50 protein-coding genes, 2 tRNA genes, 3 pseudogenes and 1 riboswitch (1 of these 56 only partly in view) are annotated in these 56694 nt (G+C 70.6%); of the genes and pseudogenes, 30 read left to right on the top strand and 25 right to left on the bottom strand.

The genetic code is table 11. From position 1 onward, the window contains the following. Window positions 1–166: pseudogene (locus ACFV88_RS24310) on the top strand (transposase) (its annotated part extends 158 nt beyond the left edge of the window); the annotation flags it as partial. A gap of 574 nt (window positions 167–740) precedes the next feature. Here ACFV88_RS24310 and ACFV88_RS24305 read toward each other — a convergent pair. Beyond that, the gene (locus tag ACFV88_RS24305; protein ID WP_385493951.1) at window positions 741–1619 is read right to left on the bottom strand and encodes a hypothetical protein; all 879 of its coding nucleotides are present in this window, start codon (window positions 1617–1619) and stop codon (window positions 741–743) included. A 2-nt stretch (window positions 1620–1621) separates the two neighbouring features. After that, window positions 1622–2143, bottom strand: coding sequence for an SLATT domain-containing protein (locus tag ACFV88_RS24300; RefSeq protein WP_385493950.1), 522 nt, complete (start codon window positions 2141–2143; stop codon window positions 1622–1624). A gap of 332 nt (window positions 2144–2475) precedes the next feature. Here ACFV88_RS24300 and ACFV88_RS24295 point away from each other — a divergent pair, with 332 nt between their 5' ends. The 10 genes from ACFV88_RS24295 (at window position 2476) to ACFV88_RS24250 (ending at window position 10370) form a co-directional block, all read left to right on the top strand. After that, complete coding sequence (locus tag ACFV88_RS24295; RefSeq protein WP_385493948.1) at window positions 2476–3129, top strand: HAD-IA family hydrolase; 654 nt, start codon at window positions 2476–2478, stop codon at window positions 3127–3129. A gap of 90 nt (window positions 3130–3219) precedes the next feature. Continuing rightward, window positions 3220–4422: a helix-turn-helix domain-containing protein gene (locus tag ACFV88_RS24290; RefSeq protein ID WP_385493947.1), complete on the top strand. Its 1203-nt coding sequence runs from the start codon at window positions 3220–3222 to the stop codon at window positions 4420–4422. Between the two features lie 194 nt (window positions 4423–4616). Continuing rightward, window positions 4617–5063: a recombinase family protein gene (locus ACFV88_RS24285; protein WP_385493946.1), complete on the top strand. Its 447-nt coding sequence runs from the start codon at window positions 4617–4619 to the stop codon at window positions 5061–5063. After that, a complete protein-coding gene (locus ACFV88_RS24280) occupies window positions 5060–5254 on the top strand; it encodes a hypothetical protein (protein ID WP_385493945.1) in 195 nt (64 codons plus the stop codon). The genes ACFV88_RS24285 and ACFV88_RS24280 overlap by 4 nt, the downstream gene beginning before the upstream one ends. Window positions 5255–5319: 65 nt before the next feature. Next, complete coding sequence (locus ACFV88_RS24275; RefSeq protein ID WP_385493943.1) at window positions 5320–6207, top strand: glycosyltransferase; 888 nt, start codon at window positions 5320–5322, stop codon at window positions 6205–6207. Next, window positions 6204–7082 carry a phosphotransferase gene (locus tag ACFV88_RS24270; RefSeq protein WP_385493942.1) on the top strand — a complete coding sequence of 293 codons (879 nt, stop codon included), beginning with the start codon at window positions 6204–6206 and terminating at the stop codon, window positions 7080–7082. The genes ACFV88_RS24275 and ACFV88_RS24270 overlap by 4 nt, the downstream gene beginning before the upstream one ends. Then, window positions 7082–7813 (top strand): glycosyltransferase, encoded by a 732-nt coding sequence (locus ACFV88_RS24265; protein ID WP_385493941.1) that lies wholly within the window; start codon window positions 7082–7084, stop codon window positions 7811–7813. The genes ACFV88_RS24270 and ACFV88_RS24265 overlap by 1 nt, the downstream gene beginning before the upstream one ends. Then, window positions 7810–8724: a PIG-L deacetylase family protein gene (locus ACFV88_RS24260; RefSeq protein ID WP_385493940.1), complete on the top strand. Its 915-nt coding sequence runs from the start codon at window positions 7810–7812 to the stop codon at window positions 8722–8724. Before ACFV88_RS24265 ends, ACFV88_RS24260 begins: the two co-directional genes overlap by 4 nt. Continuing rightward, window positions 8718–9332 carry an AAA family ATPase gene (locus tag ACFV88_RS24255; RefSeq protein ID WP_385493939.1) on the top strand — a complete coding sequence of 205 codons (615 nt, stop codon included), beginning with the start codon at window positions 8718–8720 and terminating at the stop codon, window positions 9330–9332. Before ACFV88_RS24260 ends, ACFV88_RS24255 begins: the two co-directional genes overlap by 7 nt. A 6-nt stretch (window positions 9333–9338) precedes the next feature. Further along, on the top strand, window positions 9339–10370 hold the full coding sequence (locus tag ACFV88_RS24250; protein WP_385493938.1) for a glycosyltransferase: 1032 nt from the start codon (window positions 9339–9341) through the stop codon (window positions 10368–10370). On the opposite strand, the gene ACFV88_RS24245 is transcribed toward ACFV88_RS24250, so the two are convergent. Together ACFV88_RS24245 and ACFV88_RS24240 are read right to left on the bottom strand one after the other, a co-directional pair. Continuing rightward, a complete protein-coding gene (locus tag ACFV88_RS24245; RefSeq protein ID WP_385493937.1) occupies window positions 10367–11452 on the bottom strand; it encodes a phosphotransferase in 1086 nt (361 codons plus the stop codon). The genes ACFV88_RS24250 and ACFV88_RS24245 overlap by 4 nt on opposite strands. 106 nt (window positions 11453–11558) lie before the next feature. Beyond that, window positions 11559–12092, bottom strand: a pseudogene (locus tag ACFV88_RS24240) (mobilization protein); the annotation flags it as partial. Here ACFV88_RS24240 and ACFV88_RS24235 point away from each other — a divergent pair. Next, complete coding sequence (locus ACFV88_RS24235) at window positions 11985–12437, top strand: tyrosine-type recombinase/integrase (protein WP_385493935.1); 453 nt, start codon at window positions 11985–11987, stop codon at window positions 12435–12437. The pseudogene ACFV88_RS24240 and the gene ACFV88_RS24235 sit on opposite strands and share 108 nt — an antisense overlap. A 42-nt stretch (window positions 12438–12479) precedes the next feature. On the opposite strand, the gene ACFV88_RS24230 is transcribed toward ACFV88_RS24235, so the two are convergent. Then, a tRNA-Arg gene (locus ACFV88_RS24230) sits at window positions 12480–12555 on the bottom strand. Between the two features lie 165 nt (window positions 12556–12720). Further along, on the bottom strand, window positions 12721–13194 hold the full coding sequence (locus ACFV88_RS24225; RefSeq protein ID WP_385493934.1) for a MarR family winged helix-turn-helix transcriptional regulator: 474 nt from the start codon (window positions 13192–13194) through the stop codon (window positions 12721–12723). Window positions 13195–13254: 60 nt separating this feature from the next. Between ACFV88_RS24225 and ACFV88_RS24220 the strand changes: the two genes are divergently transcribed. After that, window positions 13255–13641 carry a cupin domain-containing protein gene (locus tag ACFV88_RS24220; RefSeq protein ID WP_385493932.1) on the top strand — a complete coding sequence of 129 codons (387 nt, stop codon included), beginning with the start codon at window positions 13255–13257 and terminating at the stop codon, window positions 13639–13641. Between the two features lie 346 nt (window positions 13642–13987). On the opposite strand, the gene ACFV88_RS24215 is transcribed toward ACFV88_RS24220, so the two are convergent. After that, on the bottom strand, window positions 13988–16429 hold the full coding sequence (locus ACFV88_RS24215; RefSeq protein WP_385493931.1) for an N-acetylmuramoyl-L-alanine amidase: 2442 nt from the start codon (window positions 16427–16429) through the stop codon (window positions 13988–13990). A gap of 343 nt (window positions 16430–16772) precedes the next feature. Further along, window positions 16773–18056 (bottom strand): M6 family metalloprotease domain-containing protein, encoded by a 1284-nt coding sequence (locus ACFV88_RS24210; RefSeq protein WP_385493929.1) that lies wholly within the window; start codon window positions 18054–18056, stop codon window positions 16773–16775. Window positions 18057–18528: 472 nt separating this feature from the next. Between ACFV88_RS24210 and ACFV88_RS24205 the strand changes: the two genes are divergently transcribed. Together ACFV88_RS24205 and ACFV88_RS24200 are read left to right on the top strand one after the other, a co-directional pair. After that, window positions 18529–19209, top strand: coding sequence for a TetR/AcrR family transcriptional regulator (locus tag ACFV88_RS24205; protein ID WP_385493928.1), 681 nt, complete (start codon window positions 18529–18531; stop codon window positions 19207–19209). Between the two features lie 237 nt (window positions 19210–19446). Further along, window positions 19447–21000, top strand: a complete 1554-nt coding sequence (locus tag ACFV88_RS24200; protein ID WP_385493927.1) for an MFS transporter — start codon at window positions 19447–19449, stop codon at window positions 20998–21000. Between the two features lie 214 nt (window positions 21001–21214). On the opposite strand, the gene ACFV88_RS24195 is transcribed toward ACFV88_RS24200, so the two are convergent. Then, entirely contained in the window at window positions 21215–21685 is a 471-nt protein-coding gene (locus ACFV88_RS24195; protein WP_385494073.1) for a MarR family winged helix-turn-helix transcriptional regulator, read from the bottom strand. Window positions 21686–22125: 440 nt separating this feature from the next. Between ACFV88_RS24195 and ACFV88_RS24190 the strand changes: the two genes are divergently transcribed. Further along, window positions 22126–22944, top strand: coding sequence for a dioxygenase (locus tag ACFV88_RS24190; RefSeq protein WP_385493926.1), 819 nt, complete (start codon window positions 22126–22128; stop codon window positions 22942–22944). 21 nt (window positions 22945–22965) lie between these two features. Here the strand turns inward: ACFV88_RS24190 and ACFV88_RS24185 are convergent, their stop codons facing one another. Next, window positions 22966–24147 (bottom strand): questin oxidase family protein, encoded by a 1182-nt coding sequence (locus ACFV88_RS24185; protein WP_385493924.1) that lies wholly within the window; start codon window positions 24145–24147, stop codon window positions 22966–22968. A 606-nt stretch (window positions 24148–24753) separates the two neighbouring features. On the opposite strand from ACFV88_RS24185, the gene ACFV88_RS24180 reads away from it, so the two are divergent. Then, complete coding sequence (locus ACFV88_RS24180) at window positions 24754–25764, top strand: RNA polymerase sigma factor RpoD/SigA (RefSeq protein ID WP_385493923.1); 1011 nt, start codon at window positions 24754–24756, stop codon at window positions 25762–25764. Between the two features lie 525 nt (window positions 25765–26289). Here ACFV88_RS24180 and ACFV88_RS24175 read toward each other — a convergent pair. Beyond that, on the bottom strand, window positions 26290–27273 hold the full coding sequence (locus tag ACFV88_RS24175) for a helix-turn-helix transcriptional regulator (protein WP_385493922.1): 984 nt from the start codon (window positions 27271–27273) through the stop codon (window positions 26290–26292). Between the two features lie 300 nt (window positions 27274–27573). On the opposite strand from ACFV88_RS24175, the gene ACFV88_RS24170 reads away from it, so the two are divergent. Both ACFV88_RS24170 and ACFV88_RS24165 read left to right on the top strand, forming a co-directional pair. Continuing rightward, complete coding sequence (locus ACFV88_RS24170) at window positions 27574–29082, top strand: MFS transporter (protein WP_385493921.1); 1509 nt, start codon at window positions 27574–27576, stop codon at window positions 29080–29082. A 601-nt stretch (window positions 29083–29683) separates the two neighbouring features. Continuing rightward, window positions 29684–30106: a hypothetical protein gene (locus tag ACFV88_RS24165; RefSeq protein ID WP_385493920.1), complete on the top strand. Its 423-nt coding sequence runs from the start codon at window positions 29684–29686 to the stop codon at window positions 30104–30106. A gap of 201 nt (window positions 30107–30307) precedes the next feature. Here the strand turns inward: ACFV88_RS24165 and ACFV88_RS24160 are convergent, their stop codons facing one another. The 4 genes and pseudogenes from ACFV88_RS24160 to ACFV88_RS24145 form a co-directional block, all read right to left on the bottom strand. Beyond that, window positions 30308–31069, bottom strand: coding sequence for a DUF6227 family protein (locus ACFV88_RS24160; protein ID WP_385493919.1), 762 nt, complete (start codon window positions 31067–31069; stop codon window positions 30308–30310). Window positions 31070–31484: 415 nt separating this feature from the next. Then, a pseudogene (locus tag ACFV88_RS24155) lies at window positions 31485–32503 on the bottom strand (Ig-like domain-containing protein). Between the two features lie 240 nt (window positions 32504–32743). After that, window positions 32744–33862: a P1 family peptidase gene (locus tag ACFV88_RS24150; RefSeq protein ID WP_385493918.1), complete on the bottom strand. Its 1119-nt coding sequence runs from the start codon at window positions 33860–33862 to the stop codon at window positions 32744–32746. Window positions 33863–34336: 474 nt separating this feature from the next. Then, a complete protein-coding gene (locus ACFV88_RS24145; protein ID WP_385493917.1) occupies window positions 34337–35545 on the bottom strand; it encodes a low temperature requirement protein A in 1209 nt (402 codons plus the stop codon). A gap of 212 nt (window positions 35546–35757) precedes the next feature. On the opposite strand from ACFV88_RS24145, the gene ACFV88_RS24140 reads away from it, so the two are divergent. Further along, window positions 35758–35940 carry a hypothetical protein gene (locus ACFV88_RS24140; protein WP_385493916.1) on the top strand — a complete coding sequence of 61 codons (183 nt, stop codon included), beginning with the start codon at window positions 35758–35760 and terminating at the stop codon, window positions 35938–35940. 199 nt (window positions 35941–36139) lie between these two features. Here ACFV88_RS24140 and ACFV88_RS24135 read toward each other — a convergent pair whose 3' ends face one another. The 6 genes from ACFV88_RS24135 to ACFV88_RS24110 form a co-directional block, all read right to left on the bottom strand. After that, on the bottom strand, window positions 36140–36676 hold the full coding sequence (locus ACFV88_RS24135) for an MscL family protein (protein WP_385494072.1): 537 nt from the start codon (window positions 36674–36676) through the stop codon (window positions 36140–36142). Window positions 36677–36835: 159 nt separating this feature from the next. Next, on the bottom strand, window positions 36836–37375 hold the full coding sequence (locus ACFV88_RS24130) for a hypothetical protein (protein ID WP_385493915.1): 540 nt from the start codon (window positions 37373–37375) through the stop codon (window positions 36836–36838). Window positions 37376–37796: 421 nt separating this feature from the next. Continuing rightward, window positions 37797–38756: an S-methyl-5'-thioadenosine phosphorylase gene (locus tag ACFV88_RS24125; RefSeq protein ID WP_385493913.1), complete on the bottom strand. Its 960-nt coding sequence runs from the start codon at window positions 38754–38756 to the stop codon at window positions 37797–37799. Between the two features lie 125 nt (window positions 38757–38881). After that, on the bottom strand, window positions 38882–39220 hold the full coding sequence (locus tag ACFV88_RS24120) for an FmdB family zinc ribbon protein (protein ID WP_385493912.1): 339 nt from the start codon (window positions 39218–39220) through the stop codon (window positions 38882–38884). 67 nt (window positions 39221–39287) lie between these two features. Then, window positions 39288–40652: an MFS transporter gene (locus ACFV88_RS24115; RefSeq protein WP_385493911.1), complete on the bottom strand. Its 1365-nt coding sequence runs from the start codon at window positions 40650–40652 to the stop codon at window positions 39288–39290. Window positions 40653–41149: 497 nt separating this feature from the next. Continuing rightward, window positions 41150–42664: a potassium/proton antiporter gene (locus ACFV88_RS24110; RefSeq protein WP_385494071.1), complete on the bottom strand. Its 1515-nt coding sequence runs from the start codon at window positions 42662–42664 to the stop codon at window positions 41150–41152. 199 nt (window positions 42665–42863) lie between these two features. Here ACFV88_RS24110 and ACFV88_RS24105 point away from each other — a divergent pair, with 199 nt between their 5' ends. Then, window positions 42864–45638, top strand: coding sequence for a penicillin acylase family protein (locus ACFV88_RS24105; RefSeq protein ID WP_385493910.1), 2775 nt, complete (start codon window positions 42864–42866; stop codon window positions 45636–45638). Window positions 45639–45745: 107 nt separating this feature from the next. Here ACFV88_RS24105 and ACFV88_RS24100 read toward each other — a convergent pair whose 3' ends face one another. Both ACFV88_RS24100 and ACFV88_RS24095 read right to left on the bottom strand, forming a co-directional pair. After that, window positions 45746–45985 (bottom strand): hypothetical protein, encoded by a 240-nt coding sequence (locus ACFV88_RS24100; protein ID WP_385493908.1) that lies wholly within the window; start codon window positions 45983–45985, stop codon window positions 45746–45748. A gap of 208 nt (window positions 45986–46193) precedes the next feature. Beyond that, on the bottom strand, window positions 46194–46835 hold the full coding sequence (locus ACFV88_RS24095; RefSeq protein WP_385494070.1) for a 5-formyltetrahydrofolate cyclo-ligase: 642 nt from the start codon (window positions 46833–46835) through the stop codon (window positions 46194–46196). Window positions 46836–46929: 94 nt separating this feature from the next. Between ACFV88_RS24095 and galU the strand changes: the two genes are divergently transcribed. From galU to ACFV88_RS24060, 7 genes are all read left to right on the top strand, one after another. Next, window positions 46930–47832: a UTP--glucose-1-phosphate uridylyltransferase GalU gene (galU, locus tag ACFV88_RS24090; protein ID WP_385493907.1), complete on the top strand. Its 903-nt coding sequence runs from the start codon at window positions 46930–46932 to the stop codon at window positions 47830–47832. A gap of 4 nt (window positions 47833–47836) precedes the next feature. After that, window positions 47837–49189, top strand: coding sequence for a gephyrin-like molybdotransferase Glp (gene glp / locus ACFV88_RS24085; RefSeq protein WP_385493906.1), 1353 nt, complete (start codon window positions 47837–47839; stop codon window positions 49187–49189). Between the two features lie 119 nt (window positions 49190–49308). After that, entirely contained in the window at window positions 49309–49821 is a 513-nt protein-coding gene (moaC, locus tag ACFV88_RS24080) for a cyclic pyranopterin monophosphate synthase MoaC (RefSeq protein ID WP_385493905.1), read from the top strand. After that, a complete protein-coding gene (locus tag ACFV88_RS24075; protein WP_385493904.1) occupies window positions 49818–50447 on the top strand; it encodes a molybdenum cofactor biosynthesis protein B in 630 nt (209 codons plus the stop codon). Before moaC ends, ACFV88_RS24075 begins: the two co-directional genes overlap by 4 nt. 23 nt (window positions 50448–50470) lie before the next feature. Further along, window positions 50471–51124 carry a GNAT family N-acetyltransferase gene (locus ACFV88_RS24070; protein WP_385494069.1) on the top strand — a complete coding sequence of 218 codons (654 nt, stop codon included), beginning with the start codon at window positions 50471–50473 and terminating at the stop codon, window positions 51122–51124. Window positions 51125–51307: 183 nt separating this feature from the next. Then, complete coding sequence (gene glpR, locus ACFV88_RS24065) at window positions 51308–52798, top strand: gephyrin-like molybdotransferase receptor GlpR (protein WP_385493902.1); 1491 nt, start codon at window positions 51308–51310, stop codon at window positions 52796–52798. 161 nt (window positions 52799–52959) lie between these two features. Continuing rightward, a tRNA-Ala gene (locus ACFV88_RS24060) sits at window positions 52960–53033 on the top strand. A gap of 86 nt (window positions 53034–53119) precedes the next feature. Here the strand turns inward: ACFV88_RS24060 and ACFV88_RS24055 are convergent. Beyond that, a complete protein-coding gene (locus ACFV88_RS24055; protein WP_385493901.1) occupies window positions 53120–53953 on the bottom strand; it encodes a class I SAM-dependent methyltransferase in 834 nt (277 codons plus the stop codon). A 72-nt stretch (window positions 53954–54025) separates the two neighbouring features. Next, complete coding sequence (locus ACFV88_RS24050) at window positions 54026–54814, bottom strand: MBL fold metallo-hydrolase (protein WP_385493900.1); 789 nt, start codon at window positions 54812–54814, stop codon at window positions 54026–54028. Between the two features lie 87 nt (window positions 54815–54901). Between ACFV88_RS24050 and ACFV88_RS24045 the strand changes: the two genes are divergently transcribed. Beyond that, window positions 54902–55501, top strand: a complete 600-nt coding sequence (locus tag ACFV88_RS24045; RefSeq protein ID WP_385493899.1) for a CGNR zinc finger domain-containing protein — start codon at window positions 54902–54904, stop codon at window positions 55499–55501. A 93-nt stretch (window positions 55502–55594) separates the two neighbouring features. Then, a riboswitch (ZMP/ZTP riboswitch) is annotated at window positions 55595–55681 on the top strand. 40 nt (window positions 55682–55721) lie between these two features. Continuing rightward, entirely contained in the window at window positions 55722–56579 is an 858-nt protein-coding gene (locus tag ACFV88_RS24040; protein WP_385493898.1) for a bifunctional 5,10-methylenetetrahydrofolate dehydrogenase/5,10-methenyltetrahydrofolate cyclohydrolase, read from the top strand. Window positions 56580–56694: the final 115 nt, after the last annotated feature.

Genomic DNA, 56694 nt, shown 5'->3' with positions numbered 1-56694 from the left:
ACGCGACCGCCACGGGCACTCCTCTGACCGCATCACCGTCGAACACGCCCTCGCCGATCACAAACGCTGGAAGCAACTGACGCGCTGGACCCATCGTCGCGACCGCCTGGCCGACACCTACTGCGTCATCGCCGGCCTCGTCTCCGACCGCACCGTTCACGCCTGAGCCAGCGTCCTCCAACGGACCAACACGCCTCGCCCGCTATCACGCACCAACTCGTTAGCGACCGATTTCCAGCACCCGCACAAGAGCTACCCCGCCCGTCGGGAACACCCAGCCCTCGTAGGCGACTTCGACACCGGGGGACGGGGCGGAAGCTTCAAGATGGGGGCAGCCACGGCTGACGCGGGCCGGACAGGTAGTCGAGGACGTTCATGCGGCGGATTCCGCAGTCGCCGTGCCAGAGCTCTGCCCGGAAGTTCTTCGTCGGCTGGGCAAGATCGAGGTGCAACGTGTGGCCGTGACGTTGGAACAGGACGCGGCACGTGTAGCTGATGTGACCTCGGCCTTCGCGTTCACCACGTCACTGAGGTTGCAGGTGAAGACCTGGCAGTCCTTGCGGACGCTACGCTTGGCCCTCAGTGGCTTATCGTTCTACGTTGCTTGATAACTCAAGCAAGTCCGTGAGCGTCTGGAGGACGGTATCAATGAGCTCACATGTGTGATCGGCGCTGCTGGTTCAGACGGATCTTACGTGTGGCCGGCGCGGGATTGATGCCGCGATCTGTGCAAACTTCGCTCAGCCGTACGTCGGGAAGTTGTCACCCAAGATGATTCGCCACAGACGTATTGCTTCGCGATGGTCGCCTCGGTTCTCAGCGGCCAATGCCAGGTCTGCCCTGTCGCGAGCGGTTTTGAGGCTGTCGTTGACAGCAGTGCGATTCGCTTGGGTCAGGTATGTTGACAGATCCCCACTGTATCCAGCGGGGTCATTCACTGTCAGGAAGTTGTGGTTATGGTCAAAGAACAACCTCAACGCCGCACGTGAGTTGTTGGCCATTGTGACGAAAGTCCGCGCGGCCAACATTTCCAGGTGGAACGAAGCGAGCCGCGAGCTGTGAGCACTGTTCCACTTCTTGGTGAACCGGATGACTTTCTTTAGATCACCGGTCAACTTGGCGTTGCACTCATTGAGATGCGTCTCGTGCTTCACAGGATCGGTAGTAAGCCACCCACCCGAGCCGTCAGGGATGCCGTACCCGCCAGTTGTGTACTTCACGACGGCTGCCACGTCCACATAGAGGCCATCGGCGTAGAAGAAGCGTACCGCCTGGCCTCTCGCACCGACCTTCTTGACGGTCGAGGAATTGTTCAGGCTGCGGCGGACCCGGTAAAGGAAATCCGAGGAGTCGTCGCGATAGCTTCGTGCCCAGAGGTCATCGTCGACATGAAGGTGAACCATCAGGTCAATATCAGCCACGGGGTTACTAGCTGTGTTGCGTCCAAGGGAGCCGATTAGCTTGTGCGACTGATACTGAACATTGGCCGTCGAGGGGAAGGCCGCCTTGATAACGGACGCAACAGCATCACGCCGCTGGTCCACCTTTTCCCGAGTCGAACTGGTTGGAGTGGCTTTGGTGTTGAATTCATCAAAGGCGCTGGCCGTGGTCGTCGCCATTCCTACCCTTCCTCGTCCGTGGCGTAGCTCTGGCCACCGCCGCTGATGTTCTTGCTGGACTTCTTATAGGCGAGGCGCCCTGGCGGGTCGGACGTCTTGTTGAGCTCATCCCGAGTGCTGGTGAGATTGCGCAACGTGTCCCGCGCGTCCTCGCGGGTCATCTCGGCCAGGTCGATCGTGAGGAACTGGCGAGCGGCTGTCTGCAACTGAAGGTAGGCGTTCGCCGACGCCTGGGCCTGTGTCATGCGACGCGACGCGTTCACGGTAGTGAGGGTGGCGCTGAACGCAGCCGAGATAAGAGCCAACACCCCGGGCCAGACACCGAGGTCGCCGCCAAGGGCGGTTCCACCGGAGATGGCGGCGAGCGCTGCCGCCGGGACGCCAAGAGCCAGGTTGATGAGCCGCCACAACTTGGCCTGCTCGAACTGGCCTTGGGCGCTCCACAGTGAGCTCTCGTGGATGCGGTCGGCCTCCTGCGCGATGGCTCGGTGCGACTCAGGGATGTCGTTGGGGATCAGGGACACGAACACCTCATTTGACCAATCACCGCGCGAGGTGGGTGGAGGCGGACAACAAGAGCGCGCGTCAGTGTAGATCCCCGGTTGCCTGTATCGCGAGGTGTTCGCCGGGCGAGGCAGTTGGTGGCCTGGTCCAGGAGGCGGGCTCCGCCCATCTGATCGTCGAGTACGCGGATGAACGGCCCGTGGCTGCCATCGAGTGTCCCTCAGCCCACGCGTTCTTTCAGGCAGGGCGCCAGGTGCTCGCGCGAATAGGTGAGGGAGGCTTCGCCGGTCCGCGTGGTCGATGCGCGGTAGCGTCGCCGGGGAGAACCCATCAGGGAAGGAACGATCGCCGGATGCCGCACAGGACTGATGTCGCCGACAGGCGCGGCCTGATCCTCGACTTCGCCGGGGTGCTTACCGCCAGCCCAATCGATGTCCACCGCGCCTGGTGCGTGTCGGAAGGGCTGGCTCCGGGCGCGTGGCGCAGCACTCTCAACGATCACCCTGAGGGCCGACGCCTGTATGCGGCTCTGGAGATCGGGGAGATCGGGCAGGCCGAGTGGAACGAGGGCACGGCCGCGCTGTTGGGTGCGCACGTGGATCCGGTGAACCTGATGGGGCGGGCCTGGGCCCGGGTGCCCGCGGCCCGCCGGATGGTCGCGCTCACGCGTGCCGCGCGTGCCGCCGGCCACCGGCTTGCCCTGCTGTCCAACAGCTTCGGCCTCGACCCGTTCAACCCGTACGAACACGTCGGCATCTGGGACCTGTTCGACGTGCACGTCGTCTCCGAGCTGGTCGGCATGGCGAAGCCCGATCCGGCGATCTACGAACTCGCCCTGGAGCGGATCGGGCTGCCCGCCGAGCAGTGCGTGTTCGTGGACGATCACGCGGTGAACCTTCCGCCGGCCGCCGATCTGGGCATCGCCACGGTCCACGGCACGGACGAGGATGAGGCCGTGACCGAGTTGGAGGCCCTCCTCGGTGTCACAGCGGTGCTCGCCGCGTGAACCCAACTGCGGTCTGAATCAAACGCTGTCGGCTCCACCGCTCCAGCCAGTACTGTCCGTTTGGGGCCCATCACGCGGAGGTTCTGGAGCATGCAGTGGTCGGAGTACACCACCTCTGAGCGCTTGAAGGCGCTGCGCGGCGGCATGACACAGGAGCAGTTGGCGGAGGCGGCCGGCGTGTCCGTCGGAGTGGTCCGCAAGCTCGAACGCGGCGGAACTGCTTCCCTGCCGTCCCTGCTGTCGATCGCCGACGCGCTCGGCACGGACATCGCCGTGCTCCTCGGTCAGCAGGCGCCACGGCGGTCCATGGACCGCGACGAGCGGGCAGCGTTACGTCTGGTCTCCGCAGCCACCCATGACGCGGCCATCGGCATCCCCGCCGAGGTCGAGCCGGGCACCGTCGACGAGCTCCGCGCCGTCGTCCGTCGCGCGGATGCCGCGTACTGGGGAGGCCGGTACACCGAGCTCGGCACTCTCCTTGGGCGGCTCCTGCCCGAGGCGCGGGCCAGGTTCGACATGGCGGGCCTCGATGAGCGGGAGGCCGCCGCCGGCGTCTTGATCGACACCTTCCAGACGGCGGGCATGGCCGCCAACGTGCTTGGATCACGAGATCTGGCGTATGCGGCGCTGACGTACGGACGCCAGATCGCCGTGCAGGGCGGAGACGATCTACGTGCCGCGCACCTTGCCACCACCACCGCGTGGGTCAACCTCCGCGACGGCCGGACCAAGCAGGGCTTCCTCCTTGCCGCAGCACAAGCCGACCGGATTGAGCCCAAGATGAGCGAGCACGACCCGGACCGGCTGAGCGTGTACGGGCAGCTCGTCACGAACGCCGCCGTCGCCGCGTCCCGAGGCGGTGCGAGCTCGGACAACGCCCGCGAATATCTCTCCCAGGCGCACGCCGTCGCCGCCCGAATCGGGGACGAACACGCCCGTGGCGCGCACGCCCAACCGTACGGACCGATGTACGCCGCAACGCAGGCCATGAGTATCGCCGTGGCCCTCGGTGATACGGCTGGAGCGCTGCGGCTCATGGACACCGTTCGCCTGGACGACACGGTGCCCCTGGCCACCCGGGCCCGCTACGGCCTGGACGTAGCGCTCACCCAGGTCGAATGCCGACGGTGGGAGGCCGCAGCCGACACCCTCCAGGCCGTCTGCGCGATGGCCCCGGGATGGGTGCGTCACCAGCTGCTTCCCGGCGTCATCATCAGTCGACTCGCCGGGGTGTCCGTCAGCCGACTGCGAGGACTGGCGAACGCCGCGGGCGTACCCCTCGGCGTGCGTTGACCTACGAGCCGAAGTACCACGGTCCGTAGTAGGTACGGGCGCGCCATCAGCGCGACTGCTACGGGGCGTGGCACACCTTCGGGCGCCCCTGCTTCCGCTGCTACGCGGCGTGGCGGTCCGACCGGATACGGAGTCTCTCCACTGCGACGGGCCGTGCCTGGGCCCCGACTCCGCAGCCCAGCAGCCTTGTGGGTATGCCGACCAACCCGCCCGGCGGCCTTGGGCACGTACCCGTCGCCGTCTACTCCTGCGCCACCACCTCCACCGCCCTCGGTGAGAGCGAGGAGCGGGGCCGCTACTACGCCGACGCCCGGCACTGGCACGTCGCCGGCGTCTGGTCCGACCCCGCCCAGTCGCTGCCGCTCATGGAGCGGCCGGGCTGGCAGGCCGTCACGGCCGCCCTGTCCGCCGGAATGATCCGAGGTGTCGTCGTCAGCGGCCTGACGCATGTCGCCGCCGACGCCGCCCAGTTTGCGGCTCTCGGTGTTCTCCTCCGCGACCGGGGAGGGTTCCTCGCGGACGCGTCGAGCGCTACCCCGACCCGTCGAACCCCCGGCCAGGCCCGTCGACGCCGCGACATCGCGGACGCGGCCTCCGGCTGGTTCACGCAGACAGGCACGTACGAGGAGGGCGGCTCGTGAGCGCCCGGCGCGCCTGGGTCGGCGACCTCGTCCGTGACGGCGGCGGACGGCGGGCGATCGTCACCGACGTCCGCGCCGGTGGCACCGTGTGGGTGCTGCGGCCGCCGATCGGCGGTGGGCCCCACTGGGAGACCGACGACCCCGACAGCCTCGAAATTCTCGCCCGCTCCGAAGCCAGGGATACGCCGTGAGCGACCGCGCTCGCTGCCGACCCTTCCGTCACGCCCGTGCACCACGCCTGAAAGGCGAAGTCCCCGTGTACGCGTTCGGCCTCTGCATCGACCAGCAGTACCTCGTCCCCGGCCTCGCCGCCCTCGCCGGCCTGGCCGGCAGCCTCACCCCGGCGGCCCGCCGCGAAGCTGCCGTACGGGTGCTCACCCTCGACCTGACCTCGTCGCAGGCCCTCCTCCTCGCCGACCTCGCCAAGCGGGCCGGCTTCGGCTCCTTCGACCTCCGTCGATGCGCCCCTCTGCGCTCCTCGCGCATGGCAGACGCCTCGTACATCACCGTCACCACCTATCTGAGGTTCGAGTTCACGCCGAGCTTCGTCCGCCGTCCCTACCTGATCTACGTGGACGCCGACGTACTCGTACGCGGAGATGTGAGCGAGCCGCTCGGCGCCCTCGCGCCGGACGAGACGGGTGCCGTGCGGGACGAGTTCAACCCGACCGTCGGCGGGTGCCCGGCGCTGCCCGGAGCCGCCGAGCGCTGGCCCCATCTGCGCGGACGCCCGTACTTCAACGCGGGCGTGCTCTGGACCCACACCGACCACATGCCCCGCATCCGCCGAGGCGTCGAGCAGGCCCTGATCCACGCCCGGCGCCACATCCTCCACAACGACCAGGACGCCCTGAACCTGTGGCTTCTGCGATCCGGCCGAGTGCGCCCGGTGGTCGGTGGTTTCAACCGGTTCGAGGTCGGCCGATTCCTGGAACGCGGGAACTGGGTTCGCCGGGTCGTCACGCGGTCGCCGAAGCCCGATTCGGCTGCCGTCCTCGTGCACTTCGTCGGTCCCGAGAAGCCGTGGCAGGCCGACTGCCCTGTCACGGAGGAAGTCGTCGAATACCGACGGCACCTGGAAGGGGCCATGCGTCTCGTCCGGCGTCTGGGTGCCGTCGGCGTGGAACCGGCGGGTGTGCGGTGAGTGCGGGGGTACCGCCCGCTGTCTCGCGCGCTGCCCTCGCCCTGACCGGGGTACCGGCCCGTACCGCCCGCCGGCTGTCCGCACGTACGCGCACCGTCGTGTACCGGGCGGGCCTGGCCGACGGACGCGGTGTCGTGATCAAGCTGTACGCGGCGACCGCACGCCGCAACGCGATCACGGAGAGCGCTGCCATCCGGGCCGTGGCCGATCACGTCCCCGTACCGGCCCTCATCGGATATGGCCACGTTCCAGGCCACGAGGCGACCGCCCTTGTCACTGTCGACCTCGGCCCGCTCACCCTCGGCAGCGCCATGCGCTCCGGCCGGATCTCCGACGAGCGAGCTCTGAAAGACCTGGCCGGCCTGCTCGGCCGCCTGCACCGGGCCCCCGTCCGGCCGTGGGCCCCGCGCCGGCCGCTCCACGAGCAGGTCACCTCACTGGGCCGCCGCTGCCCGCCCAGCAGCCTCGACCGCATCGCGCCCGCGCTGGCCGCCATCGCCGACGCCGTCCACACGGCGCCCGTGTGGTGCCACGGCGACCTGCACGGCGACAACGTCGTGATCGCCGGCCCCCGAGCCATCCGCCACCTGGTCGACTTCACCGACGCCGCGGCCGGTCCCCGCGAATCCGACGTCGCCCAGACCCTCGTCATGACCGACGTCCTCTCGACTCTCCGGGCCCGCACGGTCACCGATGCCTACCCCCTTGCCCTCGATCACCACTTGTTGGGCGCCTGGGTCGTCTTCCACACCCTGCGCTCCTGGGCGCATTCCTCCCCTGGAGACGACCGCGCCTTGTGGGCCCGCCGCCTGGACGACCTCAGCCGACGGACCCCGCACCTCTTCCGTACGCGCCGCCCGGAAAGGACGCGCTGATGAACACCCCCGCCCTGTCGGTAGTGATCCCGGCCTTCAACGAGGCCGCCTACCTGCCCCGCTACCTGCCCTCCGTCCTCGCCTCACTCACCCGCTGGGAGGAGATCACCGGCCGTACGGGAGAGGTGATCGTCGTCGACAACGCCAGCACCGACGCCACCGCCGACATGGCCTCCTCCTTCGGCGTTCGCGTCGTCACCGAGTCCGTCCGCAACATCGGCCGGGTCCGCAACACAGGAGCGGCAGCCGCCCGCGGCGGCCGGCTCTTCTTCACCGACGCGGACGTGGCTCTGCCCCTGGAGGCGGTCACCGCTGCTGCTGCCGCCATGGACGCCGGGGCCGTCGGCGGCGCCATCCCGCCGCTCTACACCCCGGAACGGCTCGGCGCCCGCCTGCTGTGCGCGTACTGGGACCACTACCGCACCCGGCGCGGCGGGGCCCAGGGCGTCAACCAGTTCTGCACCGCCGACGCCTTCCACCACATCGGTGGGTACCGGGACGACCTGTTCATGAGCGAGGACGTGGAGTTCTTCGCCCGCCTCACCGCCCACGGCCAGGCCACCGCCCGGCCCGTGACCATCCTCGACGAACTGCGCGTGCGCCCGTCGACCCGCCGCTACGACCAGTGGTCGAGCCTGCGGATGCTCTGGTGGCAGAACCCCGTGACCGCCCGCCTGCGCCTCCGGTCGCCTCGCATGTGGCGCCACTGGTACGAGACGACCGTGCGATGACGAAGGAGACTCCTGTGCAGCCCCAGTTCCTGGTCGACCTGCCGGTGCCGGACGGGCAGGGCATCTACACCTTCCCTGACGACCTCCACCGCGCCCACCAGACGCACACCCAGCAGCTCGCCGCCCGCCACCGGAACCACGACCACCGCATCCTGGACGTGAGCGCACCCCACACCCGCGTCCCGTACTACATCGAGGCGCGCACCCCCGCCGGCCGCCCGGTCCTCGTCATCGAACCCCATCACGACGACTTCGCCCTGTCGGCCTCGGGAACCTTCCTCGCCCGCCCCCGACCGCTGACCGTGGTCAGCGTTTTCACCCGGTCCCGGAGCGTGCACCCCGCCCTGGAGGCCACGTACGCCGACGTCGACATCGTGTCCGAGTTGCGCGACCGGGAGGGTGCCGCCGCGCTCGCGCCGTTCGCCGCCCGCCGGCACCTCCTCGGCCACAAGGACGCCGAGCCGCCGTACTTTCCCTACGACCCACAGGTACTTGACCAGGTCACCGAGGAGCTCGGTCGGGTCGCCGCGGCCCACCCCGGCGCCGAACTCCTCGCGCCCGCTGCCGTCACCCGCCACCCCGACCACCTCCTCGTCCATGAGGCCGCCGTTCGCCTCGGCTGCACCTGGTTCTGGGAGGACCTCGCGTTCTGGTCGACGTACGCGCTCGCCGGCTGCGACCAGCACCTGTTCCGTACGCGCACCGGGGCGACGATGCGGCCCGAGCTGGTCGACATCACCGACGTCGTCCTGGACAAGGTCACCGTCCTGCGCATGCACGGCTCGCAGATGCACCCAGCGCGGAAGATGTACCGGCCGATCCGGCATGCCTTCACCACGGCGGCCGACCTCGTCGACGGGCCCGGCCCGTACGCCGAACGCTTCTACCGGACGGAGGAGTCGACGTGCTGATCATCGCCCTGGAGGGACCCTCCTACGCAGGCAAGTCCACGGCGATACGTCACCTCCGCCGCATCGCCCTCGGCTCGCGGGCGTTCGTCTCGGACTGCTACGTCAGGCACATCGCCCACCGCGACGACATCCCTCCGGCCCGGACCGACTCGGCCGCTGCCCAACTCGCCGCCTTCGAGAGGTTCATGGAGATCGAGGCGACCCGCCTCGCCGAGGCCGCCGCGAGCGGCAGGCAGCTCGTCATCCTCGACCGCTCCGTGGACACCCTCCTCGCCCACGCGTACGCCCTGGACGCGCTGTTCGGGTACGGCGTCCACCACCAGCTCCGCGACCGCCTCAAGACGCTTTCTTTCCTGCACCCCGACCACACCCTCTACCTCGACGTACCGGCGGAGACGCTCCACCTCCGCCGCAAGACCGTCGGCCACACCGCCGCCGAGTCCGAGTACTTCCTCCACGAGCCGGGCTTCCTCAGCCACGCCCGCGACTACTTCGTCCACATGCCCCGTCGGCCAGTGACGCGAGAGCTCACGGTCCTGGCCGCCGACGCGGGACAGGACGATGTGGCCCAGGCCGTGGAAGCCCTCGTCACCTTCTGGGCGAGGTGAAGGAGGATGCCCACCGCCCTGTTCGCCTGGCGCCGCACCCCGCCCCCGTTCCTCATCGGCGGCGCCGAGGTCACCCAACAGCTCCTCGCCGAAGAACTCGCCGCCGCCGGGTGGCACGTCACCTACCTCGGCTCGCACGAGGCGCCCTGGGACGCGACCACCCAGCTCCCCGACATGCGCGCCCACCTCGACAGGCATCGCGTCCCGTACGACGAGGCGGACGGCACCCTGCACTACCGGTGGAACGGGGTCGAGTGTGCGGCGTTCATGCAGAACAACGTGGAGCACGCGCTGGGCAGCTTCTTGGGAGACCTCAGCCCCGATGTCGTGTTCACCTCGCAGGAAGGCTCGGCGCAGCTCGCCGCGCAGGCCAGACCGACCGCGCTCGTCGCTGGCCTCCTACACTCCGTTTCCGCCACCGGCCTGGGGGTCCTCGCCGGCCGACCCCACTACGGCCTCGCCGTGTCGGATTTCGTCCGGGAACGCGCACCCCACACGCCTGGCACCCGCCTCGCCGTGATGTACCCGCCGTTCGCGCTGCCCGGGGAGTGCTCGGGCGAGGCCCGCACCGCGTCCGTACTCATGATCAACCCCATCCCCGCCAAGGGATCCGAGCTACTGCACCAGCTCATCCGTCTCATGCCGGAACAGCACTTCACCTTGGTCGAAGGCTGGTGGGACACCGCCGCCGACTTCGCCGCCTACCCGAACGTGACGTACGTGCCCCGCGTGTACGACATGGGGCCTCTGTACCGCAGCCATCGCCTGCTGCTGGTCCCGTCCACCGTGGAAGATGCCTTCCCCCGCGTGATCGTCGAGGCCGCGTTCCACGGCGTCCCGAGCATCGGGACCGACCGGGGCGGCATCCCCGAAGCCATCGGCGACGCCGGAATCGTCCTGCCGAGCACAGCCGGCCCCGAGACGTGGGCACACGCGATCCGAGAGGCGGACCACGAGGCGCTGGGCATGAGGGCCCGGCGTCAGGCGGTCACGTTCACGCGACCGTGCCTGCCCGAGCTTAAGGAGCTGGGGCTCTAGGCAGATCCGGCGAATGCCCGCTCCACCACGTCGAGCCGCTCCGTCCACCAGTGAAGAAGCGCCTCGTCGGCGAGGAACAACTCGTCGCAGGAGTGGTCGCCCCGGTCGTAGTGGAACTCGAGCTGCCAGAAGTCCGTCATTCGCTTCCACCACAGTCGCCGCGCGGCGTCGACCAGATCGGCCGACTCCAACGGGATCACCGACTGGTAGCCGGCCACGAACGCAGCCACCCGCTCCAGGTCGAACACGCCCTCCACCCCGAACTGCACCTGCGCCGTACGAACGACTTCTTCCGCGTACGGGCGGACTCCCAGCCGATCCCAGTCCAGGACGGCAACCAGTCCGCCGTCCGCCCAGAGGAGGTTCCGGTACTGGAAGTCACCGTGCGTCCAGCCATGCGGGCCCGCAGGGGTGTCTCCCTCGGGGCGCAGGTGGGCGTGCTTGTCGAGGAGGATCTTGCGCTCTTCGATGGCAGTCCCCGCGGCCCTGTCGAAAGCGTCGCCTGCGCCCCGGGCCGACACGGCTCCGGCAAGCCGGTCAGCCTTCTGGACGGCTCGGCCGGCCTCGGTCACCTCAGCGGTGACCGAGGCCGGCACTGCGGGCATCCCAGCCTCATCGACAGCACGGCCGAGTGCCGTATGGAGTCCCGCGAGGTGTGTGCCGAGCTTGTACGTCTGCGTCAGCGACAGGTCAGTTCCGCGAACGTGTTCCCCTGCCGACCAGGGAAAGAGGCAGTAGACGCCACCGCGGACCTCGGCGATCACATCGCCGTGGACGGTGGGGAGCGGGGCGCATACGGGAACGCCGTACGAAGCCAGGACGGGAAGGACCGCGAGGTTGCGACGCAGTCGATCGAGCGGCACGTCCGTGACCCGCTTGAGGGCGAACCTCCCGGCCCGGGTGTCCAGCCGCCAGTTCACGTTCATGAGGCCATCGGCCAGGTGCTGTCGGTCCAGCACTTCGTCGATGTCGTATGCCCGGATCAGCTCGGCAAGATCGTCTGCGGGGAGGTGCGTCCTGTCCGCCACGTTCGCGTCGGTCACCCTGGCGACGATACGGGAGTCGGCCGTGCAGACGCACAAGGATCACTGGTCTGCCTCGGCGGGACGCGCCCGTTCCCTGCGGGAACGAATCGGGTGTTCCCCGAGGGAACGCTTTCCCTGTTCCCCCAGGGAACACGAGGGTCGGTCAACGCCGCCGCACCTGCGGCTGCTGTACGGCGGCCGGTGTGGCCGCCGGCGGGTGGACCGGGGTGGCAGGGAGCAGTGTGGTGCTGCGGGCCATGGCTGCCTGGGCGAGGGGGCCGGGTGCGTGGCGTTTCCCCGAGGCGGGGATGCGCCAGGTCAGGGCGCGGGCTGGGGTGCGGGCGTCATCGAGAGCGTGTTGGCCGAGGGCCTGGTCGAGGAGGGTGGACGGGTTGTGGCCGGCTGTCTCCGCGTCGGCGAGGACGGTGGCGAGGGCGTCCCAGGCGGGGTCCTTCAGGATGCGAACGGCGTGCTCGGGGACGCCCTGCTGGAGGTGGCGGGCGTAACGCTGCTTGGTCTGGATACCGGGGGCGCGACGGGCGAGATCGTCCAGGACCGGGACGGCGAGCTGGGCGTACGCGGTCTGGAGGTGGACGAGGGCCTGCTGGGCTGCTGCCTCCTGTTGGGCGTGCTGGTGGGTGCGGTGCCAGTGCTTGGCGAAGGCCACGGCGATGAGGGCGGCGTCCAGCAGCATCGCCTCATCGAGCTGTACGAGGAGATCGGGCTCCCGCCCGTCCGGCTCCACGATCTCCGCCACGGCGCGGCGACGCTCGCCCACGCGGCCGGAGCCGGCCTGAAGGACATCCAGGAGATGCTCGGCCACTCCTCGATCACCATCACGGCGGACGCGTACACGAGCCTGCTTCCCGAAGCGGATCTCGCGATCGCCGAGGCCGCGGCCCGTCTCGTCCCGCGTGCACGCGCCCCTCGCGACGTGCCGGATGGTGCTGATCGGTTGGGGGAAATTTCGGGGGCTGCCACCCCGTCCGCTCACGCAACGCGCACGCAAACGGCCCCGGACGAGACGTCCGGGGCCGAGTAGGCCCTTTCCCTGAGGAGAAACCCCAGGTCAGGGCCATGCGTTTGGTGCCCCCGGCAGGATTCGAACCTGCGACACCCGCTTTAGGAGAGCGGTGCTCTATCCCCTGAGCTACGAAGGCGCTGCGGCGGTGCGGCCGAGGAGGGCCGTGCCACCGCCGTCAGTGTAGCGGGTGGGTTGACCCCGGCAGGCGCCTCGTGCGAGGAGGGGCGTTCGCCCCGGTCGGGCGGTGCGACCGGCTGAGGGGGAGCCCCCGAGACGGACCCCTGCCCCGCTCCCGCGATCGTCACCAAACGGGGCGGAGCGGCGGGATCGAGGCCCCGGCCAGGGCCCGGACGATGGCCGCGAGCTCGGCCCGCGGGAGCTGGAGACCGGCCTCCCGGAGCCGGTCGGCCAGCTGCGCTTCGAGCTCGTGCAGGATCCTGCCGGCCACGGACAGGTGGTCCAGGGCCTTCGGCGTCAGGACGACGAGCTTGCGTCGGCCGCCGGCGGGGTGCGGTTGGCGTTCGACGTAACCCCGTTCCTCCAGATCGTCGATGATCTGGCCGGCGGCCTGCTTGGTGACGCCGAGACGCTCGCCCAGTTCGCTGCTGGTGGCGCCCGGGCCGCGGAGGGCCTGGAACACCAAGCCGTGGACGGGCCGGAGGTCGTCGTACCCGGCGGCGTCGAGGCGGCTCACGAACTCGGAGAGGACCAGTTGGAAGGTCATCCCGAGCAGGAAGGTGAGCTCGGTGCGCTCGAGCGGGTCACGGGTCTCCATCGGCCCATCTTGACACAGTCAATAAAGTGGCTTTACTTAGCTTGAGTAAAGGAGCTTTACATGACAGGTTCTGTGTACGTGGTCAGTGAGAGTCGGCAGCGGACGACCGTCACGCCCGCCGGTTCGATGTTCGCCCTGGCGGGCCCCAGTCAGGGCAGCTCCGAGCTGAGCACTTGGCGGGTGGCGCTCGACGGGGATGCGTCCACCCCGGTGCACGTCATCGATCGTGAGCAGGTGTGGATGCCGCTGGCGGGGCGGTTCGAGGCCGAGGTGGAGGGTGGCGTCGAACAGGCCGGGGTCGGCCAGGCGCTCGTTCTTCCTGCGGGCGCGGTGCGGAAGTTGACGGCCGTGGGCGGCGCCGCGGAGGCGCTGGTCGCGATGGTCGTCGGGGGCCGGGCCGTGATACCGGGCAGCGACGACAGGATTTCGCTTCCCTGGGCCGAGTGACATCGGGCCGAGGGGCGTCCCCGTCCGCGAACGACGCGTGCGACACGAACGGTGAAGGGCCCTGCTCCGCACTACGTGCGGAGCAGGGCCCTTGGTTGAGCGCTGGGCAGGCCTTGCACCTGCATTTCCCCACAGGAAGTGGGGCGTCTTTCCTTGGACGACCAACGCATGTCCAGCTACCGGGAGTTCCGGTGACCGGCTCAAGATCAAGCATAGACCATTCCGGAGGTCCTCGACGCCAACGTGCGGACGGCGGGCGCCGGATGGGCCGGACGGGGCCAGTGGGACCGGTGGGGCTGCCCGAGCCGGGGATGCGGCTCGGGCAGCGGCCGGACGCGGGGTCAGTTCACTTCAGGTACACCAAGCCGTCCGTGGTGACCGCGGGGCGCCCCTTCGTGCCCTTCACGACGATCTTCACCGTGTGCTTGGCACTGGATGACCAGGACTGGGTCCAGAGCGCGTCGCGGTACTTGGTGCCGGACGACTTGAGGTCGACCGTCTTGGTGAGGCGTCCGTCCACGTACACGTCCAGCTGACCGGAGGTGGCCGCGCGGGAGACCACCAGGGCCGCCGAGCGACCGGTGAACGTCCACGTCAGGGAGGCGTTCTTGGCGGACGAGGCGAGCGACTTGCCGCCCAGGTAGCTGCTGGACGACTTGCTGGACCAGGCGCCGGTCTTCTTCGCGGAGGACTCCTGGAGGATCACCGGCGTGCCCGAGACGCTGGCCGCGGCGGTGTTGCCGGCCCGGTCGTACGCGGTCATGGACCACTTCGTCGCCGAGCCGGACTTCGCGGTGTGCGGGGCGCTCGTCGTCGTCGGGCCGTACGTCTTGGCCGTCGGGGCGGTCAGCCGGACCTCCTTGAGGGCCGCCTTGTCGGTGGCCTTCCAGGACAGGGTCAGCGGAACGCCGGCGGTGTTCACGGTGCCGGCGCGCAACGTCAGTGCCGGCTTGGTGGAGAAGGAGGGGGCCGTGGCGTCGACCACGATCGTCGCCGTCGCGGAGGTGCTCGCCCGACCCGAGATGTGGGTCGCCCGCACCTGCACCGTGTGGGTGCCGGGCGCGAGCGTCGCCTTCGCCGAGGTCGCGGTGGCAGCGGTGGTGGCGACCACCTTGCCGTCGACCAGCAGCTCGTACCGTCGCACGAAGGACGACGGGGTCGACGCCGACCAGCCGACCGTCACCGCGCCCTTCGCGTAGTAGGTCGAGCCGGACAGGCCCGCGCCGGTGACCGACTTGACGGTCAGTCCGCTCACGGCGCCGCCGGCGTAGCTGCGGATCGTGGGCAGCTGCGCGTACAGCTGACCGCCGGGGCACACCGTGTTGAAGCCGTCGCGGTGACCCGAGACCCGCGGGAAGGTGTACGACTGTCCGGAGGTGAACTTGGTGCCCTGGTGGTTGCCGCCGTTCGCCCCGGCCTTGAGTTTGACGGTGCCGGTCGGGTCGGCCTTGTACTGGCCCAACTTCCACGCGGCGACCCGGGCGACGGAGGCGACCGCCGCGCTGGGGGCCGCCTGCTTGTCCCAGTCGCCGATGACCGCGATGCCCGCGGACTCACGGTTGAAACCGAAGGTGTGCGCGCCGAGGACGGGCAGGTCCACGCCGCCCTTGCGGCCCTCGAAGACGGTGCCGCACCGGTCGACCGCGAAGTTGTAGCCGAGGTCCTTCCAACCCACGGTCTGCACGTGGTACGTGTGCAGGCCCCGCATGATCTTCGGGGAGTCCGTGCACGCGTACGTGCTGGTCTGCGCCGTGTGGTGGACGAAGACGGCCTTCACGTCCGGGTTGTACTCCGGGCCCTCCGCACTGAGGCCCTCGTCGGCGCCCCATGCGACCCGCGAGGTGATCGGCGGCTTCGGCGCGCTGGACGGCGGGGCCGGAGGCGTGGACGGGCCGCTGCTCGACGGGGGCGACGAGGGCGGCTGCGTGACGGGGGCGGAACTGCTGGGCGCGGAGGGGGTGGTGGGGGGTGTGGTGCCCGGGTCCGTGCCGGGTGCCGAGGTCCCGGGAGCGGGCTCACCGGACGGAGTGGCGGGCGTCGAGGGGACGGGTGCCTCGCTGGTGGCGGGCGGCTGGCTCGGCTGCTCGGTGGGGGTGGCAGTGGGGTTGTGGGGGACGGTCGGGACGGAGGAGCCCTCGGGGACCGGGGCGCTCGGGTCCGCGCCGGGCACCTGTCCGAGGTCCTCCCCGGTCAGGGCGAAGGCGGCGGGTTCGATGTCGGATGCGATCGAGGCCGAGCCGTTCCCGGCTGCCCGGGTGGCCGTGGACTTGCCCTCGCCCGGGCCCTCGCCCGGGTCGATCATGTCGAGGCGCAGCCCCTCGGGGAGCCCGGTGCGGGTGGTGCCGCCCGCGGTCATCCGCACCTCGACGCCGTTGGACGCGCCCACCCAGCGGGGTTCGCTCGCGCCGCGCAGTCCGACCCGGGCACCGGCCTCGTTGCGGGCTTCCGCCTCGGTGTCGACGTCGACCCAGGGGGTCCACTCGTCGTTCGCCGCGGACCGGGTGCGCACCTCGATCGTGCCGTTCAGCCGGGCGTCGGGGTCGGTCCAGGTGATGCCGAGCATGCTGAACGGATCGGTGTCGCGCCGTCCCAGGGCGGCCGTGCGCCCGTCCGCCGAGCGCTTCAGTTCGGCCTTGTGCACATCGGTCGTGACCGGTCCCGTCGCGGTGTCCGTACCGTTGCCCTTGCCGGCCGTGGAGTCCTCGCCCAAGCCCTGGACCGTCAGCACTCCGGCAACGGTCGCGGTGGCCACGGCTGCGGCGATCCACAGGGTGCGTTGCGGTTTCAAATCGTTCCCCCGGTGAGGAAGGCGCCCGGCCCGGAGAGCGGCGGCGGGCGGAATCCAGCGGACGGCACGTGTGTGCGGCTGCCCATGACGTGTCACGCACTCGGGCCGCGCGGACGCGACGGGAGGCGTCGGCCCGAACCGTCGAACGCCGTGCCCGCGGGGGGCGTGCTCCGATGGGTTCGCTCCGCTGCCCGTTCCGTCGCACGTGTGAAGTTCACGTACCCGGGTACGCACAAATGTTCTCAGACGGTGGGGTGCGCGATGCAGTAGGGGTCGCGTGGGGCCAGTGGGGCGTGCGCTGGCGTGCGGGGCTGCATCAGCCCCGCGGGGAGAGGGGAGGGGCTCAGGAACGGGTGATGCGCACCGTGTAGTCGCCGGACGAGTCCACTCCGCCGACCGCCACCCGCACGCCCGAATCCGCGTCCTCGAAGGCCTCTCCGGACGCGAAGGTCGCGTCCGACAACTCGGCGTGCACATTGGGGCGTCGGGTGCAGCCCCCGCTGTTCTGCGTCGCGTCGTGCACCGTCACCGGCCCCCGTCCGGTGTCCACTTCCGCGTCCACCCGGTAGACCAGGGCACCCGCCTTGCACACCGCCTCGTCGTTGCCCTCGCTCGTGCGCACCTCCACGGCGATGCCCGACGTGCCGTCGAGCGGGACGAACACCAGCTTCGGCCCGCCCTTGCGGGCCAGCGGCGACAGCGTGTACTCGATGGTGCCCCGGCCGGTGACGCAGCGGACCTGGTCGTCGTCCAGCCAGCCCAGCTTCCACTTGTGCCACCCGAGGAAGTCGTTGTTGGCGCCCCAGTCCTCGCTCATGATGTCCCAGTGCCCGACGGCCCCGCCGCCCTCCTGGGTGTACAGGTCGGGCAGGCCGAAGACGTGCCCGTTCTCGTGCGGCAGCACCCGGTAGCCGGTCTCCTCGTACGAACCCGAACCGTCGTCCTGGCGGCTGTACACGAAGGACGCGTTCGAGATCGGCACCCCGTCCGCGACGGGGGCCTCGTGATTGCCGGCGAAGGTCACCGACAGCACCGTCTCCAGGGCCGGCGGCCCCGCGTTCGGGGTGGCGAGCACGTTCACCAGGTCGTACGCGGCGAAGTCCACCTCCGGATCCGCCGCCGTCACGATGTCGTCGACGAGCTGCCGGTAGCCGGGCTCGAAGGGCGCGCCGCGCTCTATCGTGTACTCGGCGAAGGGCCTCGGCATGCGCAGCCAGTCCTTCAGCGGCGCTTCGGCGCGGTAGTCGAGGCGCCCGTACGAACCGGTGGCGAACCACTTCTGGGTCTGCGGGAAGAACTCCGCGAGTCGTTCCGCGGCCGTGCCCTCGCCCGGTGCGTCCGGGAAGTCGACCATCAGGTTCAGTGCCCGCACCGTCCCCGTCGAGCGGGCGTATCCGGGCGGGGTGGGCACGCCTTCGGACAGCTGGACGTCGAGCGTGGCGCTGATCATGCAGGGGCCGATCATCGCGTTCCGGGCGGACTGGGAGGTCGGTCCGGCGGCGGTCGCGGAGCCCTGGGTGAACCGCCCGGTACTGGCCGAGGTGGTGACCGCGAGGGTGAGCGCGGTCATCGAGGCGAGGACCGCCGCGCGGCGCGGCCTGCGTATCCGACGGCTGGACGTCTGCATACCTGGGCCTTCCCCTGCGCGGCAGCCGCCCGATATGGCTGCGCCCTCTGCCCACCCTGTGCCGGGGCGCCCGCCCGCGCGCGCTGAGCGGGACCGATCGTGGGTTTCTCCGTGGGAAGGGTGTGACGGCGGGTGCGCGGGGGCATTGCGGTCGGTCGCCCGGAAGCACTCCCCGCGGGGGTGTGGTGCAGGTCACAGGGGCTCGGGAAATATGTGGGGACACACTCCCCGTTTGAGCTAGTGTTCCGATGAAGCGGGGAGTACTTCCCCGCTTCGGTGGGGGCGAGTAGCTGACGGACACCCACAGCGGTCCGGCTCCGGTTCGACGACGACCCGAGGGCCACCGCTCCAGGAACCGTCACCCCGGGGCACCGGCCGCCATCGGCCCACCGCACCACCAGCACCGCACCGCACCACCGTCAGCACCAGCACCAGCACCGCACCCGTCCGCCGAAAGTGTGAGGAGTACGCCGTGGCAACCACGACCAGCGCGCCCCGTCCTACGCCCCGCCCGCGCGCCGACGCGTTGCGCAACCGCGAGCGGATCGTCGTCGCGGCCCGGGAGATGTTCGTCGAGGACGGCCCCCAGGTCCGCATCGACGAGATCGCCCGCCGTGCGGGAGTCGGCAACGCCACGGTGTACCGACACTTCCCCGACCGCCGGTCCCTGGTGCACGGGGTGGTCTGCCACGTCTTCCAGAACATCTCGCACCTCGCGGAAGCCGCGCTCGCCGACGACCGCGACCCGTTCGCCGCCCTGTGCACGTTCGTCCACGAGTCGGTGGACGTCCGCACCAGCGCCCTGTGCCCCCTGCTCGCCGACGACTTCGACGCCGACCACCCGACCCTGGTCGAAACCCGCAACCGCATCGAGAAGCTCGTCGACGCGCTCCTCGAACGCGCCAAGGCGAGCGGCCAACTCCGCCCCGACATCGCGGTCACCGACCTCCTGCTCGCCGTCGGTCAGCTCACCCGCCCGCTTCCCGGCCGCGACGCCGCCAGCAGCCGGAGCTTCGCCCAGCGCCAGCTCCAGGTGTTCCTCGACGGGCTGATGGCCCCGGCCCGCTCCGAACTTCCCGGTACCCCCATCACCTTGGAGGAACTCCGCACCCAGCCCTGCACGGTCAGCACGACGCGATCGACGGAGCGGTAGCCCGGCACCGCCCGCGGCACTCCGCCGCACCCGCACCGCCCCACGGCCGGCCCGGGTGACCCGGAGCGACCAGGACGACGCCTGACGACCTGACTCCCGCCGCGAACGTCCGCCCGCACCGCCGCCCGACCGTTCCGCCGACCGCTGATCGCGCCCCTCCGTGCGCACACCCGCACGGTCCCTCCACACGCCGACTCCTCGCCCCTCTCCGCACGAAGTTCCTAGGTGGGTACCTCCATGTCAAAAACCGCCCCGTCGCAGCCCGAGACAGATCCGGGCCGCCCGACCGTCGATCCGTTGCGCTGGAAAGCCCTGGTCTTCATCGCCCTGGCCCAGCTCATGGTCGTGCTCGACGCGACCATCGTGAACATCGCCCTGCCGTCCGCCCAGACGGACCTCGGCATATCCGACGGCAACCGCCAGTGGGTCATCACCGCCTACGCACTCGCCTTCGGTGGCCTCCTGCTCTTCGGCGGTCGCATCGCCGACCTGTGGGGCCGCAAGAACACGTTCATCACCGGACTCATCGGATTCGCCCTCGCGTCCGCCCTGGGCGGCGCCGCCCAGAACGAGGCGATGCTGCTCGCCTCCCGCGCACTCCAGGGCGTCTTCGGCGCACTGCTCGCGCCCGCCGCACTGTCGCTGCTGGCCGTGATGTTCACCGACGGCCGTGAGCGCGCCAAGGCGTTCGGCATCTACGGTGCCATCGCCGGTGGCGGTGGAGCCGTGGGCCTGATCCTCGGCGGCGTCCTCACCGAGTACCTCGACTGGCGCTGGACCTTCTACGTCAACATCCCCTTCGCCGCGGTCGCCGCGGTGGGCGCCTACCTCGTCATCCACGAACGCGCCGACGCCCGCAACCGCGCCCCGCTCGACATCCCCGGCGTGGTGCTGTCCACGCTCGGCCTGGTCGCGCTGGTGTACGGCTTCACCCGCGCCGAGTCCGAAGGCTGGTCGGACACGGTCACCATCGTGATGTTCGTGGCCTCCGTGGCGCTGCTCGCCGCCTTCGTCGTCGTCGAGTCCAAGGTGAAGGCGCCGCTGCTGCCGTTGCGCGTCCTGACCGAGCGCAACCGTGCCGGCGTGTACCTGTCGCTCGGCCTCGCCGTGATCTCGATGTTCGGCCTGTTCCTGTTCCTGACCTACTACCTCCAGATCGTCAAGGGGTACTCCCCGGTCAGCACCGGCTTCGCGTTCATGCCGATGATCGTCGGCATGATCGCCGGCTCCACGCAGATCGGTGCGCGACTGATGACCCGGGTGCCGGCCCGGACCCTGATGGGCCCCGGCTTCCTGGTCGCGGCGGTCGGCATGCTGCTGCTCACCCAGTTGGAGATCGACTCCTCGTACGCGGCCCTGCTGCTGCCCGCGATGCTGCTGCTCGGCCTCGGCATGGGCACCTCGTTCATGCCGGCCATGTCGCTGTCGACGTACGGCATCGAGCCCCGGGACGCCGGCGTCGCCTCCGCGATGGTCAACACCTCGCAGCAGGTCGGCGGCGCGGTCGGCACGGCGCTGCTCAACACGGTCGCCGCGTCCGCGACGACCGCCTACGTCAAGGACCACATGGCCTCGGCGAACTCCCCGTCGGCACAGAAGCTCGTGGAACTGCGGGCCATGGTCGAGGGCTACACCAGCGCGATCTGGTTCGCCGTGGGCATCCTCGTCGTCTCCGCGATCATCGCCCTGACGATGATCAACGCGGGGCTGCCCGACGCGGACGGTCCGGACGCGGACTCCGCGAAGGGCGACGCGGGGGACGAGCTGAAGGTGCCGGTCATCGCCCACTGAGTCCGGTGCGGAGGGCCCGGGTGCAGGGAAGGGACCATCTTGGGTTCCCTTGGTCCCCGCACCCGGGCCCTCGCGCGTGTGGGCCCGGGGCACGCCGGTGTACGGGGCACGCCGGTGTACGGGGCGTGCGGGTGTACGGGGCGTGCGGGCGGGCGGGGGGCCCGGGTGCGCGGAACGTACGGGGTGTTCCGCGCGGGTGGTCGTGGCGCGCGGGTCAGCGCAGCCAGGGCAGGTCCGCCCCGGCGTCCTTCGGCTGGAGCCCGTCGGCGACGATCTCCATGATCTCGCCGAGGGACTGCTGCTGACCGGGTGTGAGCCGGTCGAACAGGGCCTGACGCACGGCTTCGACATGGCCCGGCGCGGTGCGCCGCAACACTTCGTACCCCTGGTCGGTCAGGACCGCGAACTGGCCCCGCCGGTCCGACGGACAGTCCTCCCGGGTGACCCAACCGCTCTTCTCCAGCCGGGCGACCGCATGGGACAGCCGCGACCGGGTGATCTTCGCGGCCCGCGCCATCTCCGTCATGCGCAGCCGGCGCCTCGGCGCTTCGGCGAGCTGGACCAGGAAGCCGTAGTACAGGTGGGGCATGCCCGCGTCACGCTGGAGCTGTCGGTCGAGGTGATCGTCCAGCAGGGTCGTCGCGCTCAGGTACGCCTGCCACACCCGCTGCTCCTCGCTGCTCAGCCAACGGGGCTCGGCGGGCCGCCCGGGCTCGGCCTCCTCCGACGTGTGCCCGGGGCGTGACGTGTGCCCGGGGTGCGCCGGGTGCGCCGTGGATATGGGCTCCGCCGGCTGCACGGGCCGGGCGGGTCGCCGGGGCGGGGCGGCGGAGGCGGTTGGGGGTTGGTCCGGGACCGCTGCGTTGGGCGCGGACCGCGTGGACCGCGTGGACGGAGCAGACGGAGTGGACGGGGTGGACGGGGTGGGTGGCGGTGAGGGTGCCGTCGTCATGTTTCCCACTGTACGAGCTCCTTCTTGAACGTTAAACAAAATGGGCGTAGCCTCGACCGGAGGGAAGAACTTGAGACTTCAAGCATGCTGGGCCTTCAAACATCCCGCTGGCCTGGCGTCGAGCCGCTAAGGACCCACGCGTCTCACCACCCGCCCACCCCGGAGCCGTCACCATGACCCCCGTCACAGCCCACCCGGCCCACCCGGAGCCCCGCAGCACGCCCCGCATGCCCGCGCTCTACCTCAGCCACGGCGCGCCCCCGCTCGCCGACGACTCCGTCTGGCCCGGACAGCTCGCCGCCTGGTCCGCGGACCTGCCGCGCCCCCGGGCGATCCTGATGGTCTCCGCACACTGGGAAGAGGCCCCGCTCGCCCTCGGGGCGGTCGAGCGCACGCCCCTCGTCCATGACTTCTGGGGCTTCCCCGAGCGCTACTACGCCGTGCGCTACGACGCGCCCGGCGCACCGAAGCTCGCGGAATCGGTACGCCGACTGCTGCGCGCCCCTGGGGTGCCGGTCCAGGACATCCCGGACCGTGGTCTCGACCACGGTGCCTACGTGCCGCTGGTCGAGATGTACCCGGACGCCGACGTCCCGGTGCTCCAGATATCCCTGCCGACCCTCGACCCGCGCAAGCTGATGGACGTCGGGCGCAAGCTCGCACCACTGCGCGACGAAGGGGTGCTCATCGTCGGAAGCGGCTTCTTCACCCACAACCTCGCGGCGCTGCGGCACGCGGGCGGGGTGCCGGGCTGGTCTGTCGAGTTCGACGACTGGGGGCACCGCGCCCTCGACTCGGGTGACGTCGACGGACTGCTCGACTTCACCGTCAAGTCGCCCGCCGGCGCCCTGGCCCACCCCCGTACGGAACACTTCGCCCCCCTCTTCGTCACGATGGGTGCAGCCGACGCGGCCGGGGACCTGGACGCGCAGCGGAGCGTGATCGACGGCTTCTGGATGGGACTCGCCAAACGATCGGTGCAGTTCGGTTGAGACGGCTCGGCCGCGGGTCCGCTAGAAGACCGGCTCGTTGAGGTCGATCGCCCGTCGCGCCGCGGCCAGGGCGAGCGGACCGCCCACGTCGATCGCGGTGTCGACGAACTTGATGGTGTGGTCGTCGCCGTGTGCCGCGGCCCGCGCGAACAGCTCCGCCGCCGTTGCCGCGCCCCCAGACGGCGCCGCCGTCCCCGCAGGGTGCGGGTCCGTGGACCCGGGGCTGTAGGCGGCGGTCACCGCCGCGCTCGCCGCCCACGCCGTGGCGAGCGACACGGGCCACCATGCCTGGGGGAGCGCGGGCAGGGTCCGCAGTACGGCGTTCGGCGCGGTCGCCGCGTGCACCAGCATCACCGGCGCCCCGTGTCCGTGGGTGGCGTAGCGGTGCACGGCGGCGGCGACGAGCTCGGTCAGCGCGGCGCGGGCCTCGTACGGGTCGGTGGTGGCGGTGGCCGACCATGCGGGGAACGCGGTCAGCTGGGCCAGCCGGTCCTTGATGCCGCCGTCCTGCCGGGCGACCCGCGGCACGGCGTCCAGCGCGGCCGGTGCCGTCGTGACGGATCGGCCCGTCGCGAGGGCGGGCAGCGGCTGGTGCCGGGCGGCCCAGTAACCGAGCCCGTGGGCCAACTCCACGAGCCGTGGACCCGTCGCCGGTTCCGTCGTGGTGCGCGCTCCGGTAGCCGAGGGGGCGGACGGTGCGCCGGTCTCGTCCGCGAGCAGGGTGCGGACGGCGTGTCCCACTCGGATCGCGGGGTGCGTCGCGCCGCCCGCGATGCCGGGAAGCAGCCGCGGCCACCACTCGGCGAGTACTGCTCGCCAGGGTCGCTCCGCGCACTCCCGCACGAAGAAGTCCGTCCAGTCGGTGATCCGGCGGGGGTCGCCCAGGGCCTGTGGCCAGTTGTCACCTGTCACCCGCGCGTATGAAGCGGGCATGTCCTCCAACCTGTCGCGGTACGCGTCCAACCATCGGTGCACGACCTGCGCCTGACCGCCTCTGACCAGTGCCTCGACTGCCATGGGCGCGTGGTTGCTCAGCCAGCCCAACCGCTCCGGCCCCGAGGCGTGAAGCCGTTCCAGCGCCTCGTCGAGCGTGCCGCTGCGGTCGGGCGCGGAATCTGCGGGCGGTTCGTCGTGGAGGGGCGCGGTGGTGCCGTTGACCGTAGTGCTCTCCGGGGTGCCGGGTCCGTGAGGGAGTGGGGTCATGCCCGGCACCGTAGAACAGACGGTCGCCGACCGTAACGGGCTGGAGTCGTAGGTCCGGGGCAGGAGGGGGACACAGCCATGCCGGGCCCGGAGGTCAGCGGTCCCGTTGCAGGACCGCGAAAAAGATAACGGGGGGCGTGGTCGAGAGCGGCTGAGGGGTGTGCCGGCCGTGAGGTGGGATGGGTGGTCGGGGCGGGGGCGCTGCTGGGGTGGCGATCGACCGATCGGTGGGTCGAACGGCGACGAGGCAACTAATTCGTGACCCGGTTCGTCTTGACGGACGGGAGGTCGGGAAGCGGACCGCACCTACCTTCCGGGACGCGGTCGACCCGACGAACGTGAGGCAGGTCTCACCAGGCGCCCCAGGATTCTCTGACGGCACAGTGAACCCGCCCCGTCACCGTCCTGACCTGCGTATCCGTGGGAAGCGCGCTCAGTCATGCCCTTGTGGCGCCGCAGGATACTGCATGATCAGAGAAATCGACGAGCGCCATGGGAATTCTGTCCGGATTCCAGTCGTTGTTTCCTTCGGAAGCTGGGCACCCGCCAGGGTGAGCAGATGCACACGTAAGGACCTCTGAACCACTCGCTAGCAAGGGAGCACGCATGGCAACCCGTGCCGTCGCCCGTCGTCAGTCCGCCACCCGCGGGACCGACGCGGCAAGCAGTGTTCGCGCGGGAGGCGGCGAGATCGCCGATCGCGACCTGGTCGGCATGTACCTCGACGAGATCGCCCGGACGCCCCTGCTGGACGCGGCCAAGGAAGTGGAGCTGTCGCAGACGATCGAGGCCGGGGTGTACGCCCAGCAGATCATCGACGGCGAGATCGACAGCGACACCACGAAGAAGAAGGACGGCCCCTCCCAGGAGGAGCTGGAGGCTCTGGTCGCCGCCGGTGAGCGGGCCAAGGACGTCTTCATCCGGTCCAACCTCCGCCTGGTCGTCGCCGTTGCCCGCCGGTACCCGCGCAGTGGTCTGCCCCTCCTCGACCTGATCCAGGAGGGCAACGCGGGCCTGGTCCGCGCGGTGGAGAAGTTCGACTACCGCAAGGGCTTCAAGTTCTCCACTTACGCGACCTGGTGGATCCGCCAGGCCATCACCCGCTCGATAGCCGACCAGTCCCGCACCATTCGGCTGCCCGTCCACCTCGTGGAGGAGCTGGGCCGGATCCGTCGGGTCCAGCGCGAGTTCAACCGCGAGAAGGGTCGGGACCCCGAGCCGCAGGAGATCGCCGAGGAGCTGGACTCCACCCCCGCACGCGTCGTGGACGTCCTCGACTGGGCCCGCGACCCGGTCTCGCTCAACATGGCCGTCGATGACCAGGGCGATACCCAGTTCGGTGACCTCCTGGAGGACACCTCCGCCGTCTCCCCGGAGCAATCGGTGCTCACCCTGCTGCGCAGCGAAGAACTGGACGACCTCATCGGCCGCCTCGACCAGCGCACCGCCTCCATCATCAAGATGCGGTACGGCATCGACGACGGTCGGGAGCGCACCCTCACCGAGGTCGGCAAGGAACACGGCCTCACCCGTGAGCGCATCCGCCAGATCGAGAAGCACGCCCTCCTCGAACTGAAGCGGCTCGCCCGGGACACGGGCTTCGACGCCGCTGCCTGACCGGGCTGGGCCGGGCCGGGCTTCCCGAGGGGTCGCCCGTGCAGGCCCCTGGGTCGGGCGGCCGCGTCGGTCGACAGGGAGCGGGCGCGCCCGGCGGGGCGATCGCCCGGCCCGTGGCGGCGGTGATCCGACCTCTCCGGCTGGGAGCACGTGGCCCAGCCCGGTGGCACACTAGAAGAGGTTGCCGCACCACCTTCTTGGACGGGTGTGCGCACCGTGAGGGCATGCGAGCCGCCTTTCGGGGTACGGGAACCGGAGCGACCAGCGATTTGGGCATGAATCGCGTGCCTGCCGCTCACGAAAGCCACGGACATGAGGTACGTTCGCGACCACTGGGCAGGTGACCATCCGCCTCCCACGGCCGGGACGCGTCCATGACGCTCCCGCCACCCCATAGACGAGCCCCGGCGCCCACCCCCCCCGGCGCCGGGGCTCCCCCTTGCCCCGGGCCCTTGCCCCAGGTGTGCCCGGCACCGCACCGCCTCCGCTCACTGACCGGCACACCCTCGCGGCCCAGCCGCCGTCCTACTCAGGCAGCCCGGCCCGCCCGGCCCGCGTCAACCTCTCGCCCAGCTCCCGCACCATCGTCACCAGCTCCGGCGGGCCGTCGACCTCGAACGCGCATCCCACGTACGCCAGCCGGAACGTCAGCCACTCCAGTGCGTCCCCCGTGGTTCCGTGCAGCACGCACGTCCCGTCGTCCGCTGGCTCCGGGGTGCCGAACACGCTCGGCAGCCGACCCATGACCTCCTCCGCCGGTGCAGCGAACCTCACGGAGAACGCATAGGTCTTCCGCTGGCCCCTGATCCGGTCCCGCAGGAACTCGGCCGCACTGCCCTGGGGCAGTTCCCTCGGGGTGAAACGGGCACCTGTCGCCAAGGGCTCACCGGCCACCCGGTCCACTCGGAAGGTCCGCCAGTCGCTCCGCTCCACATCGAACGCCACCAGGTACCAGCGGCGTCCCGTGGACACCAGGCGGTGCGGTTCCGTGAGGCGACGGGACTCGGTGCCGTCCACCGAGCGGTAGGCGAACCTCAGACGCTCGTGGCCCGCGATCGCCGATGCCATCACGGTCAACGTCTCCGTGGCGATGGTGGCGCCGTCCCCACTGGTCAGGGGAACCGTCGCCGACTGGAGCACGCTCACCCGGTGCCGTAGCCGACCCGGCAGCACCTGCTCCAGCTTCGCCAGCGCCCTCACCGACGCTTCCTCGATCCCTTCCACCGCGTGGCCCGCGCCGGCCCGCAGACCCACCGCGATGGCCACGGCCTCCTCGTCGTCCAGGACCAGCGGCGGCAATGCCTTCCCCGCCACCAACCGGTACCCGCCGTCCGCTCCGCGTGCCGCCTGCACGGGATAGCCCAGTTCGCGGAGCCGATCGATGTCCCGACGCACCGTGCGGCGGGAGACCCCGAGCCGGTGGGACAGCTCCCCGCCGGGCCACTCACGAGGCGTCTGGAGCAACGACAGGAGTTGGAGGAGCCGAGCCGAAGTGTCTGTTGTCGTCATGCCCCACAGAATGCCGCGGAAAGAGGTCACGAGCTGACCTAATGAACCCCTAGCTTGAGCGGCATGACCTCACCGACATCTCCTTCGTCAACGGTGCCCGCGCCGGCGCCCGTTACCGAAAGTGGACCCTCTGCCGGCGCGCACCCGCTCGGAGGAGGGACCAGCCCCGCGGCCGACGCCGCCGGGTCCGCCCCGCCCGGTGCGGGCGCCACGGGCGCCCGCACGGGACCGGGGAGCGCTGATCCCGCACCCGGCAGCGGCACGCCGGACCGGCGGCGCTGGTTCGCCCTGGCGATCGTCATGACCGCGGCGTTCATGGACCTCGTCGACGTGACGATCGTCAACATCGCCATCCCCGCGATCCAGCGGGACGAGGGCGCCAGCTTCAGTCACATCCAGTGGATCACCGCGGGATACGCGCTCGCCTTCGCGGCCGGACTCATCACGGGCGGCCGCCTCGGCGACATCCACGGCCGCAAGAGGGTCTTCCTCATCGGCATAGCGGGCTTCACCGTCGCGTCCGCGCTCTGCGGACTCGCCGTCAACCCGGACATGCTGGTCGCCTCCCGCATCCTCCAGGGTGCGACGGCCGCGCTGATGGTGCCGCAGGTGCTGTCGATCGTCCACGCGACGTTCCCCGCCCACGAGCGGGGAAAGGTCTTCGGGCTGTTCGGTGCAGTGGTAGGACTCGGTGCGGTCTCCGGTCCGTTGCTGGGCGCACTGCTCACCCAGTGGAACCTCTTCGGCCTGGAGTGGCGGCCGATCTTCCTGATCAACCTGCCCGTGGGCGTCCTCGGACTGGTGCTCGGCCGCAGGTTCATCACCGAGTCGAAGGCCCCTCAGGCCCTCAAGCTCGACCTCGTCGGAGTCGCTCTGGTCACCGGCGGCCTGCTGATGCTGCTCTACCCGCTGACGCACGGAAGGGAGCTCGGCTGGCCGATGTGGGGGTACGCGTCGATGGTGGGGGCGTTCGCCGTCTTCGTGGCACTCGTCGCGTACGAGCGGCGCAAGGCGCGCCAGGACGGCTCGCCGCTGGTCGAACTGTCGCTGTTCCGGGTGAAGAGCTTCGCCGCGGGAATCGCCGTGCAGACCGTCTTCGGGATCGGCCTCGGCATCTTCTTCCTGGTCTGGACCCTCTACATGCAGATCGGCCTCGGGTGGAGCCCCCTGCGTGCCGGGCTCACCGGAGTCCCGTTCTCCATCGCGGTCTCCGTCGCCGCGGGCGTCTCGGTCCAGATGCTCGTCCCGCGCTTCGGACGGAAGGTGCTTCAGGCCGGTGCCCTGACCATGGCGGCGGGCGTGCTGCTCTACATCTGGGAGGCCGACCACTTCGGCGCGGACGTCACCGCCTGGCAGATGGCGCTGCCGCTCGTGTTCATGGGCATCGGCATGGGGCTGATCGTCGCGCCGCTGACGGACGCGATCCTGTCCGAAGTGCCGCGGCAGCACGCCGGATCGGCGTCGGGGCTGATCAACACCGTTCAGCAGATGGGCAACGCCCTCGGTCTGGGCCTGGTCTCCGTCGTGTTCTTCGGCGTCGTCGACGAGCGCGTGCCGCGGGCTGCGCTGGGCGAGGAGTTCGCGAACGGCTTCGAGAACGCGCTCAGCTACGTCGTTGTCGTCCTGCTGGTCATCTTCGGGCTGATGTTCCTGCTGCCGCGCAAGCCCGCCGGCACCGGGCTTGAGGCGGGGACCGCAGCGGACGAAGGGCCCGTCGACCCGGCCGCCGGTGCACCGGCAACGGCACCGGGTGGCTCGGCCGGCACCGTCCAGGAGGACGCGCAGCGCCGCAAGGTCCTCACGCACTGATCGCTCGGGCGGGCCCGTGTGAGGGTTCCGTCCGAGAGGGCCGCCCGGTGGACGCGGACTCCGTGTCCACCCGGCGGCCTCGTCGTGTCCACCAGGTGTGGCGCCCCCTCGTGCGGCGATCAGCCCCCGCAGAGCGCGCAGCCCTGAGCGAAGGGCAAGCTGCCACCCGAACATTCGGTTGGCGTCAAGGGCGATGGTCCTGTTCCTCATGATGGTCTCCCCCGTGAAAGTGCTGCGCAAAGGCTCTGTGGAGGGCCCCGTGTGGCGGGGCCGCGACCTTCTGCCGTAAACGGTAGCCCGGTCCTACGCATCTCGCTGGGCCTGTGGATAACTCCGACGGGACGGTGCCTGCTCCTCCAACGACCCCCGGAGTTTCCGTCATGCTGGGGCGCTCCTGTGCCGGCTCCCGAGTGGGTTCGTCAGGCAAATCGTTCACTCGCTCCCGGCCCGTCAACCCCACCGGTCCGCTCAACGGTGGCCCCGCCCTCCCAGGTGGCACACCATCACAGGCCATCATGTGAACCGGACATGGGGCGCCATGCGCCGCTTAATCCCCTTAGACCCCTGTTGTAGACCCCATCGCCTGAGGTCTACTGTCGACATGCCTGAGCACATGTCGTCCCTCCAGCAACTGGGCGCCGCCGCCCTCGTGCTGGCTGCCGTCCTGTGGACGGTGATTTTGATACGGCTCCTGCGCAGGGAACCCCGCCCGGGCCCGTCCGCTCCACGGCCTGGCACCTCCCAGGCGGGCCCCTTCCAGACGCGCCCCGACGTCACCGGCGATGCGGTCGACATGCCCGCGGCACCCGCCCAGCCGAATGTGATCAGCCCGTTCGCGCACCGCGCGCGCCGCCCCCGCACCCACCATCACCGCGCCGTCAGGACCGGTCGGGCAACGCTACGCGCCCTGCCGCGCCAGCACACACCTATCACCGACTCCGTCACCCTCACACCGACTGAGCGCGCCACGTTCGACGCACTAGTTCGGCAGTGGGGCCACGACGATCCGCCGCCCCAGCCCTGAACCCCGCCGGACCCGCGGACGCATCACCGCAGGCCTACGGCGGACCGTGCTGCACAGGCGGGTTCCGGTTCACGAGAACGTCGAAGACGCCGAGGCGTGAGGTGTCGTGGTGGCGGGCGAGCACAGGCAACGGGCAAACGGAACCGTCAGCCCGACTGCTGAGCCGCACTGCTGGACGGGCGGCGAGGAGGATGCGCGGCTCTAGGCTCCGGGAGCCCGTGAAGCGCGCCGCTCCACCGCCTCGCGGGCAGCGTCCTCGCTCTCGTAGACCTCGCACATGTGACGGCCGTCGGGCGTCGCCGTGTGCTCGACCTCCCAGAGGCTGACCTCGCGCCCGTCGCTCAGGAGGAACGCATGCTCGTACAGCGAGAACGAGAACGCAGTCACCCCCTCGACACTGGGCAACGGTCGCCCGAACGCCTGCGTGATCTGATGTGCACAGGCGTTCTGCAGGAGGAGGGCCATGTCCGCGCCGGGCCCGTCGGTGTTCTCGGCTCGACGCAGTAAACGGCGTGCGTGGTCCGCGGAGTCATCCGGCGCGTAGTCGTGGCGAGGTCGAGGTGCGGGCGCCAAATGGATCACTACGGGCAACTCGAAGTCCGGGGTCTCCGCCGGGAGGGGCAACCGGGTCGTGGCGGTCCGCACGTCTTCTTCTTCCGTGTACAGCTCGTGCAGCAACTGCCCGCGCCCGCCGGGACCCGTGTTGTGCACCAGCTCCCACAAGGTGAGCGCACTGCCGTCAGCGAGCAGCCACGTGTGACGGTACGTCTCGCGGTGCAGCCCCCTGCTGTGGTGCGCGGAGTGCAACGAACTGTCATGCGCGAGCGCGCAGTCGAGGCGGCTTATGGTCTCGTCCGGCAGTTCGAAGGAGTTGAGGGCACGCCCGAGGAGTCGAGCGAGATGCTCCTCAGGAGACTCGGACGACTCGGGTGGCTCGTGCGCCGACGCATGCGGACCGCTCAAGGCACCTCCCCGTGTTAGCTGCTAGTCACTTCGTGGGTGCATACCGTAGCCCCTCCATGGGACGTCATGTCCAGGAACCGGGAAAACGTCCGAGCCGCGCAGGAAGTTCCCGCGCGACGCGCAACACCCCGACCTTCACATGACAATCCCGTATCCAAGGATCACTCATTCCCACGAGGTGCGATCGCCAATACCCGTATGCACCAACACGCCTGATGGAGTGACGGGTACGAGACATCCGCTTCCGACGACAACTGGCCGACGGGAGCGGCGACCGACGAGGCGTCCCCAGGTACGACGAGGCCAGCGGGAGGTTGACGGCGGCTGTGGATGACTTGAAGCCGCCCCTGTCCGACGGCAGGTCGATCCCGGGGTGACTCGACGGGAAGAACGAAGGACGAAGGTCGGCCCCAGGCTATACGGCGCTGCCGGCCAGCCAAGCGTTCCAGGGCATGTTCCACCCGTTGAGGCTGTTGGCAGGTGCGATCGTCGTACCGGGAGAGTCCTTCACCGCCAGTACCCTCCCCCCGCCATTGAGCTGTCGTAGAAGCGCCCACCTGGTGCGTCGCCGCTCGCCCCCTGCGTATCTCGCAGGCCCACACACCCGTGGCTGGTCCCCGTCCTCCCGAACGGCGGGTTCCCATGTGGGTCCCAGTAGTTGCCGTGAATGAACGTTCCTGTCTGCGAAAGACGCATGGCATGCGGTACATCCGGGATGTCGTACTCGCCTGCGAAGCCGACGGTGGCACCGTTCATCCTTGTCTGGTTCAGCGTCTCGGACACCGCCATCTTCCCGTTGTGCGTCGGGGCCTCCGGGTTGCCGGCCGAGTTCGGGATCGTCTCCACGACCTTCCCGTTGTGTTTCGCCTTCCTCGTCTGTGCCTTCACGTCCACCGTGGACGCTTGTGAGCGCCCGATGGTGAAGGTTGCGCGTTTGCGCTGCACTCCGTGGATGCCGTCCGCTCCCTCGACGCCGTCCAGCTTGATGTCGACGATGACGTGGGAGCCGGACTCCCAGTTGGCCCTTCGGTCGAAAGTCGAGGCGCCGCTCACCGAACCAACGACCGACCGCCCGCTGGTCACTGCTCGACGTCACCTTGATCCTGACCTGCACGGCCTTGCGGTTGACGATGCCCTTGTCGAACGCGAACGAGTCCGGCGTTCCCACGCCCACCGCGCCCCCAGCACCGCCTTGCCGGTCGAGGCGTCCGTCATGGCGACCTCGGTCAGCGTGCCTTCCGCTACCTGCACCCCGGTTCCGTTGACGGGCGCGCCGGTGGATCCGTCCTTGGCAGAGATAGCCATGCGAGCAGGCGGTGCCTCAGCGGTGCCGCGGCTGTCCTTGTCGCCGCTCTCGCTGTTCTCGTCGGCCTTGGCGTCGCCGCCGCACGCGGTCAGTACCAGTACCCCCATGGCCAGTGCCGCACGGGCCATCGTGCCCCGCCGCCGCAGGCAGCTTCCCGAAGTTGACGGCCCGTGATCAGGAGCGGTGATTCCCGGCTGAGGGGAGTACGTGAATCGTGCTGCCTTGGTCCTTAATGCGGCGAGCTGCTTCAGTTGCTCGCAATTCAAGTGATCTAGGTGATTTGCTCAAGTGTGAGAAGGGAGTCGGCTCGGTGCCGAATCGTTCCTTCGGGTTTCGGCTCGTGACTGTCCGGCATGTGACCGCTGAGATCAGCCGTCGTGCAACTCCGTCAACTCCGTGTAGGAGGGAAAGACGCCTCCCGTTCCGGTCGTCGACTTCGCTGCCCGCACGGCGCGAACGATCGCACGCGTCACCATGTCAGCCCCGGCGGCGAGCACGTCGTTCAGTGCCAAGGGGCCGTCCGGCGAGAGTGCGCGCTGACCCGATGCGAGGGCGAACACGGTGTCACCGTCGTTCAGTAGGTGCACCGGACGTACGGCCCGAGCGATCCCGTCGTGTGCCGTACCGGCGAGCTTCTGGGCCTGGGCCCTCGTCAGGTCGGCGTCCGTCGCCACGACGGCCAGCGTGGTGTTCAGGGGAGGCGCGGCCAGCCGCGCCGACGCCGTGTGCCCCGCGGACTTCGCATTCCTCCGGGCGGCGTCTTCGAGCAGCCGTTCGGCCCGATCGAGTAGCACCCGATCGGGATAGGTCACCTTGCCCTCGAAGTACTCCCCGTACAGCACACCCGTCCGTGCGTCCCATGCGGACCCGGCTGCGTTCGCCACCACCAGCGCGGCCACGACCACCCCCGAGGCCAAGCGCGTGCTGGCCGTCCCCACTCCGCCCTTGAGACGACCCACGACACTGCCGGTGCCGGCACCCACCCCACCCACGGGAACCGGCGCACGGAGACCGCTGGCAGCTGCTGCCTCCACTGCTGCCCTACCGGTCGACGCGTCCGGCCGCGCCCGGAAGTCACCACCGCGCCCCAGGTCGAAGACGCATGCCGCGGGAACGACTGGTACGACGTGTGAAGGGTCCGAGCCGACTCTCACGCCTCGGCCCCGGTCCTCCAGCCAGCCCATCACGCCGGTCGCCGCGTCCAGTCCGTACGCGCTGCCTCCGGTCAGCACCACCGCATCGATGCGCTGCACCACATTGCGAGGGTCGAGCGCATCCGTCTCCTTGGTGCCGGGTCCGCCTCCGCGCACGTCGACGGCGGCCGTGACCCCGCCTTCCGGCGCGAGTACGACCGTGGTCCCCGTCAGATAGCCGCCCCCGACCAAGGTCGCATGGCCGACCCGCAGTCCGGCCACATCGGTGAGCGCGTCCACCAGAGCGGGCAGGTCAGTCGGCTCCTGGGCGCTGTCCGCAGTCTGCTCCGTCATGGACCCTGCGTACCACGTGTCGTAGCCACGTACGTCGAGGTGACCACCGGGTCGTGAGCCGGTGTCCGCGCAGACCATGCAGACCGCGCAGGCCGCGGAGCACGTGCCGGCCGGCTGCCTTGAACAGTGCCGTCCACACCTGGACCAGCAGCAGGACCATCGACGATTCGCCGCAACACACAGTGCGGTCCGTAGGCGCTTCGGGTGTCGCCCCCTGCGTCCGTTCGCTGACCGCGGGTCCCGGGACGTGGTTCCGCGGCTCGCTGCGTGGGACCTGTACGCGGTGGTGTTGGCGGGCGGGCGCGTGGCTGCGGGGACCTCCCGGGCGCGGGCCGCTCCCCGAACCCCTGCGCCGCGCCGTCTGCCCGTCGGCTCCCGTCGAGCCGCGACTCCCGCGGAGTGCGTTGTTCGCCGCGCGGGGTGCTCCGGGGGCCGTACGAGGTCGTTTCCGTGGCGCGGGCGGCACCGTGGGGGTCAGCCCATTGCTCGTCCTGACGTCCGACGGGCCGTCCGCGACGACAGGGCCACGCCGACCGTGATCGTGACCGTCAGCACCAGCCCGGCTGCCAGCACGGACCATTGGCCGGCGAACGTGCAGGCGAGGACCGCCAGGGTCGCCGCCGGCATTACCGACCGCCCCGCGATCCCGTGCTTGGAACGCCGGGCCAGCAGCCACCACACGGTCAGCAGGTACACCGCGGTGGGGATCGTCACCGAGGCGCTCGCCGCCAGCTGGGAGACGTGGACTTGGCCCACGGCGTGTTCCACGAAGATCTCGGTGCCCGCGCCGATCGCCGCCGCCGAGCCCAGCACCAGGTAGTGGCCGTACCCCCACAGGAACGCCTGGCGGTTGCTGATCGTGCGGCTGCGGTTCGGCACCGCAAAGTAGATCCACCACGCGGCGAACACGATCAGCAGACTGCCGATCGAGACGGGAATCAATTGGCCCAACTCGTCGTGCTCGTCGACGGCCGACTTCACGGCGACGGTGGCCGCCGCGATCGACTCGCCCAGCACGATGATCGTGAACAGTCCGTACCGTTCCGCGATGTGGTGGGGGTGCCACGCCGTCGAGTGCTTCCGCTCCGCCACTGCCGGCACGGACAGCTCCGCGACCGCCATCACCAGGAACGTCCACGGGCGGGCGTCCTCCGGGAGGAGCAGCAAGAACAGCCACCCCACCTGGCACAGCGCGATGCCGATCGCGTACCGCATGGCCGTGCTGCGTTCGTCCCCGGTGCATCCGCGCGCTGCCCTCAGCCACTGGGTCACCATCGCGAGGCGCATGATCAGATAGCCGAGCCAGACCACGAAGAAGTGATGCGCGAACGCTTCCGACACCCCGGCAGCCAGCACCAGGACACCTGCCATCTGCACCAGCGTGACCACTCTGAACAGCGCGTCGTCGTTGTCGTAGGCCGACGCGAACCAGCTGAAGTTGACCCACGCCCAGAAGATCGCGAAGAAGACCATCGCGTAGTTCAGCACCCCCTCCCCGGCGTGGCCCTCGGCCACGGAGAGCACCAGCGAGCCGCCCGCTTGCGCGACGGCCACCACGAAGCACAGGTCGAAGAAGAGTTCCAGGGGAGACGCCACACGGTGCGCTTCGTCCTGTCCACGGGCGACCAAGGGGCGCAGTGGCCCCCCGGGCCCGGCCGCCGACGGGGAGCTGGAGGAGGTCATGCCAGCAGCTCAACAGACGGGGGCGGCGACCCGGGGCCGCGGACGCCCTGTGTCGGCCCAGATACCGCCTAACGCGCACTGCGGAGGGTCCGTCCGCGAGGGCCTGTGGGGTCCTGCCCTCGGCCCGCGGGCGGGCACCACCCTCCCGCGGGCGGGGGTCGGGCCGGTCCGTGCGGCACGGGTCGGAGCCGCACCCTGCGTACGCTGGAGGCATGAGCACCCGTCCCGCGTCCGAGCCCCGAGACCCTCGACCTGCACTGATCTTCGACGACCCGCTGTCGCAGCCGGCGCCGGACGACTCGGACCGGGGCTGGGGTGGCGCCCCGGCGTCCAGCGGCGACGCCGCCTCCGACCTGGCGCGGTTCCTCGACGAGAAGCCGCCCCACCACCTCTGAATCCAGCGCCACACCCGGGGTGCCGGGCGTCCGTCACCGTGTCCGGAGCTGCCTGGGTCGGGGGAACGCCTCCCCGGTGACGCCAGGAGACGGTGCACGGCGTCCAGGACCCGGCGTCGGCTGAGCGCACGCGAGCCCCGCGCGCACCGGCCGACGAGGACGTCCACCAGGTCGCGCGGGGCTCGTCCCCGCTGAGCCGTTACTGCCGGCCGGTCCCCGGACCCGTAGCCGGACCGGTGCCTGTTCCCGGACCCGTGCCCGCTCCCGTTCCCGGGCCGCGCTGTGCCACCAGAGCGTCGCGGATCTCCTTGAGCACCTCCAGCTCGGACACCTCGATGACTTCCTGTGCGCCTTCCTTGGCGGCCTTGCGGTCCGCCTGACGCGCCAGGTACTTCGACATCGGCAGCACCATCAGGAAGTACACGACCGCCGCGGTGATCACGAAGGTGAGCGTCGCGCTGAGAACCGACCCCCACATGATCGGGATGCCGCTCGTGGCCGTTCCGGTCTTGGCGTCGTAGCTGCAGGGCCCCTTCAAGCAGGAGCTGTACGCGTCCAGGTTCTTGGTGCCGAACGCGCCGACGAGCGGGTTGATCACACCCTTCACCACGGAGTTCACGACGTTCGTGAACGCGGCGCCGATGACCACGGCCACCGCCAGGTCGATCACGTTCCCCCGCATGAGGAACGCCTTGAAGCCTTCCCAGATATTCGGCTTCTTCTTCTCGCTCACCAGGAGGCCCCTCTTCGCACGTACAGCTTGCGGAACAAACAACTCCGCAACCTACGTCAAGGCTCCGCCACCCTGTCCAATCCGGTGACGCGATGGAGTGACGTGAGAGTGAACGGATGGTGGCGATCGCTCCGAGGGCACTACGGGGCCACCGGTCGGTGTTCATCGCAGGACCACCGCCAGCCGGGACCCGCTGGTGCCCGCGAGTCGGGCCGCGGCGCTGCGGGTCGTCGCGAGGACCACCAAGACCCCGCCCTCCGCCGCGCCGTCTGCGGTCGGGGGCAGTTCGACCACGCGCACCCCGGCCGCCACGACCCTGCCGGACCGGCCCGAGGGGGTGCCGTCCGTCGCGATGACGTCGATGCGGTCGCCACGTTTCAGGAGCCGTGCGACCGCCGGATCGGCGATGCGTACCGGTGCGCGTACCCAGTCCGCCACGGCGGGCCGCTCCTGGGCCGGCTGGTGTTCCCGCGGGGCGGCAGGGTGGGCCTTCCCGTCCGCTCCGGCCGGGGGCAGACGCGGTTCGAGGGACAGCAGTGCGACCGCCGTGGCCACCAGGCACACCGCTGCGGCCCGCCGCCCGTGACGGGTGATCCTGCGCAACGGGGGGAGTCCGCCGCGAATCCGTACCGGAGGAAAGGGGGGCACCGCACTCGTCGGCGGGACCTCGCTGCCGACCGGCGGGGCCGTGGGCTCCTCCACGGTGCGGCGGCCTTCTGAGGGCGGCCACAGGTACCGGGAGGGTTGGGCCGCGGGGGGCCGGGAGACAGGGGGCGAGTGGGGATGCGGCACGGTTCACCACCGGGGAGGGAAGGACACGTTGCCGTCCACCTTGAGGGACGGGACGAATCCTTGCTGGCGCGTGTGGGCGACCCCGCTGTTGTGGATAACTGCCTCACCCGAACGGGCAGTTCCGCGAGGCGGAGGCCGCGGATCCTCCGAGCGCAGCGGACCCTGCTTCCGTACCCCCATGTGACTTCCGCCCCCGGAGCCACCAGAGTCCCGGAGCCCCCCGGATGTCCCGGTGTCCCCCCGGATGTCTCTGAGCCCCCAGGATGTTCCTGAGCCACCTGCGGCCCGTCGCCGCATCACCGGGTCAGGTGGTGCGGCGACGGGGCCGGTCCTACGGCAGTTCCACGCCCGGGTCCGTTCCGGCCAGGGCGCCCGTGCACAGGCAGTCCCGCTCAGCGTCCGCGGGGAGCCCGGCCACCGTGTCGAACAGGACCGTCCGGAGCCGGTCGACGTTCGTGGCGAAGACCTTGAGGACCTCCTCGTGCGAGACGCCGTCCCCGGTCTCCGCACCGGCGTCCAGGTCGGTCACCAGGGTCATCGAGGTGTAACAGAGCGCGAGCTCACGGGCGAGCACGGCCTCGGGGTGCCCGGTCATCCCGACCACGGACCAGCCCTGAGCGGCGTGCCACAGGGATTCCGCCCTGGTGGAGAACCGGGGGCCTTCGATCACCACCAGCGTGCCGCCGTCCACCGGTTCCCAGTCGAGGCTGCGGGCGGCCTTCACCGCGATGCGACGGCCCGTGGAGCAGTAGGGGTCGGCGAACGACACGTGGACGACGTTCGGAACGGTTCCGTCGGGGCGCGGAACGCCGTCGAAGTAGGTCTGCGCACGGGACTTCGTCCGGTCGACCAACTGGTCGGGGACGAGCAGGGTCCCCGGGCCGTACTCGGTCCGCAGCCCTCCCACCGCACACGGGCCGAGCACCTGCCGCACCCCCACGGACCGGAGGGCCCAGAGGTTGGCCCGGTAGTTGATGCGGTGCGGCGGCAGGTGGTGGCCGCGGCCGTGCCGGGGGAGGAAGGCGACCCGGCGGCCGGCGACCTCGCCGATGAAGAGTGCGTCGCTCGGAGCCCCGTAGGGGGTGTCGACGTGCACTTCGGTCACGTTGTCGAGGAAGGAGTAGAAGCCGGACCCGCCGATCACGCCGATCTCTGCTCGGTGTGCCGGTGAGGTGTCGGGCGCTGCGGTGTCCACCAGGAGGGGCGCGGTCGAGGTGTCGGCCGCCGTCGGCGCCGGGGCCTCCGGCGTGTTCCCACGGGCCGCTCGTGTCACGTTCGCCTTGTCTGCCATGGTCCGCACAGTAGCTGTGGGGGACAGCACGAAGGGACCCCGCGTCCTCGGACGGTCGGGGTCCCTCAGTGTGTGCGGCCCGCTACGGGGCCGGCGGGGCTTTCAGACGTGAGCCGGTGAGGTGCTCAAGCCGCGGACGAGCTGCTCGTGCTCGACGAGCTGCCCGACGAAGTGGACGTCGAGGTGCTTGACGAAGTGCTCGACGAGGACGTCGACGACTCGCTGGAACCGGAGGAACCGGAACCGGACGACTTCGACGCGGCGGCGGGTGAGCTGCTCGACGACGAACCGCGGCTGTCGTTGCGGTAGAAGCCGGATCCCTTGAAGACGATGCCGACGGCGGAGAACACCTTCTTGAGGCGGCCACTGCAGTTGGGGCACTCGGTCAGGGCGTCGTCGGTGAACTTCTGCACCGCTTCAAGGCCCTCGCCGCACTCGGTGCACTGGTACTGGTACGTCGGCACTTGCATCCTCCTGGCACTCTCACTCAATGAGTGCTAACGACGGTCCATAGTGACGTATTCCGTTGAATCAGTCCACCGGCACCGGTGTGCGGTGACCCACGCCACGTGCCACGGTCCGTTCGACGGCCGGTGCCGCGAGCCGGGAACGGAGGCTCACCAGGACCACCAGGGCGAGAGCGGTGCCCCCCATCGGCACTAGGAATCCGGCTCCGTCCCAGGCCCGGTCCTCCAGCTGGCCGGCGGTCGTGACCGCGGCGGCCTGACCGAGCGCGACGGCCGCGGTCAGCAGCGTGAACGCTTCGGTGCGGGCGGTCGGCGGGACGAGGCGTTCGACGAGCGTGTACCCGGTGACCAGTCCCGGGGCGATGCTCATGCCGATGAGGAGTCCGAGGCCCGCGAGCAGCACGGGCGACTGGGCGGCCCACAGCCCCGAGGTGGTGACGACCAGCGCGAGGTACCCCAGGACCAGTCGGTTGTGGGGCGCAGACTTCCAGGCGAGTGCCCCGCAGACCAGCCCGGCGAGCATGTTGCCCGCGGCGAACACGCCGTACAGCACACCGTTGAGGCCGGGCTCGCCGATCGACTGCGTGTAGGCGGCGAGGGAGACCTGGAGGCCGCCGAAGACGGTGCCGATGCCCAGGAAGGCGACGACCAGTACGCGTACGCCGGGCACCCGCAGGGCGGACGGGTGCTCCACGCGCGCGGGTGCACCGTTCACGCCCCGGACGCCCGTACCCGCAGCCGTACCTGTCTCCGCGCCCGTGTCTGCCAGCGCGTCGGCACCTGCCTCCGCGCCGCCGCGTCGCCGCGCGGGTACGGGTTCCGTGGCCTTCTGCGCGGCGAAGAGCAGACCGCCGACCAGGGTGAGGCCCGCCTCGGTGAGCAGTCCCGCGGCCGGGTGCACCGAGGTGCACAGCGCGGTCGCGAACAGTGGCCCCAGGACGAAGGTCAGCTCGTCCGTGACCGACTCGAAGGCCGCCGCGGTCGTCACGAGCGGTGACCCGTTCAGGGTCACCCCCCAGCGGGCGCGCACCATGGGGCCCACCTGCGGTACCGAGGCACCGGTCGGCACGGCTGCCACGAACAGCGTCCACAGCGGGGCGTCGGCCAGGGCGAGGGCCGTCAGGCCGACGACGGAGGCCGTGTGCAGCAGCACCCCGGGGATCAGGACCGTGCGCTGTCCGAAGCGGTCGGCGTACTTGCCGGCCAGCGGCCCGAACACCGCCATGGAGACGCCGGTGACTGCGGACACCGCGCCCGCGATGCCGTAGGAGTCCGTCGTGTGCTGGACCAGCAGGACGATCGAGATGATCAGCATGGCGAACGGGAGACGAGCGGCGAACCCGGGAAGCAGGAACGTCCAGGCGCCCGGTGTGCGCAGAAGCTGCCCGTAGCCGGGGCGGGCGGGCTTCGAGGTGACCGTGGGTGCCACGGCCCGTGCCTTTCTGCCGCCTGGTGACAGTGCCGCCGCGCGGGGCTGTCGAGAGCTGTCCTCTTGCGCGGAACTGCGGTAGATACCGGGCCGCCCACAGCGAAGGGGCATCGCGACGGCCGGCCGCCATACGGTCGCGCCAGCTCTGCATCAGGCAGAGTTGGTTCGATCAGAAGTGTCCGAGCATCGTACAGCGGGAAGCGGAGGCGGGCAGGCGAACGCGGATGAGGTACGTATCACTAGCGCTCGCCGGCCCGGTGGAGGCGCGCCGGCGCGTTCCTGTCGGGTTGAGCGCACGGTCGCGCGCCGGTACGCCTCCACCGGGCCGCTGGCACGCCGGTACGCCCAGTGCGCAGTAGATGGGGGCACCCCACCGCGCGCCCCAAGTCGCTGACGCCCCGAGTCGAGGGCCCCAAGCCGCGGCTCCCCGAGCCGAGGGTGCCCCGAGCCGAGGGCGCCCCCCATGCCGCGAGCGCCCCCGAGCCGAGGGCGCCGCGTCAGCGTCCCGTACCCAGCCAGCTGGCCAACTTGCCGCCCCGGCCCACCGCCCGCAGCCGAGCCTCCGCCGAGTCCCGGACCGGATCGGTCGCGACGACCAGGAGGTCGTCGCCGCGCCGCAGCACCGTCGACGGCAGCGGCACGAACGACTTGCCGTCCCGGACGACGAGGGTCACGGCGGACCCCGCGGGCAGGCGCAGCTCGTCCACCTCGACCCCGTGCATGCGCGAACCCTTGAGGATCTTCAGGGACAGCAGATGGCCTCGGAGCTGTTCCAGGGGCGCGGATTCGATGCCGAGGTCGGCGGCTTCGGAGTCCTCGCCCAGCCGGAGTTTTCGCGCCAGCCAGGGCAGGGTGGGCCCTTGGATGAGGGTGTAGACGACGACCAGCACGAACACGATGTTGAAGATCCGGCGGCTGTCCTCCACTCCGTTCACCATCGGGATGGTGGCCAGGATGATGGGGACGGCGCCGCGCAGGCCGGCCCAGGACATCAGGGCCTTCTCCTGCCAGGGCATGCGGAACGGCAGCAGGCTGAGGACCACCTCCAGTGGGCGGGCCACGGCCGTCAGGACGAGTCCGATGACGATGGCGGGCAGGATGTCGTCGGCGAGGTCGTGCGGGGTGACCAGCAGGCCGAGCAGGACGAACATGCCGATCTGCGCGATCCAGCCGAGCCCCTCGGCGAAGCCCCGGGTCGCGGGTGCGTGCGGCAGCTTGGCATTGCCGAGGACCATGGCCGCGAGGTAGACGGCGAGGAAGCCGCTGCCGTGGGCGAGGGCGCCCGCCGCGTAGGCGGTGACGGCGATGGCCATGACGGCGATGGGGTAGAGGCCGGACGCGGGCAGCGCCACGTGCCGCAGGGCGTAGCCGCCGAGGACGCCGACGGCGATGCCGATGGCCGCGCCGATGGCGAGTTCCAGGGTGATCTTGCCGAGGAGGACGTACCAGCTCTCGATGGGGCCGGCGGTCGAGAAGGCGACGACGAGGATCACCACGGGGGCGTCGTTGAAGCCGGACTCTGCTTCGAGGACACCGTTCACGCGGGAGGGCAGGGGCACCTTGCGGAGCACGGAGAACACGGCCGCCGCGTCGGTGGAGGACACCACCGCGCCGATGATCAGTGCCTGCCGCCACTCCAGTCCGACCAGGTAGTGCGCTGCCGTGGCGGTGATGCCGACGCTCACGGCCACACCGACCGTGGAGAGCACCGCCGCGGCGGGCAAGGCGGGTTTGATCTCCTTCCACTTCGTGCCCAGGCCGCCTTCGGCGAGGATCACGACCAGGGCCGCGTACCCGATGACCTGGGTCAACTCGGCGTTGTTGAAGCTGACGTTGCCGATGCCGTCCTGGCCGATGGCGACGCCGATGCCCAGGTAGACGAGCAGGCTCGGCAGCCCGCTGCGTGAGGAGATCCGGACCGCAGCCACCGCGATCAGCAGGACCAGTGAGCAGACGAGCAGAAGCTGGTTGAGGTGGTGAACGGTCAGTGGCCGAATCCTTTCTGCGCACAGTCTCGGTACTTCGTTACCTTACCTAATCGTTAACGCTTCCTTGACGCCCTCGTATGTTCGTATGGTCGGGGTTCCTGACTCCGCGTCCGGTGTGGTCACGCCCTGCGCCTATGGTTGCTCCAGTGTTTCCGTGTACGGCTGCCGAGACCGCGCCGCCCGATTGACCCCCTGCCGCTCGCGAAGGACAGCAAGGACAGCGATGCCCGCCAACACCACCGCCTCCTCCGGCCAGCAGGCCGACAGGTCCGTCAGGAAGAAGGGCCGGAAAGGCCGTTTGTTCGTCATCGTGCTGGTGCTGGCCATCGTGGCCGGGGTGGGCTACGGGGCCTACTGGAGCGTCAGTACGGTGCGTGCTTCCTTCCCGCAGACCAAGGGCTCCATCAAGCTCGCCGGACTCGCCGGGCCCGTCGACGTCAAGCGTGACGGCAACGGCATCCCCCAGGTCTACGCGTCCTCCGACGAGGACCTGTTCATGGCCCAGGGTTACGTACAGGCGCAGGACCGCTTCTGGGAGATGGACGTCAGGCGTCACACGACGTCCGGTCGGCTCTCCGAGATGTTCGGCAAGAGCCAGATCGAGACGGACGAGTTCCTGCGCACCCTCGGATGGCACCGGGTCGCGCAGGAGGAGTACGACTCCAAGCTCTCGCCCGAGACCAAGAAGTACCTCCAGGCGTACGCGAAGGGCGTCAACGCCTACCTCGCCGGCAAGGACGGCAAGGACATCTCGGTGGAGTACGCCGCGCTCGGCTTCACCAACGACTACGCGCCGCAGCCCTGGACGCCCGTCGACTCGGTGGCCTGGCTGAAGGCCATGGCCTGGGACCTGCGCGGCAACATGCAGGACGAGATCGACCGTTCCCTGATGACCAGCCGGCTCGGCCCGTCGCAGATCAAGGACCTGTACCCCGGCTACCCGTACGACCGGAACAAGCCGATCGTGCAGGAGGGCGCGTACGACGCCGCGAGCAAGACGTACGAGCCGAAGGGCACCGGCCAGCAGGGCCAGACCGGCCAGCAGGGCGTAGGGACCGGGTCGGGGACCGGATCGAGTGCGGCCGGCGGTGCTCAGGCCGCCACCGACGGCCTCCAGAGCCAACTCGCGGGCCTGTCCGAGGTCCTCGACGGCATCCCCGCGGTGTTCGGCCCCAACGGCAACGGCATCGGCTCCAACTCGTGGGTCATCGCCGGCAAGCACACCATCACGGGCAAGCCGCTGCTCGCGAACGACCCGCACCTGTCGCCGCAGCTGCCCTCGGTCTGGTACCAGATGGGCCTGCACTGCCGGGACGTCTCCGAGAACTGCTCGTACGACGTGTCCGGGTTCACCTTCGCGGGCATGCCGGGCGTGGTCATCGGCCACAACCAGGACATCTCCTGGGGCCTGACCAACCTGGGCGCCGACGTCACCGACCTGTACCTGGAGAAGTTCACCGGGGACGGCTACCAGTACGACGGCAAGGTGGTGCCCTTCAAGACGCGCAAGGAGACCATCCGGGTCGCCGGGGGCGAGTCGAAGCCGATCACCATCCGGGAGACCGAGAACGGCCCCCTGCTCTCCGACCGCAGCGACGAGCTCGGCACGGTCGGCAAGAAGGCCGCCGTCGACAGCTCGGCGCCCGACCGCGGTGACGGCTACGGCGTCTCGCTGCGCTGGACCGCCCTCACCCCCGGCAAGTCCATGGACGCGCTCTTCGCCATCAACCGGGCGAAGAACTGGAACGAGTTCCGCAAGGGCGCCGCCGACTTCGAGGTGCCCTCGCAGAACCTCGTCTACGCGGACACCGAGAACAACATCGGGTACCAGGCCCCCGGCCGGATCCCGCTGCGCGCCGAGGGCCACGACGGGTCGCTGCCCGCGCCCGGCTGGGACCCCGACTACCGCTGGACCGGATACATCGACCAGGACGCGCTGCCGTACGAGTACAACCCGGAGCGGGGGTACATCGTCACCGCGAACCAGGCGGTCGTCGACCCCGACAAGTACCCGCACGCGCTCACCTCCGACTGGGGCTACGGCGCGCGCAGCCAGCGCATCACCGACCTCATCGAGTCGAAGACCAAGGCCGGTGGAAAGATCTCCACCGAGGACATGCGGCAGATGCAGACCGACAACAGCAGCGAGATCGCCAAACTGCTGACGCCGATGCTGCTCAAGATCGACGTGTCCGACAAGCACGTGCGCGAGGCGCAGAAGCTGCTGGAGGGCTGGAACTACACCCAGTCGCCCGACTCCGCGGCGGCGGCCTACTTCAACGCCGTGTGGCGCAACGTCCTCAAGCTCACCTTCGGCCACAAGCTGCCCAAGGAACTGCGGGTCAAGGGCGAGTGCCTGTACGTGGAGCCCGCCGAGAACACCGGTCCCGCCGACGAGGACGTCCGGGTGCAGGAGTGCGGCGAGCGGGACGCGGACTCGGCGCAGCCGGACGGCGGCGACCGCTGGTTCGAGATCGTCCGGGGGATCGTCAAGGACGAGGACAACGGTTGGTGGAAGACGCCGTCCGACAAGGAGATCGACACCCGGGACGAGCTGTTCGCGCAGGCCCTGGAGGACGCGCGCTGGGAGCTGACCGCCGAGCTCGGCAAGGACATCGACAGCTGGAGCTGGGGCCGGTTGCACCAGCTCACGCTGGAGAACCAGACGCTGGGCACCGAGGGTCCCGACTTCCTGAAGTTCGCCCTCAACCGGGGTCCCTGGAACCTCGGCGGCGGCGAGGCCGCGGTCAACGCCACCGGTTGGAACGCGGCGGGCGGCTACGACGTCATCTGGGTGCCGTCGATGCGGATGGTGGTCAACCTCGACGACCTCGACAAGTCCAAGTGGATCAACCTGACCGGTGCCTCGGGCCACGCCTACAACGCCCACTACACCGATCAGACGGACAAGTGGGCCAGGGGCGAGCTGCTCGACTGGGCGTTCTCCGAGAAGGCCGTGGAGGAGACCACCGCGGACACGCTGTCGCTGCGGCCCTGACGCGGCCGGCGGCCGGGTGACCGTCCGAGCACAGGGAAGTGGCCCTGCACCGTCGGGTGCAGGGCCACTTCGCGTCCGCCGGGGAAGGGGGACCGGCGGCACGGGCATCAGCGGGCGAGTGAGCCGTCGGTGCAGTTCTGGACGATGCTGCTCGGGTCGGCGACGGTGGGCAACCCGCAGGTCCTGAGCACTTCCAGCCCCGTCTGCGCGGCTCCCGCGACGCCCTCCGAGGTGACGGGGCCGGCACTGACCGGGCTCTCGGCCGCCACGGCCGTGTGCGCGCCGGGCAGCAGGGCCCCGACGGCGAGGACGGCGGCGGTGGACAGGGTACGGAACGTCTTCGTCATGCCCAGCCAACAGTCCGCGACCGGTCGGGGGCACGCGCTCTCATCCGTCCGGGCGTGGCGGGTCGACCGGCGCGTCCCGCACCCGGTCCGTGCGCACGGGTCCGGAACCGCAGGCCCCGCCGCCGCACGACCTCCGCACGGCCGTCGCGCAGCCTTCCGCGGTGTCAACCGTGCTCCCGGAAACTCACCCTCACAGGTGGCCGTGGGCTCATGCGCGCCCCGGCGTTCCTCCGCCGGTCGGGAAGCGGCGGACCCCCGAGGGGGTGACCACCGCGTGTACCGGCCGGTCGTGCGCTTCGACTGGCACCCGTGCGACGACCTCGGTGTCGTACAGCAGCACCACCAGCCATGGATCGGCGCCGGCGCGCTCCAGCCGGGCGAGGACCCGGTCGTACGAGCCGCCGCCGCGGCCGAGGCGCATGCCGCGGTCGTCGACCGCGAGGCCGGGCAGCAGCACCGCGTCGGCCTCCAGGACCGCCTCCGGCCCGAGACGGGGGCCACCGGGTTCCCGCAGGGTCATGCGGGCCGTGCGGGGGACCGCGACGAGCGACCCCGGTCCCTCGTAGCACCCCCAGTCGAGGTCGTTGTCGTCCAGGAGCACCGGCAGCAGGACGCGCACCCCCCGCGCGCGGAGGTCGTCGAGGAGGGGAAGGGTGCCCGGTTCGTCACCGACGGAGACGTACGCGGCCACCGTGCGTGCCCGGGACAGCTCCATGAGGTCCCGTGCGCGCGCGGCCAGAACCAGCGACGTCCCCTCGACGTCATCCTGAGGCAACCCGCTCCTCATACTGAGGATCCGTCGTCGCAAACTGCGCTTGTCAGGCTCGGCCCCGCCGTCGGTCACGCTCATGATCGTCGTGCACGCCTTTCCATGTCCTGTCATATGCGGATCACTTATGTAGAGCTACAGAATCCCTACAATGCCACCGGTTAGGGTGACGTCCATGACTGAGTCGAACTCCAGGATCACCAAGGCCGTCATCCCCGCCGCCGGCCTCGGCACCCGCTTCCTGCCCGCCACCAAGGCCACTCCCAAGGAGATGCTGCCGGTCGTGGACAAACCGGCTATCCAGTACGTGGTCGAGGAAGCGGTGTCCGCGGGGCTGGACGACGTCCTGATGATCACCGGACGCAACAAGCGTCCCCTGGAGGACCACTTCGACCGCAACTACGAGCTGGAGGAAGCCCTCACCAAGAAGGGCGACCGGGCCCGGCTCGCGAAGGTCCAGGAGTCGAGCGACCTGGCCACCATGCACTACGTCCGCCAGGGCGACCCCCGGGGCCTCGGGCACGCCGTCCTGTGCGCGGCCCCCCACGTCGGTGACGAGCCCTTCGCGGTGCTGCTCGGCGACGACCTCATCGACCCCCGTGACCCGCTGCTCGCGCGCATGGTCGACATCCAGGAACGGCACGGCGGCAGCGTCGTCGCGCTCATGGAGGTCGCCCCCGAGCAGGTGCACCTCTACGGCTGTGCGGCCGTCGAGGCCACCGCCGAGCCGGACGTCGTCAAGGTGACCGGCCTGGTCGAGAAGCCCGACCCCGCGGAGGCGCCCAGCAACTTCGCCGTCATCGGCCGCTACGTACTGGACCCGCACGTCTTCGAGATACTCCGCTCCACCGAGCCCGGCCGCGGCGGCGAGATCCAGCTCACCGACGCCCTCCAGCAGCTCGCGCTGGACGAGAAGGTCGGCGGCCCGGTGCACGGCGTCGTCTTCACCGGCCGCCGCTATGACACCGGCGACCGCGGCGACTACCTGCGTGCCATTGTCAGACTCGCGTGCGAACGTGAGGACCTGGGCCCGGAGTTCCGGACCTGGCTGCGCGGTTACGTCACCGAGGAGATGTAGCGACTTGAGCGGAACGAGCACCGGCACCACCGACCAGGACCGGGTCTGGACGGTGGCGGAACACCTGGAGGACGTCCTCCAGACCGTCCGCCCCCTGGAACCCATCGAACTCCAGCTGCTCGACGCCCAGGGCTGCGTCCTCGTCGACGACGTCGTGGTGCCGGTGTCGCTCCCGCCCTTCGACAACAGCTCCATGGACGGGTACGCCGTCCGCACCGCCGACGTCGCGGGCGCCAGCGAGGAGTACCCGGCGGTCCTCACCGTCGTCGGGGACGTCGCCGCCGGACAGGGCGGACGACTCGCGGTGGGTCCCGGACAGGCCGCCCGCATCATGACCGGCGCCCCGCTGCCCCCCGGCGCCGAGGCCGTGGTCCCCGTGGAGTGGACCGACGGCGGGCTCGGCGGCGGCCCCGTCACCGGCATGCGGGCCCGCAGTGCCGCTCCCGAAGGGGCGACCGGCCAGGTGCGCGTGCACCGGACGGCACCCGCCGGGGCGCACATCCGCGCGCAGGGCAGCGACGTGCGCGCCGGTGATCTGGCGCTGACCGCCGGCACGGTGCTCGACGCCCCCCAGATCGCCCTGCTCGCCGCGATCGGACGGGGCACCGTACGGGTGCGCCCGCGGCCCCGCGTGGTGGTCCTCTCCACCGGCAGCGAACTCGTACCCCCCGGCGAACCGCTGGGCGAGGGGCAGATCTTCGACTCCAACAGCTACGCCCTGACCGCAGCGGCCCGCGCGGCGGGAGCCCTCGCCTACCGGGTCGGCGCCGTCGCCGACGACGCCGAGACGCTGCGCGCCACCATCGAGGACCAACTGATCCGCGCGGACCTCGTCGTCACCTCGGGCGGGGTCAGCGTGGGCGCCTACGACGTCGTCAAGGAAGCCCTGTCCTCGGTGCGCGACGAGGACGTCGCCGGCGGCGGGGTCGACTTCCGCGTGCTGGCCATGCAGCCCGGCAAACCGCAGGGGTTCGGTTCCATCGGCCCCGACCACACCCCCCTGCTCGCGCTGCCCGGCAACCCCGTGTCCTCGTACGTGTCCTTCGAACTGTTCGTCCGGCCCGCCATCCGCACCCTGATGGGCCTGTCCGACGTGCACCGGCCCACCGCCCGCGCGGTGCTGCGCGCCGACAAGACACTGACCTCGCCCGCCGGCCGCACCCAGTACCTGCGCGGACGCCATGACGTCGACACGGGCGAGGTGACCCCCGTCGGCGGGGCCGGATCGCACCTGGTTGCCGCCCTGGCGCACGCCGACGCGCTGATCGTGGTCCCGCGCGAGGTGACCTCGGTGGAGCCGGGCGAAGAGGTCGACGTCGTGCTGCTCGCCCGGGCCGCCGCGCCCGGTTGCGCATAACGGCCCCGCCCCGGGTGGGTCCTGGCCCGGAACACGCGCCCCGCGCGCGGTACGGTAGCCCGCACACAGGCTCCGCGCGCCGCACCGTGAGCGGGCCCGGACCGGGAGCGTCACAGCACATGACCGCGCATTCCCGGGGGGACACCCCCGGTACCTCCGCACAGGGCCGCCTCACGCACATCGACGAGGCCGGCGCGGCCCGCATGGTCGACGTCTCCGCCAAGGAGGTCACCACGCGCACCGCGCGCGCCAGCGGCCGGGTCCTGGTGAACGACCGGGTCGTCGCCCTGCTGCGTGGGGAGGGCGTGCCCAAGGGCGACGCACTCGCCACCGCCCGCATCGCCGGCATCATGGGCGCCAAACGGACGCCGGAGCTGATCCCCCTGTGCCATCCGCTGGCGCTGTCCGGGGTGAAGGTGGACCTGTCCGTCGCCGACGACGCCGTGGAGATCACCGCCACCGTGCGGACCACCGACCGCACGGGCGTCGAGATGGAGGCGCTCACCGCGGTCACGGTCGCCGCCCTCACGGTCGTGGACATGGTGAAGGCGGTCGACAAGGGCGCCGTCATCACGGAGGTCCGCGTCGAGGACAAGACCGGCGGAGCGTCGGGTGACTGGAGCCGGGCGTGAACACGGGCGCACACAGGGATGACGGCAGCGCGGGCCGTACGCGCGCGCCCTACAGGGCGCTGGTGGTGACGGCGTCCGGACGCGCAGCGGCGGGGGTGTACGCCGACCGTGGCGGTCCGCTGATCGTGGCGGCGCTCAGAGCGGCCGGCTTCACCGTCGACGACGCGCGCGTGGTCCCGGACGGCGACCCGGTCGAAGCCGCGCTCAGGGAGGGCGTGGCCGCCCGCTACGACGTGATCCTCACCACCGGCGGTACGGGCATCTCACCCACCGACCGCACCCCCGAGGCGACCGCCCGGGTCATCGACCACCCGGTGCCGGGCATCCCGGAGGCCATCCGCGCGTTCGGCCGCCGCACGGTGCCCACCGCCGCACTGTCCCGGGGCATCGCGGGCGTTGCGGACCGCACCCTCATCGTCAACCTGCCGGGTTCCACGGGCGGAGTGCGCGACGGACTCGCCGTACTGGAGCCCCTGTTGACGCATGCCGTCGACCAGTTGCGCGGCGGCGACCACCCCCTGCCGTCCACCGAGGACGGCGCGCCCGCCCGCGACGCCTCGGGTCACTCCGGTGCGACGGGCGAGGAGCCCGCGCCGGACGCCGGACCGATCGGGAGCCCACGCTGAACAGCTCCGCATGGCCCGTCCAGCTGGTGGACGGCGAGGTCGTCCTCCGACCGATAAAACTGCGTGACCAGCGCGCGTGGCGTGAGGTCAACCGGCGCAACCGGGACTGGCTGCGCCCCTGGGAGGCGACGATCCCGCCGCCCACCCCGAGCGGGCCGATCACCCACCGGCCCACGTACCGACAGATGGTGCGCCATCTGCGGGCCGAGGCCAACGCGGGACGGATGCTGCCCTTCGTCATCGAGTACCAGGGGCGGCTGGTGGGGCAGCTCACCGTCGCGGGCATCACCTGGGGCTCGATGTGCTCGGGCCACGTCGGCTACTGGGTTGACGAGGGCGTGGCGGGCCGGGGGGTCATGCCGACGGCGCTGGCGCTCGCCGTCGACCACGGCTTCCGCACGGTGGGACTGCACCGCATCGAGGTCTGCATCCGTCCGGAGAACGCCCCCAGCCGCCGGGTCGTGGAGAAACTCGGGTTCCGCGGTGAGGGACTCCGTCCGCGGTTCCTCCACATCGACGGTGCGTGGCGGGACCACCTGGTGTTCGCGCTCACCGCGGAGGAGGTGCCGGAAGGGTTGCTGTACCGCTGGCACCAACGCGGCCGTGCGCTGCGCGGGACGACCGGGGAGCACCCGTCGTCCACCCCGCACGAGCCGCCGAACCCCCCGAAGAATTGAATGCATGTTCGATATTGGTCGCGAAATTGTCATCCGAAGGCGCCAAGCGGGGCAATCGTGACCCCTGTTACCGAGCTGCTGATCGCATCAGTCGCAAAAAAAGTTCGGAATATGAGCTAGATCGTGCGACACACCGCCCCAATTGGCGGATGCCCCCGCGCAAAGACCTCTACGGTGTGAGACGTGAGCAGCAGCGGCCTCATCTACGCAGTCATCGTCGGGGCCTGGGCCGCCTACTTGGTGCCGATGTGGCTCCGTAGGCAAGACGAGCTGAACGAGGCCCGTCCGACGGAACGCTTCAGTACCGCCATCCGGCTCCTGTCCGGGCGGGCGGGCATGGAGCGCCGTTACGCCAAGGACCTGCGGGCGCGCTCGACCGAGGAGGACGAGCCGGTCGCCGGCCCCGGTCCGGCCCCGGACGGCGTCACCGACTCGGTGGACGTCCGGGCCTTCGCCATGCCTCCGGCACCCTCGCGCCAGGAGGTGGAGGCCGCGCTGGCCCGGCAGGAAGCAGCCCGCGAGGAAGCGGCCCGGCACGAGGCGGCCCGGCAGGAGGCCGTGCGCAAGGAGGCCGCCCGCAAGGAAGCCGAGGTCGCCCGCCAGGAGGCTGCCCGCCAGGAGGCGGAGCGCGATGACGCGGCGCGGCTGGAGGCGGCCCGCCAGGAAGCGGTGCGCCAGGAAGCCGTCCGCCAGGAGAAGGTGCGCCCCGCTCGGGCCGTGCGTCGCGGCGAGGTCCGTGCCGAGGTGCGCGGGAGCGACGGCGGCAGCGGCCGGGAGAACCGCGAGAACCGCGAGAACCGCGAGAATACGGAGCGCGGGAAGCGCAAGGCGCGCGAGGGAGCGCCCGCGCGCCCTCGCCCCACGGCCGAGGCCACCGCACGCGCCCGGCGCACGAAGGTGCTCGCGCGCCGCCGCCGCACCACGGTGATGCTCTTCCTCGCCTTCACCGCGGGGGCGGTCGTGGCCGCCGTCGGTGGCCTGGCCTTCCTCTGGGCGCCGGCGCTGCCCGCCGTGCTGCTCAGTGGGTACATCGCCTATCTGCGCCGACAGGAACGCCACCGGTTCGCGTACGTCATGGACCGTCGGAGTGCCGAGCTGGCCGCCCAGCGCTTGCGGGAGCGCCAGCCGCGCCGCCCCCAGGCCGAGGGCGCCACAGCCACCGGCCGGTCGGACCGTGCGGACCGTTCGGAGGGCGAACCGGTGGAGCCGGCGACCGACCCCGAGCTGTCGGCGCTGGCCGCCGACCGGCGGGCGTTGGTCGAGCAGACCGATCACGCCGAGTGGGTCGACCAGCAGCGCGAACCTCATCGGAGCCCGGGGCGGGGGGGCAGCTGGGACCCGGTCCCGGTGCCGCTGCCCACCTATGTGACCGCGCCGGTCGCCCCGCGCGCCACGGGTGGCGTGGACCTCGGCGCACCGGACGCGTGGAGCTCCGCCCGCTCCAGCGCCGCCGAACCGACGGCGCGCCGCACGGACCCGGGCGGGTCCCCGACCGCGGCGGGCGCCGTCGGCGCCGGTGACGACGGTGCTTCGGACGGTGCCGACTTCGAGGACGGCGACGAACGGTGCGACGCGCGCCGGGCCGCATCGGCGCGCCGCTCCCGTGAGCGGGGGCGCACACCGCTCTTCGACCAGTACGAGGAGAAGGAACGGCCCCGCGCGGCCAACGAGTGACCGCCGCCGGGGGCTCCCTTGTCCCCGTGCGCTCACGCGTGTTCGAGCTCCCGCCCCGTGCCCGGTGATCGGCCCGGGGCGGCCGGTTGATCAGCGCAGACCGGTCCGGGAGCGGATTTCCGAGCACCGTTGCGGGGGTGCTAGAGTTTCACCCGTTGCAAGGGCCTGTGGCGCAGTCCGGTAGCGCACCTCGTTCGCATCGAGGGGGTCAGGGGTTCGAATCCCCTCAGGTCCACAGCAAACGTCACGGGATCCCGTCCGATCGTTCAGATCGGGCGGGATCTTGTCGTTTCCGGGACTCGGTCGATGGCTGTTCCGAGCCTAGGGGCGTCGGGCGGTGACGAGGTAGTAGTCGAGGAGCCGTCGTTCGTAGGCCCTCAGGAAGTTCCGGGGCCAGGCGTCCGGCGTGTAGTGGCGGGACAGCCATGCGTCCCAGCCCGCCCAGACCTGCGGACCTATCGGCTCGACCCGCACCTCTGAGAGCCCGCTGGCTGTGAGCGCGTCCGCAAGCGTGGTCACCGGGCGGGCGATGTCCAGGCCGTTCGCGAAGGTCTCCAACAGCTGCGCGAGGTCCTCGCCCCGGCTCGGCGCGTCGTCCCCGGCGAAGAAGCTGGTGATGGCGACCCGCCCACCTGGGCGCAGCACGCGCGCCGTCTCGGCCGCGAAGGCCCCCAGGTCCGGGAAGTGTTGCACGGCCTCCACACTGACGACTACATCGAACTCGGCGTCTTCGAAGGGCATGAGCTCCGCTGCGCCCTGGACGAACCGCAGCCGCTCCGGCGCCTCTTTCAGGAGGTCCGCGTGTACCTCCTGGGCCCGCTTCAGCTGGGCGGGGTGGATGTCCATGCCGGTGACCTCGGCGGGACGGCGCTCGGACAGGGCGAGGGCGCAGCCCATGCCGAGCCCGCTGCCCACTTCGAGGAGCCGTAGTTGCTGCAGTGGCCCTGCGGCGTCCAGGACTCGTCGATAGAGATCCTGCTGGCTGCGGATTCGATCCGCCTCGCTGAGCGGGGCGTCCAAGTCGATTCCACGCCAGTATCCGAAGTTGATGAACCCGCCGGCGAAGATCGGCTCCCCGCCCAAGTCTGCCGGCCCGTAGACCTCTTGCACCGCGGGCCGCATGACGGGGAAGGAATCCTGGGTATCGAATGCCACGTGGTGACACCTCCGGGAAGGATGCGAACACAACCGTACCGACGTGCCCAGTCTGGCACCGTTCGCGGGCCGTCAGTCCCGGTCGCCCAGGTCCAGGCGGTCGATCAGTCCGGCCTCGGTGAACGCGGCGACCAACTGGTCACGGCCCTCGGTGAAGTGCGCCCAGCTGTCGTAGTGGACGGGGACCACCCGGCGGGCGCCGAGGATGGTGGCGGCCTCGGTGGCCCGCGCGCTGTCCAGGACGATCGGTGCGCCGCCGAAGAGGGCGGGGAAGCGGGGGGCGCCGGCGAACAGGACGGCGGTGTCCACCGGGCCGAAGCGTTCGGCGATCTGCCTGACCGGTTCGAGTGCTGCGTTGTCGCCGCTGACGTAGATCGTGGGCAGGCCCTCCCCGGTGAGGACGAAACCGACGACCTGGCCGGTGATCGGTTCGATGTCCTCGCGGGCGCCGGGACCGTGGAGGGCGGGCACGCCCGTGACGGTGACGGTGCCGCCGTCGGGGCGGTCGAGTGCGACCGACTCCCAGTCGGCCAGTCCCTTGGCCCCCTTGCCCAGGCGCTCCCCGCCGCCGGGGGTGGTGAGGGTGAGCGGGACGTCGGCGAGGAGTGCGCGGCCGGAGGTGTCGAGGTTGTCGGGGTGCTCGTCGTGCGAGAGCAGGACCACGTCGACGGGGCCGAGGTCGGCCGGTGCGGCGGAGGAGGGTGCCGTCTTGGTGAGTCGGCCGCCCGGTATGGGGTAGTCGCCGGGGGCGTCGAAGGTCGGATCGGTCAGGAAGCGCAGGCCGCCGTAGGAGAAGAGGGCGGTCGGGCCGCCGAAGACGCGGACGGGGATCTGCTCGGGGGACGTGCCAGTACGGGCCATGGCGAAACCTCACGGATAGGTAGCGGCTGTTCCGTGATGGACAGTAGTGATGTCTCACGGAAGAGCGCAAGCTGTACCATGAGGTTCATGAGTGAGGCCCCGACCGTCGAGCCCGTGCTGCCGCCCGCTCCCGGGGCGGAGGACCATCTCGCCCTCGACTTCGTCAACAGCGCCGTCGCGCTGCCCGGCGGGCACTTCGTCGACTTCCTCGGCACTCCGCGGGGCACCAATCGGTGGCTCGCCGAACGCGGCCTCGCTCCGGCCGATGCCGGGGTGCAGGAGATGTGCGCGACGCAACTGCGCTCGCTGCGCGAGAACGTCAGGGCCCTGTTCTCCGCCCGGGTGATCGGGGTGCCCGCCCTGCCGGCGGCCCTGTCCGCCGTCAATGACGCGTTGAGTCGGGCTCCCACGGCCGCGCTGCTGCACTGGGACGAGAAGAGCGGCCCCTACCGCGCGGTGCCGTGCCCCACCAACGAGGTGCTCGACCGTGCGCTGGCGACCCTCGCGGCCAATGCGGCCGACCTCCTCACCGGGCCCGACGCCGAACGCCTCACCGCCTGCGGCTCCACCCCCTGCAACCGCTACCTGCTGTCCCACGGTCGCCGCCAATGGTGCTCCACCCGGTGCGGCGACCGCGCCCGTGCCGCCCGCGCCTACGCCCGACGGGCCCGGCCGAAGTCGGACTGAGGCGGGGGCCGCAGTCGGGGGCGGGGGCGGCCAGGGTGACGGTGGCAGTGGCGTACGCCACTGCGTGGGGGGTGGGGGTGTCCACTACTGTGCCTAGTGGGCCGTGACTGGCGCTTGGGTGGGGCACCACCGGGGAGCGGCCTGACGACAGCGTCGATGCCGTGCGCCTGGGCAAGTGGTCCACCACGCCTGGGAGGCGACTGTGTCCCCTGTGTCCCCTATGTCCCCGACCTCGACGGCGCGACTCATGGACGGCACCGGCCTCGCCCGACGCCTCGTCGACGAGACCGCCGCCAGAGCCGCCGAACTCACCCGCCGCACCGGAACCGCCCCGTGCCTGGCGACCGTACTGGTGGGCGACGACCCCGCCTCGGTCACGTACGTACGGATGAAGCAGAACCGCAGCGCCAAGGCCGGTGTGTTGTCCCGGCACGTCGGGCTGCCCGCCGACACCAGCACCGCGGAACTCGTCGACACGCTCACCGCGTTGTCCCACGACCCGAACGTGCACGGCATCCTGCTCCAGCACCCCGCCGGACGGCACATCGACGAGCGGGCGGCGTTCGAGGCCATCGCCCCGGAGAAGGACGTCGACGGGGTGACGATGCACTCCTTCGCCGCGATGGGCTTCGGGCTGCCCGGCTTCGTGTCGTGCACTCCGGGCGGCATCATGCGGCTGCTCGCCGCGTACGAGGTCGAACTGGCCGGCAAGCACGCGGTCGTGGTGGGGCGCAGTGCGATCCTGGGCAAGCCGGTGGGCATGTTGCTGCTCAGTCAGGACGCCACGGTGACGTACTGCCACTCCCGCACCGCGAACCTGTCCGCGCACGTCCGGGAGGCGGACGTCGTGGTGGCGGCCGTGGGGGTGCCCGAGTTGATCCGGGGTGCGGACATCAAGCCGGGCGCGGTGGTGATCGACGCCGGGTACAACCCGGGCAACGTCGGTGACGTGGAGTTCGAGGCCGCCCGCACCCGGGCCGCTCTGATCACGCCCGTTCCCGGCGGGGTCGGGCCGATGACCATCGCGGTGCTGCTGGCCCAGACGGTGGACGCCGCGGAACGCCAGAGCGCCGGGTGACCGTACCGGTCGCGGTGCGCCTCAGAAAGTGTTGGGTAACCGGGTGATCACTCGTTCTTGAGATCGTCGGCGAGGCGGCGGGCTGCTTCGGTCTCGATGGGGCCGCGTGGTTCGA

The sequence above is a fragment of the Streptomyces sp. NPDC059816 genome, from assembly GCF_042732055.1.
Taxonomy (GTDB): domain Bacteria; phylum Actinomycetota; class Actinomycetes; order Streptomycetales; family Streptomycetaceae; genus Streptomyces.
Note: the sequence above shows the minus strand (reverse complement) of the source record. Positions and strands in the feature narration are given on the sequence as shown.

Coding starts and splice junctions, on each gene's coding strand:
- ACFV88_RS24170 (WP_385493921.1), top strand. CDS start 27,574: ATGACCGCGGCGTTCATGGACCTCGTCGACGTGACGATCGTCAACATC.
- ACFV88_RS24100 (WP_385493908.1), bottom strand. CDS start 45,985: ATGACGAAGACGTTCCGTACCCTGTCCACCGCCGCCGTCCTCGCCGTC.
- ACFV88_RS24190 (WP_385493926.1), top strand. CDS start 22,126: ATGACCCCCGTCACAGCCCACCCGGCCCACCCGGAGCCCCGCAGCACG.
- ACFV88_RS24105 (WP_385493910.1), top strand. CDS start 42,864: ATGCCCGCCAACACCACCGCCTCCTCCGGCCAGCAGGCCGACAGGTCC.
- ACFV88_RS24260 (WP_385493940.1), top strand. CDS start 7,810: ATGACGAAGGAGACTCCTGTGCAGCCCCAGTTCCTGGTCGACCTGCCG.
- ACFV88_RS24125 (WP_385493913.1), bottom strand. CDS start 38,756: ATGGCAGACAAGGCGAACGTGACACGAGCGGCCCGTGGGAACACGCCG.
- ACFV88_RS24200 (WP_385493927.1), top strand. CDS start 19,447: ATGTCAAAAACCGCCCCGTCGCAGCCCGAGACAGATCCGGGCCGCCCG.
- ACFV88_RS24265 (WP_385493941.1), top strand. CDS start 7,082: ATGAACACCCCCGCCCTGTCGGTAGTGATCCCGGCCTTCAACGAGGCC.
- galU (WP_385493907.1), top strand. CDS start 46,930: ATGACTGAGTCGAACTCCAGGATCACCAAGGCCGTCATCCCCGCCGCC.
- ACFV88_RS24140 (WP_385493916.1), top strand. CDS start 35,758: ATGAGCACCCGTCCCGCGTCCGAGCCCCGAGACCCTCGACCTGCACTG.
- ACFV88_RS24225 (WP_385493934.1), bottom strand. CDS start 13,194: ATGGAGACCCGTGACCCGCTCGAGCGCACCGAGCTCACCTTCCTGCTC.
- ACFV88_RS24290 (WP_385493947.1), top strand. CDS start 3,220: ATGCAGTGGTCGGAGTACACCACCTCTGAGCGCTTGAAGGCGCTGCGC.
- ACFV88_RS24180 (WP_385493923.1), top strand. CDS start 24,754: ATGGCAACCCGTGCCGTCGCCCGTCGTCAGTCCGCCACCCGCGGGACC.
- ACFV88_RS24150 (WP_385493918.1), bottom strand. CDS start 33,862: ATGACGGAGCAGACTGCGGACAGCGCCCAGGAGCCGACTGACCTGCCC.
- ACFV88_RS24305 (WP_385493951.1), bottom strand. CDS start 1,619: ATGGCGACGACCACGGCCAGCGCCTTTGATGAATTCAACACCAAAGCC.
- ACFV88_RS24220 (WP_385493932.1), top strand. CDS start 13,255: ATGACAGGTTCTGTGTACGTGGTCAGTGAGAGTCGGCAGCGGACGACC.
- ACFV88_RS24050 (WP_385493900.1), bottom strand. CDS start 54,814: ATGGCCCGTACTGGCACGTCCCCCGAGCAGATCCCCGTCCGCGTCTTC.
- ACFV88_RS24210 (WP_385493929.1), bottom strand. CDS start 18,056: ATGCAGACGTCCAGCCGTCGGATACGCAGGCCGCGCCGCGCGGCGGTC.
- ACFV88_RS24045 (WP_385493899.1), top strand. CDS start 54,902: ATGAGTGAGGCCCCGACCGTCGAGCCCGTGCTGCCGCCCGCTCCCGGG.
- ACFV88_RS24040 (WP_385493898.1), top strand. CDS start 55,722: ATGTCCCCGACCTCGACGGCGCGACTCATGGACGGCACCGGCCTCGCC.
- ACFV88_RS24295 (WP_385493948.1), top strand. CDS start 2,476: ATGCCGCACAGGACTGATGTCGCCGACAGGCGCGGCCTGATCCTCGAC.
- ACFV88_RS24285 (WP_385493946.1), top strand. CDS start 4,617: ATGCCGACCAACCCGCCCGGCGGCCTTGGGCACGTACCCGTCGCCGTC.
- ACFV88_RS24145 (WP_385493917.1), bottom strand. CDS start 35,545: ATGACCTCCTCCAGCTCCCCGTCGGCGGCCGGGCCCGGGGGGCCACTG.
- ACFV88_RS24250 (WP_385493938.1), top strand. CDS start 9,339: ATGCCCACCGCCCTGTTCGCCTGGCGCCGCACCCCGCCCCCGTTCCTC.
- moaC (WP_385493905.1), top strand. CDS start 49,309: ATGACCGCGCATTCCCGGGGGGACACCCCCGGTACCTCCGCACAGGGC.
- ACFV88_RS24095 (WP_385494070.1), bottom strand. CDS start 46,835: ATGAGCGTGACCGACGGCGGGGCCGAGCCTGACAAGCGCAGTTTGCGA.
- ACFV88_RS24175 (WP_385493922.1), bottom strand. CDS start 27,273: ATGACGACAACAGACACTTCGGCTCGGCTCCTCCAACTCCTGTCGTTG.
- ACFV88_RS24185 (WP_385493924.1), bottom strand. CDS start 24,147: ATGACCCCACTCCCTCACGGACCCGGCACCCCGGAGAGCACTACGGTC.
- ACFV88_RS24165 (WP_385493920.1), top strand. CDS start 29,684: ATGCCTGAGCACATGTCGTCCCTCCAGCAACTGGGCGCCGCCGCCCTC.